Source organism: Streptomyces altiplanensis (assembly GCF_053591575.1).
On the sequence record NZ_JBSFUB010000018.1, the window covers coordinates 1 to 56,069 of the forward strand.

General features: G+C 69.4%; 49 protein-coding genes and 10 pseudogenes (1 of these 59 running past the window's edge). 24 read left to right on the forward strand and 35 right to left on the reverse strand.

Features of this window, described 5'->3' with window-relative positions; translation table 11 throughout:
• Positions 1-383: 383 nt before the first annotated feature.
• Entirely contained in the window at positions 384-1,376 is a 993-nt protein-coding gene (locus ACWD0Y_RS11455) for a hypothetical protein (protein WP_450260148.1), read from the reverse strand.
• Between the two features lie 1,062 nt (positions 1,377-2,438).
• Between ACWD0Y_RS11455 and ACWD0Y_RS11460 the strand changes: the two genes are divergently transcribed.
• The 8 genes from ACWD0Y_RS11460 to ACWD0Y_RS11495 all read left to right on the forward strand — a co-directional run bounded on the left by ACWD0Y_RS11460 (position 2,439) and on the right by ACWD0Y_RS11495 (position 12,416).
• Entirely contained in the window at positions 2,439-2,843 is a 405-nt protein-coding gene (locus ACWD0Y_RS11460) for a hypothetical protein (RefSeq protein WP_450260149.1), read from the forward strand.
• A 114-nt stretch (positions 2,844-2,957) separates the two neighbouring features.
• Positions 2,958-3,818: a terpene synthase family protein gene (locus tag ACWD0Y_RS11465; RefSeq protein WP_450260150.1), complete on the forward strand. Its 861-nt coding sequence runs from the start codon at positions 2,958-2,960 to the stop codon at positions 3,816-3,818.
• 76 nt (positions 3,819-3,894) lie between these two features.
• Positions 3,895-5,625 (forward strand): prenyltransferase/squalene oxidase repeat-containing protein, encoded by a 1,731-nt coding sequence (locus ACWD0Y_RS11470; protein ID WP_450260151.1) that lies wholly within the window; start codon positions 3,895-3,897, stop codon positions 5,623-5,625.
• A 213-nt stretch (positions 5,626-5,838) separates the two neighbouring features.
• On the forward strand, positions 5,839-7,449 hold the full coding sequence (locus ACWD0Y_RS11475) for a wax ester/triacylglycerol synthase domain-containing protein (RefSeq protein ID WP_450260226.1): 1,611 nt from the start codon (positions 5,839-5,841) through the stop codon (positions 7,447-7,449).
• A 171-nt stretch (positions 7,450-7,620) separates the two neighbouring features.
• On the forward strand, positions 7,621-8,658 hold the full coding sequence (locus ACWD0Y_RS11480; RefSeq protein WP_450260152.1) for a beta-ketoacyl-ACP synthase III: 1,038 nt from the start codon (positions 7,621-7,623) through the stop codon (positions 8,656-8,658).
• A 475-nt stretch (positions 8,659-9,133) separates the two neighbouring features.
• Positions 9,134-9,853, forward strand: coding sequence for a leucine-rich repeat domain-containing protein (locus ACWD0Y_RS11485; RefSeq protein WP_450260153.1), 720 nt, complete (start codon positions 9,134-9,136; stop codon positions 9,851-9,853).
• 983 nt (positions 9,854-10,836) lie between these two features.
• Positions 10,837-11,775 carry a MerR family transcriptional regulator gene (locus tag ACWD0Y_RS11490; protein ID WP_450260154.1) on the forward strand — a complete coding sequence of 313 codons (939 nt, stop codon included), beginning with the start codon at positions 10,837-10,839 and terminating at the stop codon, positions 11,773-11,775.
• 74 nt (positions 11,776-11,849) lie between these two features.
• Positions 11,850-12,416, forward strand: a complete 567-nt coding sequence (locus ACWD0Y_RS11495) for a GNAT family N-acetyltransferase (protein ID WP_450260155.1) — start codon at positions 11,850-11,852, stop codon at positions 12,414-12,416.
• A 35-nt stretch (positions 12,417-12,451) separates the two neighbouring features.
• Here the strand turns inward: ACWD0Y_RS11495 and ACWD0Y_RS11500 are convergent.
• The 6 genes and pseudogenes from ACWD0Y_RS11500 to ACWD0Y_RS11525 form a co-directional block, all read right to left on the reverse strand.
• Positions 12,452-12,619: pseudogene (locus tag ACWD0Y_RS11500) on the reverse strand (IS256 family transposase); the annotation flags it as partial.
• Between the two features lie 148 nt (positions 12,620-12,767).
• Positions 12,768-12,992, reverse strand: a pseudogene (locus ACWD0Y_RS11505) (hypothetical protein); the annotation flags it as partial.
• A gap of 257 nt (positions 12,993-13,249) precedes the next feature.
• Positions 13,250-13,844 (reverse strand): annotated as a pseudogene (locus ACWD0Y_RS11510) (HAAS signaling domain-containing protein).
• Positions 13,841-14,222: pseudogene (locus ACWD0Y_RS11515) on the reverse strand (PadR family transcriptional regulator). Before ACWD0Y_RS11515 ends, ACWD0Y_RS11510 begins: the two co-directional pseudogenes overlap by 4 nt.
• A 416-nt stretch (positions 14,223-14,638) precedes the next feature.
• Complete coding sequence (locus ACWD0Y_RS11520; RefSeq protein WP_450260156.1) at positions 14,639-15,571, reverse strand: NAD(P)H-binding protein; 933 nt, start codon at positions 15,569-15,571, stop codon at positions 14,639-14,641.
• Positions 15,572-15,727: 156 nt separating this feature from the next.
• Complete coding sequence (locus ACWD0Y_RS11525) at positions 15,728-16,078, reverse strand: hypothetical protein (RefSeq protein WP_450260157.1); 351 nt, start codon at positions 16,076-16,078, stop codon at positions 15,728-15,730.
• A 451-nt stretch (positions 16,079-16,529) separates the two neighbouring features.
• Here ACWD0Y_RS11525 and ACWD0Y_RS11530 point away from each other — a divergent pair, with 451 nt between their 5' ends.
• Positions 16,530-16,727, forward strand: coding sequence for a hypothetical protein (locus tag ACWD0Y_RS11530; RefSeq protein ID WP_450260158.1), 198 nt, complete (start codon positions 16,530-16,532; stop codon positions 16,725-16,727).
• A gap of 327 nt (positions 16,728-17,054) precedes the next feature.
• Here the strand turns inward: ACWD0Y_RS11530 and ACWD0Y_RS11535 are convergent, their stop codons facing one another.
• Entirely contained in the window at positions 17,055-17,540 is a 486-nt protein-coding gene (locus ACWD0Y_RS11535) for a hypothetical protein (RefSeq protein ID WP_450260159.1), read from the reverse strand.
• Between ACWD0Y_RS11535 and ACWD0Y_RS11540 the strand changes: the two are divergent.
• A pseudogene (locus ACWD0Y_RS11540) lies at positions 17,493-17,888 on the forward strand (ATP-binding protein); the annotation flags it as partial. The gene ACWD0Y_RS11535 and the pseudogene ACWD0Y_RS11540 overlap by 48 nt on opposite strands.
• Before the next feature lie 131 nt (positions 17,889-18,019).
• Entirely contained in the window at positions 18,020-18,517 is a 498-nt protein-coding gene (locus ACWD0Y_RS11545) for a hypothetical protein (protein ID WP_450260160.1), read from the forward strand.
• On the opposite strand, the gene ACWD0Y_RS11550 is transcribed toward ACWD0Y_RS11545, so the two are convergent.
• From ACWD0Y_RS11550 to ACWD0Y_RS11560, 3 genes and pseudogenes are all read right to left on the reverse strand, one after another.
• Positions 18,465-19,259: an IS5 family transposase gene (locus ACWD0Y_RS11550; RefSeq protein WP_450260161.1), complete on the reverse strand. Its 795-nt coding sequence runs from the start codon at positions 19,257-19,259 to the stop codon at positions 18,465-18,467. The two genes, ACWD0Y_RS11545 and ACWD0Y_RS11550, sit on opposite strands and share 53 nt — an antisense overlap.
• 479 nt (positions 19,260-19,738) lie before the next feature.
• The gene (locus tag ACWD0Y_RS11555; RefSeq protein ID WP_450260162.1) at positions 19,739-21,088 is read right to left on the reverse strand and encodes an endonuclease domain-containing protein; all 1,350 of its coding nucleotides are present in this window, start codon (positions 21,086-21,088) and stop codon (positions 19,739-19,741) included.
• Positions 21,089-21,135: 47 nt separating this feature from the next.
• Positions 21,136-21,222, reverse strand: a pseudogene (locus ACWD0Y_RS11560) (IS5/IS1182 family transposase); the annotation flags it as partial.
• Positions 21,223-21,494: 272 nt separating this feature from the next.
• Between ACWD0Y_RS11560 and ACWD0Y_RS11565 the strand changes: the two are divergent.
• Complete coding sequence (locus ACWD0Y_RS11565) at positions 21,495-22,328, forward strand: PIG-L family deacetylase (RefSeq protein ID WP_450260163.1); 834 nt, start codon at positions 21,495-21,497, stop codon at positions 22,326-22,328.
• 466 nt (positions 22,329-22,794) lie between these two features.
• Here the strand turns inward: ACWD0Y_RS11565 and ACWD0Y_RS11570 are convergent, their stop codons facing one another.
• On the reverse strand, positions 22,795-23,391 hold the full coding sequence (locus ACWD0Y_RS11570) for a TetR/AcrR family transcriptional regulator (RefSeq protein ID WP_450260164.1): 597 nt from the start codon (positions 23,389-23,391) through the stop codon (positions 22,795-22,797).
• Between the two features lie 169 nt (positions 23,392-23,560).
• Here ACWD0Y_RS11570 and ACWD0Y_RS11575 point away from each other — a divergent pair, with 169 nt between their 5' ends.
• Positions 23,561-24,520 carry an alpha/beta hydrolase family protein gene (locus tag ACWD0Y_RS11575; protein ID WP_450260165.1) on the forward strand — a complete coding sequence of 320 codons (960 nt, stop codon included), beginning with the start codon at positions 23,561-23,563 and terminating at the stop codon, positions 24,518-24,520.
• Here the strand turns inward: ACWD0Y_RS11575 and ACWD0Y_RS11580 are convergent.
• Positions 24,408-25,124, reverse strand: a complete 717-nt coding sequence (locus ACWD0Y_RS11580; protein WP_450260166.1) for a transposase — start codon at positions 25,122-25,124, stop codon at positions 24,408-24,410. The genes ACWD0Y_RS11575 and ACWD0Y_RS11580 overlap by 113 nt on opposite strands.
• Positions 25,125-25,309: 185 nt before the next feature.
• On the opposite strand from ACWD0Y_RS11580, the gene ACWD0Y_RS11585 reads away from it, so the two are divergent.
• On the forward strand, positions 25,310-25,579 hold the full coding sequence (locus ACWD0Y_RS11585) for a hypothetical protein (RefSeq protein WP_450260236.1): 270 nt from the start codon (positions 25,310-25,312) through the stop codon (positions 25,577-25,579).
• Positions 25,580-25,673: 94 nt separating this feature from the next.
• Here ACWD0Y_RS11585 and ACWD0Y_RS11590 read toward each other — a convergent pair.
• Together ACWD0Y_RS11590 and ACWD0Y_RS11595 are read right to left on the reverse strand one after the other, a co-directional pair.
• Positions 25,674-25,853, reverse strand: a pseudogene (locus ACWD0Y_RS11590) (transposase); the annotation flags it as partial.
• Between the two features lies 1 nt (position 25,854).
• Complete coding sequence (locus tag ACWD0Y_RS11595; RefSeq protein WP_450260227.1) at positions 25,855-26,664, reverse strand: transposase family protein; 810 nt, start codon at positions 26,662-26,664, stop codon at positions 25,855-25,857.
• A 200-nt stretch (positions 26,665-26,864) separates the two neighbouring features.
• Here ACWD0Y_RS11595 and ACWD0Y_RS11600 point away from each other — a divergent pair, with 200 nt between their 5' ends.
• Positions 26,865-27,248, forward strand: coding sequence for a VOC family protein (locus ACWD0Y_RS11600; RefSeq protein WP_450260167.1), 384 nt, complete (start codon positions 26,865-26,867; stop codon positions 27,246-27,248).
• Between the two features lie 63 nt (positions 27,249-27,311).
• Here ACWD0Y_RS11600 and ACWD0Y_RS11605 read toward each other — a convergent pair whose 3' ends face one another.
• A complete protein-coding gene (locus ACWD0Y_RS11605; protein WP_450260168.1) occupies positions 27,312-27,776 on the reverse strand; it encodes a hypothetical protein in 465 nt (154 codons plus the stop codon).
• A 274-nt stretch (positions 27,777-28,050) separates the two neighbouring features.
• Between ACWD0Y_RS11605 and thpR the strand changes: the two genes are divergently transcribed.
• On the forward strand, positions 28,051-28,635 hold the full coding sequence (gene thpR, locus ACWD0Y_RS11610) for an RNA 2',3'-cyclic phosphodiesterase (RefSeq protein WP_450260228.1): 585 nt from the start codon (positions 28,051-28,053) through the stop codon (positions 28,633-28,635).
• Positions 28,636-28,704: 69 nt separating this feature from the next.
• Here thpR and ACWD0Y_RS11615 read toward each other — a convergent pair whose 3' ends face one another.
• From ACWD0Y_RS11615 to ACWD0Y_RS11625, 3 genes are all read right to left on the reverse strand, one after another.
• The gene (locus tag ACWD0Y_RS11615) at positions 28,705-29,268 is read right to left on the reverse strand and encodes a transposase (RefSeq protein ID WP_450260169.1); all 564 of its coding nucleotides are present in this window, start codon (positions 29,266-29,268) and stop codon (positions 28,705-28,707) included.
• A gap of 241 nt (positions 29,269-29,509) precedes the next feature.
• A complete protein-coding gene (locus ACWD0Y_RS11620; protein ID WP_450260170.1) occupies positions 29,510-30,238 on the reverse strand; it encodes an SDR family oxidoreductase in 729 nt (242 codons plus the stop codon).
• Between the two features lie 670 nt (positions 30,239-30,908).
• On the reverse strand, positions 30,909-31,952 hold the full coding sequence (locus ACWD0Y_RS11625; protein WP_450260171.1) for a saccharopine dehydrogenase family protein: 1,044 nt from the start codon (positions 31,950-31,952) through the stop codon (positions 30,909-30,911).
• Between the two features lie 127 nt (positions 31,953-32,079).
• On the opposite strand from ACWD0Y_RS11625, the gene ACWD0Y_RS11630 reads away from it, so the two are divergent.
• Both ACWD0Y_RS11630 and ACWD0Y_RS11635 read left to right on the forward strand, forming a co-directional pair.
• The gene (locus ACWD0Y_RS11630; protein ID WP_450260172.1) at positions 32,080-33,015 is read left to right on the forward strand and encodes a helix-turn-helix domain-containing protein; all 936 of its coding nucleotides are present in this window, start codon (positions 32,080-32,082) and stop codon (positions 33,013-33,015) included.
• 433 nt (positions 33,016-33,448) lie between these two features.
• A complete protein-coding gene (locus ACWD0Y_RS11635; RefSeq protein WP_450260229.1) occupies positions 33,449-33,970 on the forward strand; it encodes a DUF1707 SHOCT-like domain-containing protein in 522 nt (173 codons plus the stop codon).
• Between the two features lie 377 nt (positions 33,971-34,347).
• Here the strand turns inward: ACWD0Y_RS11635 and ACWD0Y_RS11640 are convergent, their stop codons facing one another.
• Positions 34,348-35,010, reverse strand: a complete 663-nt coding sequence (locus ACWD0Y_RS11640) for a hypothetical protein (RefSeq protein WP_450260173.1) — start codon at positions 35,008-35,010, stop codon at positions 34,348-34,350.
• A 262-nt stretch (positions 35,011-35,272) separates the two neighbouring features.
• On the opposite strand from ACWD0Y_RS11640, the gene ACWD0Y_RS11645 reads away from it, so the two are divergent.
• Positions 35,273-35,857: a YdeI/OmpD-associated family protein gene (locus ACWD0Y_RS11645; protein WP_450260174.1), complete on the forward strand. Its 585-nt coding sequence runs from the start codon at positions 35,273-35,275 to the stop codon at positions 35,855-35,857.
• Between the two features lie 26 nt (positions 35,858-35,883).
• A pseudogene (locus ACWD0Y_RS11650) lies at positions 35,884-36,069 on the forward strand (IS5/IS1182 family transposase); the annotation flags it as partial.
• A 25-nt stretch (positions 36,070-36,094) separates the two neighbouring features.
• On the opposite strand, the gene ACWD0Y_RS11655 reads toward ACWD0Y_RS11650, so the two are convergent.
• Both ACWD0Y_RS11655 and ACWD0Y_RS11660 read right to left on the reverse strand, forming a co-directional pair.
• Positions 36,095-36,706: a DinB family protein gene (locus ACWD0Y_RS11655; protein WP_450260175.1), complete on the reverse strand. Its 612-nt coding sequence runs from the start codon at positions 36,704-36,706 to the stop codon at positions 36,095-36,097.
• Positions 36,707-36,940: 234 nt separating this feature from the next.
• The gene (locus tag ACWD0Y_RS11660; protein ID WP_450260176.1) at positions 36,941-38,719 is read right to left on the reverse strand and encodes a carbohydrate-binding module family 20 domain-containing protein; all 1,779 of its coding nucleotides are present in this window, start codon (positions 38,717-38,719) and stop codon (positions 36,941-36,943) included.
• 311 nt (positions 38,720-39,030) lie between these two features.
• On the opposite strand from ACWD0Y_RS11660, the gene ACWD0Y_RS11665 reads away from it, so the two are divergent.
• Positions 39,031-39,969: an adenosine kinase gene (locus tag ACWD0Y_RS11665; protein WP_450260177.1), complete on the forward strand. Its 939-nt coding sequence runs from the start codon at positions 39,031-39,033 to the stop codon at positions 39,967-39,969.
• 249 nt (positions 39,970-40,218) lie between these two features.
• On the opposite strand, the pseudogene ACWD0Y_RS11670 reads toward ACWD0Y_RS11665, so the two are convergent.
• From ACWD0Y_RS11670 to ACWD0Y_RS11685, 4 genes and pseudogenes are all read right to left on the reverse strand, one after another.
• Positions 40,219-40,350 (reverse strand): annotated as a pseudogene (locus tag ACWD0Y_RS11670) (transposase); the annotation flags it as partial.
• Positions 40,351-40,647: 297 nt separating this feature from the next.
• A complete protein-coding gene (locus tag ACWD0Y_RS11675; RefSeq protein WP_450260178.1) occupies positions 40,648-41,253 on the reverse strand; it encodes a hypothetical protein in 606 nt (201 codons plus the stop codon).
• 627 nt (positions 41,254-41,880) lie between these two features.
• A complete protein-coding gene (locus ACWD0Y_RS11680) occupies positions 41,881-42,297 on the reverse strand; it encodes a carbohydrate-binding module family 20 domain-containing protein (protein WP_450260179.1) in 417 nt (138 codons plus the stop codon).
• 731 nt (positions 42,298-43,028) lie between these two features.
• Positions 43,029-43,238 (reverse strand): hypothetical protein, encoded by a 210-nt coding sequence (locus tag ACWD0Y_RS11685; RefSeq protein WP_450260180.1) that lies wholly within the window; start codon positions 43,236-43,238, stop codon positions 43,029-43,031.
• Between the two features lie 91 nt (positions 43,239-43,329).
• Between ACWD0Y_RS11685 and ACWD0Y_RS11690 the strand changes: the two genes are divergently transcribed.
• The 3 genes and pseudogenes from ACWD0Y_RS11690 (at position 43,330) to ACWD0Y_RS11700 (ending at position 46,539) form a co-directional block, all read left to right on the forward strand.
• The gene (locus ACWD0Y_RS11690; RefSeq protein WP_450260181.1) at positions 43,330-44,805 is read left to right on the forward strand and encodes a glycoside hydrolase family 43 protein; all 1,476 of its coding nucleotides are present in this window, start codon (positions 43,330-43,332) and stop codon (positions 44,803-44,805) included.
• A 216-nt stretch (positions 44,806-45,021) separates the two neighbouring features.
• Positions 45,022-45,210 (forward strand): annotated as a pseudogene (locus ACWD0Y_RS11695) (alpha-L-fucosidase); the annotation flags it as partial.
• A 291-nt stretch (positions 45,211-45,501) separates the two neighbouring features.
• Entirely contained in the window at positions 45,502-46,539 is a 1,038-nt protein-coding gene (locus ACWD0Y_RS11700; RefSeq protein WP_450260230.1) for an SGNH/GDSL hydrolase family protein, read from the forward strand.
• A 397-nt stretch (positions 46,540-46,936) separates the two neighbouring features.
• Here ACWD0Y_RS11700 and ACWD0Y_RS11705 read toward each other — a convergent pair whose 3' ends face one another.
• The 9 genes from ACWD0Y_RS11705 to ACWD0Y_RS11745 form a co-directional block, all read right to left on the reverse strand.
• Complete coding sequence (locus tag ACWD0Y_RS11705) at positions 46,937-48,412, reverse strand: non-reducing end alpha-L-arabinofuranosidase family hydrolase (RefSeq protein WP_450260182.1); 1,476 nt, start codon at positions 48,410-48,412, stop codon at positions 46,937-46,939.
• Positions 48,412-49,155 carry a cupin domain-containing protein gene (locus tag ACWD0Y_RS11710; RefSeq protein ID WP_450260231.1) on the reverse strand — a complete coding sequence of 248 codons (744 nt, stop codon included), beginning with the start codon at positions 49,153-49,155 and terminating at the stop codon, positions 48,412-48,414. Before ACWD0Y_RS11710 ends, ACWD0Y_RS11705 begins: the two co-directional genes overlap by 1 nt.
• Positions 49,152-50,012, reverse strand: coding sequence for a DUF6807 domain-containing protein (locus ACWD0Y_RS11715; protein ID WP_450260183.1), 861 nt, complete (start codon positions 50,010-50,012; stop codon positions 49,152-49,154). Before ACWD0Y_RS11715 ends, ACWD0Y_RS11710 begins: the two co-directional genes overlap by 4 nt.
• A complete protein-coding gene (locus ACWD0Y_RS11720; protein WP_450260184.1) occupies positions 50,009-51,055 on the reverse strand; it encodes a Gfo/Idh/MocA family protein in 1,047 nt (348 codons plus the stop codon). Before ACWD0Y_RS11720 ends, ACWD0Y_RS11715 begins: the two co-directional genes overlap by 4 nt.
• Complete coding sequence (locus ACWD0Y_RS11725; protein ID WP_450260185.1) at positions 51,052-52,092, reverse strand: endo-1,4-beta-xylanase; 1,041 nt, start codon at positions 52,090-52,092, stop codon at positions 51,052-51,054. Before ACWD0Y_RS11725 ends, ACWD0Y_RS11720 begins: the two co-directional genes overlap by 4 nt.
• A 29-nt stretch (positions 52,093-52,121) precedes the next feature.
• Positions 52,122-53,483 carry a glycoside hydrolase family 30 protein gene (locus ACWD0Y_RS11730; protein WP_450260186.1) on the reverse strand — a complete coding sequence of 454 codons (1,362 nt, stop codon included), beginning with the start codon at positions 53,481-53,483 and terminating at the stop codon, positions 52,122-52,124.
• Positions 53,484-53,552: 69 nt separating this feature from the next.
• Positions 53,553-54,383, reverse strand: a complete 831-nt coding sequence (locus tag ACWD0Y_RS11735; protein WP_450260187.1) for a carbohydrate ABC transporter permease — start codon at positions 54,381-54,383, stop codon at positions 53,553-53,555.
• Positions 54,380-55,276 (reverse strand): carbohydrate ABC transporter permease, encoded by an 897-nt coding sequence (locus ACWD0Y_RS11740; protein ID WP_450260232.1) that lies wholly within the window; start codon positions 55,274-55,276, stop codon positions 54,380-54,382. The genes ACWD0Y_RS11735 and ACWD0Y_RS11740 overlap by 4 nt, the downstream gene beginning before the upstream one ends.
• A gap of 109 nt (positions 55,277-55,385) precedes the next feature.
• Positions 55,386-56,069, reverse strand: the 3' portion of a protein-coding gene (locus ACWD0Y_RS11745) for an extracellular solute-binding protein (protein ID WP_450260188.1). The gene runs 609 nt beyond the window's last position; 684 of the gene's 1,293 nt are visible here — the last part of the coding sequence; the start codon falls outside the window, past its right edge; its stop codon occupies positions 55,386-55,388.

Below are 56,069 nucleotides of genomic sequence, written 5' to 3' on the forward strand. Positions count from 1 at the left end.
GCGGCAGAAGCGTGAAAGCCACACCCGACACCCCTGGGCGGGTCAACCATACGAAGGGCTCACCACGTCCCGCAGAACAACGTAGGGAAGCGTGAAAGCCACACCCGACACCCCTGGGCGGGTCAACCATACGAAGGGCTCACCACGTCCCGCAGAACAACGTAGGGAAGCGTGACGCTTCCGCGAACGCTTCCCTCCGGACAGCAGCAGGCAGCAGACTCACCCCCACGGCCTTCGGTATGGTCACGTGCATCTTGGTCGGAGCACATGATCAGACGAAGGCCGCCCCCACATCCGCCGAACCCCCAGGTGAGCGACCCAGTTCGAGACACCGTTCGAGTGCTAGTGGAGTCGAAATCCCATGGCGGCCAGTTGGCAGGCATCTAACTGGCCGCAGACGGGCGCTCTGTGCTGACACTCAGCCGGCTCATCCGGCGAGCGGGACGCGTCCGAAGCCAGTACGAGCGGGCCGCGATGGTCAGGGCGATGCCGTAAGCAGCGAAGGCGGCCATCCCGATCCAGCCGACCAGCAGCGCGTCGCCCGGGGAGTGGAAGTCGCCGCGCCGCATCGTCACTACGCCGGCCGTGGCCAGGGTCAAGTATCCGATCCCCACAACGCCGTACGGGGCGAGCGTGGCAGCGCCGAGCAGAGCCGGGGCGAGCGGGAGCCAGCGCGGCACCCGTCGGCCGTGCAGGAACAGCGTCCAGCGCGGGAAGACCTGCCCCCACGGGCGGACCAGGCCCCAGAGCAGGAAGACGCCGAGCACGGCCAGCAGCGCGGTGGGGTCCAGGCCCCAGGAGTCCAGGGTGAGGAAGATCCCCGAGGCGCCGTTCCGCTCCGAAACCGCGCGCATCTCCTCACCGGTGATCCCCGCGAACGTGCCGCCGGACGCCCAGGCCAGCTTCATTGCCGCGTACGGGACAAAGGCCAGCGTTCCTGCCCAGGCGGTGTGCTGGGCGAGCTGCGGTGCAGCGGACGGCGCCCGTACGGCAGTACCGGCGGACGGGCGGTCGGACCGGGCCGTGGCCGCGAGCAGGACCGCCCCGAGCGCCGCCAGGGCCTTGTTCGCAGCGGCAGCCTGGCTGTCCACTCCCTGACCGAGCATCAGCGTGATCACATCCATCAGCAGGCTGAACGCGGTGATCCCGGCCAGCCCGCAGGCCACCCAGAGCAGCACCCGTAACGCTGGCCGCAGCCCGTACCGCACCACCGCCCCGCTGACCAGCGTCGCCAGCACGCCCACCGCCATGACCGCCCAACCCAGCTCGGAGGCCTCTGCATCACCGCCGTAGTAGAGCAAGGAGGTCCCGCTCAGCGCGCACGCCAGGCCGAAGCTGGCATACGCCACCGCCCACAGCATCGTCGCCCAGGCCACCCAGCGCGGCCATCACTGCCACCAGGCGCTCCAGAGCGCCTTCATCGTCCGTTCAACACTGGTCATGTTCTGAACGTCGCATCGCCTGCGGCGGGGTGGCGTCAGCCGCCGGAACGATCTCCCTCCCCCAGCCGGGTGAATGCCCCCTGATGCCAAGGCATGAGTTACGGAGCGTGATGTCTCAACTGGCCGTCCGTGGGCAACCTGGACTGGCCACTGTTATTCGAGGGCAGAAGACAAAGAACAAGCTCAGGAGTACGGCGTCAGCTCGCGGCGGCACCGCTGATCATCTTCTGGATGAAATCGCGGTGCCCCGGAACGTCGTCCGGAGTGCCGTCAGCTTGGGCCGTTGCACGTACCGAGGGGAGCGCTGCCGCGCCAGCAGGCCGACTGCCGACCGCTGCCCTTAGAACATGCGACGCCCATCAACTGGTCAGCGCACGGGCCAGAGCGGATACCTCTCGCCGACGCGGTCCGCGCTCTGCGGATTCCCGTCGCTTCGTCAGCCCTGGCCCTGGCGGCATCGGGCGGGGTGGTTCAGGTGTGAGCGTCTGCGGCATCTGCCAACGCTGCTGCGTTACGGAACGCGGGTTTGGTCCTGGGGCAGGAAGAGGGGCTTGATGCCCGTCACCGTCAAATGCGATTGAGGAGCATCTACCGCTGCTCGTGGGCACGGTGGGCGCGCTGATGGATGGTCCGCTGTGCGGGTTCTCGTCGATGCTCATCAGGCGCGGGGTGCGGTGAGCCGCTGTCTCACACCTTCAGGTGAACTTCGAGTGCGAAAACGTTCATTCTTCCAGCCTTGAGGGAGTCGTAGGGAATTCTGGCAGTTCTGCAACGGAAGGCTTGCCCATGCGGCGTCGAGCTGTGATCGCCACTGCTCTGGTTTCCCTGTCCACCCTTGCCGTGTCCGCCGCTGTGGCTGCAGGGCCTGTGATGCCTGTTGCCGGGACGGTCACATGGTGCTTGTCTTCTGCTGCTGCTGACCACCTGGCAGCTGACGGAGTTGTGGTGTCGGCCACTGCTCCGGCTGTGCTCGACTCTTCAGGGCCGTCCCCGTGCGTGCAGTGGCCGATCAGGGGCAAGATCAGTCTGGACTTGACTGAAGGGTCCTGGACTGCCGACGGCGGCATGACCTTCACCAGGGTCTCGGACGGGCGCAGTCTGGGCTTCACCGGGGCGCACGGTGACTTGGCGCGGCGGACCCTGTCGGCGGATGCTGCTGTGGCAGATGAGGCACCGCAGTCTGTTGATCTCTCCACATACGAGCTCGACATGACGAAGATGACGGTCACCATGCCGTCCTTGAGCTCCCCTGGCTCGGTTGAAGCCAAGCCGTTCGACACGATGCTGACGCAGGACGGTGCGGACGTGTTCTCCCGGGCGTACGGTGCGTCACCGGTTGCCACTGGGAGCAGTCTGGCCACGGTCGCGGGCCGTGTCGATGTGGTCCCGGCGTTGGGCTGATCCTGGATGTTGAGCGAATCTGGCGTCGGCGTTTCCTGTGCTGGCCTGCCGGGTGCTGGCCGGGCTGAGAAGGCCGGGGCCGCGGTGCTTGCGTGGGCGCGGGAACAGGGACTGGTGACCGACGCTGTTGAGGAGGAGCGTCTGGCGGCCATGCGGCTGGGGGAGTTCAGCGACCTGACCGTGCCGGGGGCGAGCGCCTGCGACCTGGAACTGACGGCCCAGTGGGCCGCGTTCATCTGTCTGGTCGACGACCGGCTCGACCGCAGCCGGGTCGATGTCCACCCGCAGGAGGTCGCGGCGCTGTTCAACGGGCTGCTGGACGTGATGATCGACGGCGGCGCGGCCGGCTCGGGCAGCCGGTTTGAGCAGGCTCTGGGCGACCTGTGGCGGCGTACGGCTCTGCGGATGTCCACGCGGTGGCGGGAGCGGTTCGTTGCTGATTATCGCGACTTCGCCCTGGCCACGCGTGAAGAGGCCGCCGACCGCACAGGCGGGGCCCGGCTGGGGCTCAGCGACTACATTCTGCGGCGCCGCAGGACTATTACCGCGCTGCCCATGGCAGACGTCCTGGAGTGCACCGCCGGCGCGCCCTGGCCTGGGTTGCCCGGCGGGGAGAACCTCATGAGTGCGTTGCGGCTGGCTGCGGCTGATGTGGTCGGCTGGACCAATGACCTGGTCTCGGCCGAGGACGACCTGCGGGGGGAGCGCGACAACCTGGTGACCGTGCTGAGCCGTGAACGCGGCTGCTCCCTGCGCTCGGCACGCGAGAAGGTCATGAGGATGCGCGACCACCGACTCGAGGATTTCCGCGCTCTTGCCGCCTCGCTGACCGCACTGGCCGCTCCCGGAACCGAGCCGGACGGTGTTCGGAGCTATGTGGCAGCCCTCGGGTCGTTTGTGGCCGCGACACTGCATTGGCTCGGTGTCACCGATCGCTTCGACGCCCGTTGGTCGCTCGGGCGGCGGCCGATATGACTGCTCCCGTTCGCCCTCACCCTCTGCCGGTTCGCACGTCACCGTGTTTGCCGGGCCCTCAAGGACTGTGCTCCCGATGAGACCCCGCGCCGTCGAGCGGCTTCCCTCGGCCTGGCCGTTGTCAGATTTCCCAGCAGCGCTGCCTGCCGGACGCAGACGTCTTCTGGCGCATGTGCTGAACCGGGTGGGAGCGGACGGTGCCGTGCGTGACGCCTGTCGAAGCCGGGTCCTCGAATCCGCACTGGCCCTGGCACTGGTGGAGCAGTGCGGATCCGGCCACCTCGACGCACGTGAGCGCATAGTGGGCTACCTGGAGCGTCACCGAGGCAGCGGAGACCTGATGGACGCGGCCGTAACCGCTGCTGCCCTGGGCCGAAGCACCGGACATCTGCCACGTCATCAGGCCCTTGAGGACATCGTCAGCCGTGTGCCGGACTTCGCAGGAACTCGCAAGCGTGCGCTGGTGCACGCCATCTTCACGATGCTCGGCGCGACTACCTCCCATGACGACGCCGACCCCCGTGCCTTCGATGCAAGCGCGCTGCATCCGTGGGCTGCTGTGCAGGCCGTTGCCGTGAAAGCAATCCTGGGCCGGGCGGCCGGCAGCGCTCCGGCCGGCCGGGACGACGTCACCCTGCTGGCATCCACCCAGTGCCCGGGAACGGTGTGGGAGGGAAACCTCTTCATCCACCTGTCAGTGCTGCACGCCCTGGTGGACGTGCCCGGCATGGGGGGCGTCGTCGACGCCGGTCTGCGCACCGCCCTCATGCACCAGCGGGAGGACGGCGGCCTGCCCTTCGTCACGAACACCGATACGTGGTGCACCGTCACTGCGGGCCTCGCGCTGTGCAGTGCCGGCGCACCGCGTGAGGTGCTGCACCGCATCGCCGGGCACCTTGTGCGCGTTCAGCACGCGAACGGCGGCTGGTCCTACACCGACCATGCTCGGCTCTGCGACACGGACTGCACCACCGTCGCCATCGAGTTCCTGCATCAGCTGGACGCGGATGCCTACCGCGACCCGATTGGGCGTGCCCTGGACGCCCTGGTCACGGTCCGCGGCGCCGACGGCGGCTTTCCCACCTACGGCTCGGGTACTCCTTCAGAGGCGTGCATGACGGCCGCTGCGATCAACGCGCTCAGCACCCAAGGCCGCCACCATCACCTCATTCACGCTGCTCTGCATTTTCTCGCCGACTGCCAGATGCCCGATGGCTCTTTTCCTCCCGGCTGGAGCAGCAGCCGCCTGCACACCCTCTTCAGGGCCTATCTCGCCACTCGCGCCCACCATGGGCAGTCCCCTGTGGCCGTCCACGACATGAGCGGCCGGATCACCGGCCTGGTGCAGGCCGCACAGAACGCGGACGGCGGCTTCGGACAGCAGAACGGCACCCCGAGCGATGCCATCAGCACCGCCTATGCCCTGATCATCCTGGCCGGACAACCTGACGCTGCTCCCGCTGCGCGCGCCACCGGCTACCTGCTCACCCAACAGCGTCCCTGCGGCAGCATCATCTCCGTTCCCGACATGCTCGGCCCCCGCCCATTCCCGTACCACGTCCCCTTGCTGACCGACGCGTTCACCCTGCTCGCCCTGAGCCACCTCACCCAACGCATCCAGCCATCGGGCCTCGTCATGCCGGGCCGCCGACACAGCAGTGCCAACCCGGCCACCACAGCGGACAACCGCGTCGCACTCCCCTGCCGTGCCCTCTCGGGGCCGACGGAAATCACCTCGCCGACATCGGACGCCCCCCGAGTCCCGCCTGGCTCCACTACCTCAACACCACCCCTCGGGCAAGCATGACCCGCAGCCGAAGCACGCCACCGGTGACCGCCGCGTGCCCCCGGCGGCGGAGTCACCCTGAATGAGCCGCTGCCCGGGACCACCTCTGCGAAGCCAGGACCCGCCAACGTCTCCTTCGCCCACTGCCCGGGACGCCGGTTGCGGATCTTCCCGCGCGTCCCGGGCGGCCTCTCATCTCCCTACCGAACCCACCAAGCGGAGAACACCGTGACCATGCCCCTTCGTCCCACCTCCATGGACTTGACCATGCACGCCATGGCCCAGGACCATCCCTCGATCTCCCAGACCATCGGAGTGATCCTCCACCTGGACGGAACCGCTCCTGCTCTCGGCGAACTCCGCCGTCATGTGGCCTCCCACCTGGAGCACGAGCCGCGCCTGACCCACTACCTCCGCGGCCCCGGAGTCAAAGCCCGCTGGCACCACGACCCTTCCCCCGACCTCAGCCACCGCGTCCGCGAACAGCACTGCCCATCAGGCGAGCAGCACCTTGAGACCGCCCTGACCGGCCTCGTCGCCCACCCGTTGCCGGACACGGGCCCCCTGTGGGACATCTGGCTGCTCACCGGTTACGCCCCTGGCCGGTACTCCATCTGCCTGCGAGCGCACCACAGCACCCAGGACGGCATGGGCCTGGTCGCCACCCTGACCACGCTGTTCGGCACCGCGCCCGCGCCCACCCGGCAGCCCGCGCCCAGGGCAGGCGCCGGAGCCTACTGGAGCACCATGCGCGACATGCTCTCCGCGAGCGCCACCCACAACGTCTGGAACGACCCAGCACTGCCCCTCACCGGCAACCGTGACCTCAACTGGGCGCATGTACCCACGCAACGATTGCGGAAAGCCGCCACCGCCCGCGGCGGCGACACGAACGACGCTTTCCTGGCCGCCCTCAGCACAGCCCTGCGCACGTGGACATCACAGTCATGGCCCCGGGGCGTGGGCAGGCCGCTGCCGGCTATCACGATGGTCGACCTGCGCCGCACCGAGGAACAGGACCGGCCCGGAAACTACATCGCCTTCGCCCCGGCGCCCCTCCCCTGCCACGAGCCCACAGCTGAAGGCCGACTCGACCAGGTCATCGCCGCCACCCGCACCGCGAAGGACCCAAGCCGCCACAAGGCCATGCGTTCCGTGATGGACCTCGTCCCCGCACGCGCCTTCCAGGCTCTGGCGAACCGGATGACCGCACCCGACCGGTCCGCCATCACCACGTCCTACCTCGCCATCCACCGGCCCCTGAGCTACAAACTGGACCCCGTAACGCGCATCCAGCCCTTCAACTGGCTCCCACGGCATCAGCCGGCGTCGATCGTGGCCTGCAGCTACAACGACATCACAAGCATCTGCTTCGTCACCGACGCCGCTCTCCCCGGACTGCACCAGCTGCCCCGTCTGTTCCACGACGCCGTGGACGAACTCCCGAAGCCTCAAGACGATGCGCAGACGGACAAGGGACGGGGCCAACGCCCTCACGCCGACGTGACGCTCCCGGCGCCCGCCGCTGACTGCGATGCCGCGCCCGTCATTGATTTCGGGCTCATCAAAGACATTCTGGTCCAACAGGGAAGTCTGCCGGCTGCACCGATCACTCCCCGGGCCACGCAGGCACAGGCCGGCATCGACTCCCTGGCCGTTGCTGTGCTGTCCATGACGCTCGAGGACCGCATGGGCGTCACGATCACCGAACACGAGCTGGCACAGGCCCCCACCGTGGCCGACCTGGTCAGCCTGGTGGCCCGGCGGGCACCGTCACGCTCCGACCACGAGAATCCGGGAGAGCAGAGTCCTCCGCAGCCGGAGGCGCAGGGCCGCCGTACCTGAGGCCTAGCCGCGCCCCGGCCCCATCGTCCGGAGCTCCGGACCATTGCCCGCAGACACCAGCGGCGGCACACCGGCGACGGCGAGATCACCAGAGTCACCGGTTAGTGGCGACCTGAAGGCAAAGTCTCCGCTGCCGGTGACGCCGACGAGCAAGCACAGAGAAGACGACCGTTGTTTTTTTCACGCAAGACCACGACCCCCTCACCGGCGCTTGCCGCGCGACTGATCGGCCTGGGGTCCTGCCTGCCCCCGCGCAAGGTAAGCAACGCCGACTTGACCACACGCCTGGACACCACAGACGAATGGATCCGTACCCGTATCGGCATTGCCGAGCGGCACATCGCCGATCCAGCGACGGCCACCAGCGACCTGGCGGTAGAGGCAGGACTACGAGCGATGGAATCGGCGAGCGTCGAACACGTCGACGCCGTCATCCTGGCCACCGCCACTCCGGACCACCACGTGCCCGGCACCGCGCCGCTGGTGGCCCACCGACTCGGCCTGCGTCAAGTCCCCGCCTTCGACATCGGCGCCGGCTGCTCGGGATTCGTCTATGCCACAACCGTCGCAGCAGGACTCATCCACGCGGGAACCGCCAGCACCGTGCTGGTCATCGGAGCGGAGAAAATGTCGGCCGTGATCGACCCCGCCGACCGGTCCACCGCGCCGATCTTCGGAGACGGAGCAGGCGCAGTCGTGCTCACCACCGGACACGCCGACGAAGCAGGAGTCCTCGGACCGCCCGCGTGGGGCAGCGACGGCGAGCACACAGACGCCATCTGCATCCCCGACGGGGGCTCCCGCCGCCCCTCACACCCAACCGACGCCCTGAACAATCGGTACGTACACATGAAAGGAAACGAAGTATTCCGTCACGCGGTGCGCCGCATCACCCACGTGACCAAAGAATCAGCCACCGCAGCCGGATGGCTCATCCAGGACATCGACCGACTGATCGTCCACCAGGCAAACGCACGCATCAGCGCAGCCGTGGCCAACACCCTGGGAATCCCACCCGAGCGCGTTCCGTCCAACATCACCCACGTCGGCAACACCTCTGCGGCCTCCATCCCCCTGCTGCTGAGCCACGCCGCGCTCGACGGGCAACTGAAAGCCGGCCAACGAGTCCTCGTAACCTCCTTCGGTGCAGGCTTCACCTGGGCGGCCACCACCCTGCTATGGCCCCCGAACCTTCACGCTCTCGCCTGAGCCTCGGCTCCGGCCACCGGGGAAAGCTCCTCGCTCCGACAGACCACCGGCCAAGCGGCAGGGCACGTCAACTGCCCGCAGCAGCGCAGCCCGCATCCTGGACTCGATCAGCTTCCGGCCCAAGCGACGCTCCGGCCGCCGGGACACCCGGTTCAGCCACGCCGACGTGCAGCGGGTCGCACTCGCCGACGTGCCGGGCGGCCGCGTCGGCGCCGGGGCGGCGTACACCTCCAGGGAGCGAACGAATGCGTGGCGGGTGGGTTGACAAGATGGGGGGCGGACGAACGCCCGGCTGATGCTGCTTCCAGGCGTACGGACGGGGCAGAACCGGTGACGATCCCCCTGGCCACCGCGCTTCCACACGCGCACGCACTGAACATGCCGAGGCCGGCTGATCCCGTTCCGAACTGGCCGCCCGTCCCGAAACCCCGGACGAGAATCAAGGCCCAAGACCACTGACGAAGGGGAGAAGGCCGTGAGGCACGTACTGAACCTGTGGCGTCAGGAACTCGGAGAAGTGCCTGACTCGGTCTGGCTCCAGACCGAACTCCGCGTGCTGATCCTTGCCGACAACGGACTCACGGCCCTCCCACCGGAGATCGAACGACTGCGCCGGCTGAGGACCCTGGACCTGGGCCACAACGCGCTCACGTCGATACCCGACGAGCTGGGCAGGCTGACGGAGCTCGGCGACTGCCTCTACTTGCACGACAACCAGCTGTCACGGATTCCGGACGCCGTGGGAAAGCTGACCAGGCTGCGATACCTCAACATCGGCGAGAACTCCCTCACGACCCTCCCTGAGGCCATCGGGAGGATGACCAGCCTCATCGAGTTCAGGGCACAGCACAACCGGCTGACCACGTTGCCCGACTCCATCGGCCGGCTCCGCAACCTGCGTGAGCTCTGGCTCCGAGGAAACACCATCGAGCATTTGCCGCCGTCGACTGCTGAACTGCACGAACTTCGTCACCTGGACCTGCGCGAGAACTCCGTGGCGGAGCTGCCGCCGTCACTGGCCGGCCTGCCGCGGCTGCGTCAGATCGACCTGCGGAGCAACCGCCTCAGCCACTTGCCGGGCTGGCTCACTCTGCTTCCATCGCTGGAGAAACTCGATCTGCGATGGAACGACATCGATCCCTCCCTGCCGCTGCTGACCGAACTCGAGCGACGGGGATGCGTCGTCTTGACATGAGCGAGACGACACGCCGTGGCCCACGCCTATCTCCGTGAAGCCATCAACGGCCCTGGTCTCCATCGGTGCCTGGCTGACCTGTTCAACCGCCCGGAACCGACCATCAAGGACTGGATCAAAGCAGCACGGGACCGCGGCTGCCTCTCCCCCGCCGTCCCAGGCCGCCGGCCCCGGTCCACTCCTCACCCACCCCGAGGACGGCTCACGTACACCACTGGCCTGACCTCCCTACCGGCTGCCGTCTGCACTGGTCCGGGCCACCTTGGGCGAGCCACCGCACGGGGGGGCCGGCCCAGGGCCACCGTGGGCTTGCCCGCGCAGCCGGCGAGAGGCTTGCCCGGGACAGGTGCGCAGGCATGAGAACCAGGTGCCGGCCTTCTGCTCGGGCACGGCCTGGTCTTGCTCCTGGCGCTCGTCGTCGACCTGGTCCTGCCGTGCGGCGGCCTGGACCTGGTGCTTGCAGCGGTCGCAGCGCTTCGGGTGGGTGTCCTTCGGCGTTCCCCAGTCCGTCGCCTGCGCCGCCTTCCACCGTTCGTCGGTGAACTTCTCCCCGCAGCCGGTGCAGACGGGACGGCGGGCCTCACACTCGGCGGCCTTCTTCGCCGCCAGCTCCTGGGCTGCCGCCGTACCTGTGCCTGGTGCCTCTCCTGGGCAAGCTGGGCCTCTTCCCGGGCCTGGGCGTCGGCTGCCTCGCGGCGGGGGTTGCCGATCGCTCCCCACAGGTGCTGCTTGTGGTCGCGGCCGAAGCGGAGGAATGCCGGCCCTGCCGGGCCGTGCTCGCGCAGGTCGCGCAGTTCGGTGGCGATGATCGGGATCCTGCCGTCGTAGACGTGGTGGCCGCCCTTCATCCGTTGGCCCTTCCGCAGGTGACGGGTGAGCTCCTGCAGGGAGGAAGTGTCAAGACTTGTGGATGAGGAGTGGTTGCCTGCCGGCAGGCGAAGGGACTTGAGTCTCCAGTAGGGGGAGACACAAAGGTGGAGGGCATGGATGGCGACACGCTCCACTCGATCGGCGAACTCGCTCGACGGACCGGTCTCACGGTCAAGACCATTCGGTTCTACTCCGATCGCGGGATCGTGACGCCGACGGACCGCAGCCCGGCCGGCTACCGCCTCTACGGCATCGACGCCGTCGCACGCCTGGAGTTCGTGCGGACCCTGCGCGAGCTGGGACTGGACCTTCCCACGATCCGCAAGGTCGTGGACCGCGAGCTCTCGCTTCCCGAGGTCGCCGCGGCGCACGCCGAAGCCCTGGCAGTGCAGATCCGCGTCCTGCGCCGACGGCGCGCGGTGCTGACGGCGGTGGCCGAGCGCGGGTCCACATCTGAGGAGACGGAACTCATGCACCGGCTGGCCCAGCTTTCCGAGGACGAACGCCGACGTCTGATCGGCGATTTCCTCGACGCCGTCTTCGGCGGTCCTGACGCCGCCCCCGCATTCGCGGGGGTCATGCGCTCGATGACCCCCGAGTTGCCCGACAACCCGGAGGCGGAGCAGGTCCAGGCGTGGGTGGAGTTGGCCGAAATGTCCCTGGACCCGGATTTCCGCGCCGTCGTGCGGCGGATGGTCGAGGACCAGGCAGCCGAGCAGGCCCGAAGCCACATGATGGGCCCGCGCCACGACATTGCCGCAGCCGTCCGTGACCAGGCCGGCCCGGCCCTGACCGCCGGCATCGACCCGGCCTCGCCCCAGGCCGGTCCGATCGTCGCAGCGTTCACGGCGCACTACGCGCACCTCCTCGGCCGCCCCGACGACGCCGAGCTTCGGCGCCGGCTGGCGACTCGGCTGGAGAGTGTGAACGACCCCCGCAGGGAGCGGTACCTCCAGCTGCTCGCAGTGGTCAACGGCTGGCCGGCCCCGGAGAGTCTGGCTCCCGTGTTCGATTGGTCCGTCGAGGCTCTGCGCGTCCGGACACAGCAGTGAGGGGGCGGGCGCAGGGCGGCATGGGACGGACGCGGCTGGCGTCGGGGGGAAACGCCGCCGCATATGATCGGTTGATGAGTGCCCCCGTCGTACTTCAGGTGCCCACGTCGCCGGCCTCACCCGCTCTCGTTCTTCGCCCCTGGCGCATGGAGGACGTTGCCGCATTGGTCGAGGTGAGCCGGGATCTCGCATTGCGCCAGTGGGCGAGCTCTGTCGTGGACAACGATGCTGACGGGGCACGGTGGGTACAGGCCCAGCAGCGGGGCTGGGCAGCGGGGGACCGGTTCGGCTTCGCCGTCCTTGAGGCGCGGCCCGGTTCAGTCCGCGAACAGTTGGTGGGCAACGTGGTCCTCAAGGAAGTCACCTCCGGCAAACCGGCGGCCGAAGTGGGCTACTGGACCGCGGCGCACGCTCGCGGGCGGGGAGTGGCCTCCCGCGCTCTGGAGGCACTCACCAGCTGGGCCTTCGACACCTTCGAAGCCGACGGGCTGGAGCGTCTCGAACTCCTGCACCAGGTGGACAACCTGGCATCGTGCCGGGTTGCGCAGAAGAGCCGCTACGACTTCGACACCATCCTGCCGGCGGCGCCGCCCTCCTTCCCCCGCGCTGGCCACCTGCACATACGGCGCACGCGTGCCTGAGGTCCTCCCGGCTGCTGCGGACCGGCTGAGACTGCTCACGCCGGGAGGGTCCCGGGGCGTTCGGCGAGGTGGCCGCGTTCGAAGCGGGCCCCGGCACGGACCAGAGCGACGAGATGGGGCGCGTTCACAGCCCGCCAGCGGGCATGGGCGGACTCGACCAGCTTGAAAACCATCGCCGGCCCGGCGGCCCGGCTGCCGGGCCCTGTCCGGCCCTGCGGCTCTCCGGCGTCAGGCGGCGCTGAACTCGTGCGCGGACCGCCGCGCCGCTGAACCCGCCGCGGGTCGTCCAGGACGGCCTCGGGGGGCGGCGACGCCGGCGCCTTCGAGGAACACGACCAAGTCGGGGCCGCGTGTGTCGCCGGACCAGTCCCAGCGGTTCCGCTCGCCGGAGCGCGGGTCGTACAGGGCCCGGCCGCCGGGGCCGAACTGCCCGAGCTCGGTCATCAGCGCGACGCCGGTCCGGACCTCGTCCGCTGTCCAGCCGGTGATGTCGAGCAGCAGGCCGTCCAGCGGGCCGCCGACCAGTTCGGCGTAGTCCTGGTCCGGCCGCAGGCCCGGGTGGTCGTGGTCGTCCAAGTACGCGGGTTACGCCGGCCGACCGGGCCGGTGCCCGGCCCGCCTGTCCGCCCCTGGGGGCGGACAACAGCTCGCGGCCCCGTTCCGGGGTCAGGAAAGCCGGTGATGAACCGCCGGGCGTCCCCGGCCGGCTCAGGATTCCCGTGGTGCGCCGCACCAGCCCAGGCAACCGGGCCCTGAGCGACCGGGCCTTCCCGGCCACGCAGTGCCACCTCGTCCATCACTCGCCTCCGTGTCGCGCAGCCCCTTGGCCGCGCTCAGGCTCGGCGGGCCCGCCAGAGCCATGCCGCCGTGCCGGCCGGCAGGGCGAGCGTCGCCAGGTTGGCCAGGTGGGCCGGGGTGCCGCCCGACGGGTCGACGCCTGACGAAATCCAGATGCTGATGGCGACGGTCGGCAGGACGGCGGCGAGCAGAACCCCCGTGGTCTTCTGGACAGAGGTCCAGTGCACCGAGGTGCAGAAGCAGCACCGCGCCGATGACGCGGAACAGGGTGCTGCAGAACTGCGCGGCGGGGGCGTGGGGGAGGATCGCCGCGAGGAGGAACGGAAGGGTGAGCATCAGGAGCGGTACCAGGGGGTGCGCCTTGCCGTGCCGGGCGGGTGCGCCGTCCCGGGCCGGGGTCCCGGCGGCCCCGTTGCCCGCCTCGGCCAGCGCCGTCGCTGCGATCGTGCGGGGGTCCCCCAGCTCCGTCAGGACCTCGCCGATGGCGGTATCGGGGCGTTCGGCGCGCGCCACCTCGATGTGTTCGGCGAGGTCGGCGAGGAGTTCCTGGTGGCGGTCGGCGGGGAGCGTGGAGGCCTCGCGTTCGACGGCGGAGAGGTAGTCGCGTACGGGGTCGGCAGAAATCTTCATGCGAGGTCTCCGGTAGGGGGCGCGGGGTGATCAGGAAGGCGTCGACGGCGTTGCGGAAGCCGGGCCAGAGGCGGGTGAACTCGTCGAGCGCTGCCCGGCCGCTGTCGGTGAGCGCGTAATAGCCGCGGGGTGGACCGGAGGCGGATCCCTGCCAGGTGGTGGTGCCCAGGCCGTCGCGGCGGAGCCGGGAGAGCAGGGGGTAGACCGTGCCCTGGCTGGTGGCCAGGGCGCCGGATTCCTCCAGGGCATGGAGGAGTTCCACGCCGTAACGGGGGCGGTCCCGCATCAGGGCCAGTACGCAGTACTCCAGGACACCCTTGCGCAACTGGGCGGCTGCCCGGGCCGTTTGGTCGGATCACCTGGTTCTACGTGCCGCAAGATGCCTGGTGGGGCAAGCGGTTGGGAAAGGGGGTGCGGATTCCCTTGGCTTGTTCCTGAGCACCGGTCCGCCGCCTGCGGGTGCCGCAGGCGCGGGCGGGTCCGGCCCAGGGGCTGCGCGAACGGGCGGGGCGTGTGTTCCGGGTCAGATCTGCGCAGGGAGCAAGATCGGGCGAAGTCGACATCGTCCGGGGTGACGCCGGTTGCCGGGGACCGCGGCCGGACCGGTGGTGCGTCACGTCACCGGGCAGGTGGCCGGCCTCGATCCGGGTCGACGCGCCGTCGGCCGACGGGGGTTCGCCGCCCGGGCCGGTCCGGGCCGAGCGGTGGGTGAGCCGGGGGCGGACCCGGTCCCACGCGTGGGCCTCGGCCCCGCCGGGTTGTTCTTCTTCCCCGCTATCAGCTCTGCTCCCCCGTCACTCGCGGCCGGCCGCCGCTGCCGGCCGCGCCCGGCCGGGGAGGGCGCGGCCGGGCCCCCGGGACCCGTCGCTCTCCTCTCGGCGGAAGTCCGCGGCGTGGTCCACCGCCCACTCCCGGAAGGACCGGGCCGGAATGCCCGTGATGCGCTCCACCTCATCGTTGACCGGCTCCGGATTGTCGAGCATCTCCGCCTGGGCCGGCAGTACGGCCTCCACCAGCTCTGCCGGGTAGCCTGCGGCCTTCATCTGCTCGACGGCCTCCTCCAGTGCGATCTCCTCGAACCGCACCGGGCGCCCGATCGCCTCGCTGATCAGCGCCACCTGCCGTTCCTGGGTGATCAGTTCCGGGCCAGTGAGCAGGGGGCGGGCGCCGAGCAGCGTGTCGGTCGTCAGCGCCTGAACGGCGGCCGCAGCGATGTCCGCCTCGTGGATCAGCGGGCGGGCCAGCCGTGCCAGCGGCGCCCGTACCGCACCGGTGGTGCGGACCTCCTCCGCCCAGCCCAGCGTGTTGCTCGCGAACCCGGTGGGCCGCAGCGCCGTCCACTCCAGGCCCGATGCCTCGATCAGCCGCTCCAGCTCCGTGTGGAACACGGTGATCGCCTCGCCCGGCTCCTCCTTCTCGCTCCCGACCCCGGCGGATGACAGGTACACCAACCGCCGGGCGCGCTTCCCGATCGCGTCGATCACGTCCGGCGCGCCCTCGGCGCTCAGGAACGGCCACACCAGGAAGACCGAATCGACGCCCTCCAGAGCCGTGTCCAGTGACGCGGGATCACCGAGGTCGCCGCGTACCGCCTGCACCCCCTCCGGGAAGTCCGCCTCCCCTCTCACCAGCGCCCGTACGGGCACACCCGCCGCGTGCAGTCGGGTCACCAGCGCGCCGCCGACCTTTCCTGTCGCGCCGGTCACCAGGATCCTGGGCTGTGTCATCGAAATCTCCTCGTCTCGCCGTTCGATGACACGACTCTCATACGTCAACCAAGGTTCAGGTCAAGCACTCCCCCGCCGACCGCGCATGACCCCGCGCCAGCCGCTGTTGACGCCGTAGCCGCAGCAGCTGCTGGGCCGCCGGCCCGCGGAGCGCGGTCAGCGCCGGCGGTGCCACCAGGCCAGCTCCGGATCTGCCGTGGGCTCGTAGTGCGTTCGTCGAAGCAGCACCTCGTCCAGGCGCTCGACCTGCGCCCGGAGTTCGGTGGCGGCCCTTGAGGGCAGCATGGACAGAGCCTCTTGCAGCTTGTCCCGGGCCCAGCCCTCGCCGCAGCACGGGCAGGTGAACTCGGCCTCCCACCGCCTCCACCGGCGTTCGGTGCCGTGGGCGCGGGCCGACCACACGCTCAGCGCGACGGACACGATGCCCGGCGCCAGCCGGTCCCGTTCGAGCACGCGAACGGCCGCATTCGCCGCCCCCGACAGGCCAGGGACGTCGCGATAGCGCACCCAGGGGCTCCTCCAGCCACGTTCCCGCAACCGGAGTGAAGCCGGCGTTCTACGCGGCACGGTCCCTTCGGGCATCGATCATGACGGCATCCTCCCACAGCCCGAGATCGGCCGGACAGGACCTCACCCGCAGGCGGCTGCCTCGGTGACGCCCCCTCACAGTCGCTCAGCGTCGCGGAGGCGCGCGGCAGGTCCATGAACCGGCGGCAACGGAAGGACCTCCGCCGGGACCCGGGAGGGCCGTCACCGGAATTCCTGGGAGTGGGCCCTCGGGCCCGGCGGGATTCACGGGATGTCGCACCCGTCTGCCCGGCGGCCTGCGGCCCCTGTGCGACCTGGTCGCCGCCGACCCCGACGGGAAACGACGGCGAGCGCCGGGGGCGGTGCCGGTCCGGCGCTCGGCAGGCGGTCACCAGGGGCGTTTCGCCTCCGGTGACCGCCTGCCCTGCCCGTGCACACCCTCGCTCTCCTTGTCGCGGTCCTCACCGCGGCCCTTCTCGCACTCCTGGCAGCGATCTCCGCCGGGTTCCTCGCTCACTGGGACGGCGCGTCCCTCCCCGGCGCCCTGCTCCACGCAGGCACAGTCTTCGGCGCCGCCCTCACCCTGCTCTGCAGCCTCATCGCCCTCGGGGTCGCCACGTTGACCTGACGTCCGACCCCCACGGTGAGCCCGAAGGACCGAGGACGGACTCTGACCGCCACAAGTTGAGCTGATCCCTCGGTCACGTTTGAGAGGCCGCCGCCAAGATCACGGATAGAACAGCACTACTACGAGCGAATAGTGTCCTGTCGCATCGCATCTGGTTGATAGCGGCCCGCTGACCTGCGGAACGAGTGGGAATCCGACAGCTTCAGCGCGACAGGACAGAAGTTCGTCTCACTGCTCTGTCCCTTGGGCCAGAAAAAGGCCACCGTCAATGAGAAAGGGCCACAGTCGAATGACCCGGGGCTGTGAACACTCGCCAGGCTGCGGCGCCTACGATCCCGACCGCAATCCCAGAACACTGTGCTCCACCACGCCCGAGGGAAGATCACTCCTCCTCGAAGCCCGGGCAGTCAACTCCACGAGACCGGCGCGGAGGTCGGCGGCGGGCTCACCAAGGACGATCGCACTGATGATCAGTTCCATCATCAGACAGTCGTACTCGTCGCCCGTTCTCCGGTAACGCTCCGCATCAGCCTCCACCACAGCAGAGGCGATCCTCCTCCCACCGCCAATCACGGGGGCAAAGGACGCCTCATAGACGCCGTGACCGGTCCAACTCCGGTGCATGAAAAGGACATCGCCTTCGGCGAAGACGTTCCACTTCTCATCCATGTCCCGGGCTCGATATCCGCGCTGGATCCGGTCCCAGTCCTCGTCAGTCCAGACACGATCCGGCAACTGAGACACCGGACGGGGCGTGCTGATCGGATGGAGGCGCCGGAACGACTCTCGGGTGAGCGGGGCATCGGCAGTCATGGCGTGATCCTACGGCTGCACTACTCGAACACGACAGCGGCTTATCGCCAAGAACAAGTGCCCTGGGCAGAGGCTGAACCCCTGACACCTTCCGGACGCGTACGCAGTGTCCTGAACAGCGATTTTTCACGGCTTCCTCACCGCTACCCCAGACAACCGCAGGCTTTCGACTTCGACGCCAACCCCAGCATCGACCCGGCGGTCATCCACACCCTGGCGACCTGCGAGTGGGCCAAGAAGGGCATGCCGCTCGGCGACTCCGGCACCGGCAAGTCCCCTCTGCTCATCGCACTGGGCACCGAGGCCGCGATGGCCGGCTACCAGGTCCGCTACACGCTCGCCACTAAGAAGCCGTATCTCAACCGAATGCGATCTGTTGATTTTCCCTGGTCAGGCATGGTTTCGGGTGGGGTGAGGGAGAGTTTCGACGTTCTGTTCCGCTGTTCGGTGAGGGGTATGCGGTGGCGTCGGTGCTGGGGATGTTGGAGGCAAGGGAAGCGGCTGCTCGTGCGCGGGTCGAAGATCTGCGGGAGGCGGCAGCCCGGGCGGCTGCCGTGCTGGAGGCCGCGGAGATCGAACTGGACCGGCGAGTGATCGCGCGGGAAGAACTTGTCGAGGCACTGGCCGTGTCCGCTGACGAGGCCACCGCCGTGCCGGAGGCAGCCGCAGAATCCGTGCCCGTACCGTTGCCGGGAACGACGGTGCCGTCCTGGCACGAAGGGCTGCCTGCGACTGTTCTCTCGCCGGACTACCAACGGGTCCTGGGCATGGTGGCGGACCGGTCGGCCCAGGGGCCGGTGCGGGCCAAGGAGATCGCGGTGGTGCTCGGGCTGGAGCCGACGCCGGCGAAGGTGGAGGGCGTGCGGTCGAAGGCGAGACGTCTGGCGGAGCGCGGGTGGCTGGTCCAGGAGACGTCGGGGATGTTCACCGCCGGCCACGGGCCGGTGGCCGGGCCAGGCGGCGGCTCATCCGAGTGATCATCGACCACTGGATCACCGCCTCGCCGGTGGCCGTCAGGGTTTCGTAGTCGCGGGCCAGACGGCGCGAATGCATCAGCCACGCGAACGTGCGCTCCACCACCCACCTGCGCGGCAGCACCACGAACCCTTCCATGGTGTCGGTGCGCTTGACGACCTGAAGGGCGAGACCGAGTCTCTTCACGCACCAGTGGACCAGGCCGCCGGTGTAGCCGCCGTCGGCCCAGACCAGGGTGATCTCCCGGTGCAGCGACCGCAGTCGTCGTAGTAGGGGAACAGCCGCGTCCCGGTCCCCGATGTTCGCAGCTGTCACCACGACGGCCAGCAGCAGGCCGAGCGTGTCGGTCACGATGTGCCTCTTTCGGCCCGGCACCTTCTTACCCCCGTCGTACCCGCTGGAAGAAGCTGGCACCGAGGCGGATACCCGGACCGACTGCGCGTCGATGATCCCCGCCGAAGGCTCCGCCTGTCGGCCCTCGCGCTCACGGACCTTCCCGCGCAGCCGGTCATGGAACTCCGCGACCAGCCCGCACTCCCGCCACCGGCGGAAGAAGGCATAGACCCGCCCCCAGGCGGGGAAGTCCGCGGGCATCGCCCGCCAGGAGATCCCGCCCGCGACCAGGTACCGGATCGCGTCCAACATCTGGCGGTGGCAGTAGCCCTCGGGCTGCCCGCCCCTGCCCTCCAGCCAGGCCGGAACCGGCAACAACGGCCGCACCGCCGCCCACTCCGCGTCCGTCATGTCCGAGGGATACCGGCGCACCCGCTCCGGATGATCCGCCGCGTTCCCGTACACGTGCGCGAGACAATCACACGATCGGGCAGCCGAGTTGAACGATGTGGGCACGAGCGCGTAGAACTGCGACAACAGGGCCTCCTGGAACTGCTCGGTCCGGTTCGCACCTCCGAGCTACCAAGGGGCCCTGCCTTCATGCACCCACCACCGGAAGATCACCCCGGCGGGAAACCCGTTCGACTCACACGTTCCATGACCGGTTGAGATACGGCTTCTAGCCACGAGCTCGTTCAGAAACCGGTCGTCCACGCCCACCGACGCGGTGTCCGCCTCGGACGGTATGGCTTTGTTCTCGCTGGTCACAGGTGCAATCCTCCCTGAGAGGAGTTGCACCGTTCCTTTTCCCGTTTCTCGGGCGTGCCGGTGAGCGTGTCGGGGTCGGACGGGTGCGGGTCGATGTTGGTGTCGGGTCTTCCGCTGTTCGCTCAGAACAGCGCCAGGCCCTCACCGCCGGTGTCCGCGATGACTGGCCGGGGCTGGGCGGGGAGGCCGTCCAGGCGGTCGGGGCCAGCCGCGGCGGCCACTGCGGGGGCGGTCTCGGCCAGCCAGGCGCCAAACCGCTCGGCGGCTTCACGGTAGGGGACTTGCGCCAGGACACGGTGCTCGCCGGAGGGACAGAAGTCGACGGCGACAGTGAGCAGGCAGGAACGGGGCGCGTTCTGGCTTCCCGTCCAGGACACGCGCAGCACACCGCAGGGTTTGCGCCCGCCGGAGCCGCGAGGGTCGCGGTGGGTGGGGCGCAGTGACCGGCAGGCTATGTGGGCGGCCCATGCGGCGAGGTGTGGCAGTGGCAGGGTGGTGCGGGTGCGGCAGCCGGGGCAGCGGTGCCAGTGGCGGAGCCAGTCGGCGGTGTGGGTGCTGAAAAGGCGTGTGTAGTGGTTGGCCACGCGGATGTCATTGCTGTACAGGTGGTCGGGTCGTTCTTGTGTGTTGCAGGAGTGGCAGACGGGGGCGCGGACGTAGCCGTGTTCGTGGCAGTGATCGAGTACGGCGGCCGGTGCGGTGCGGCAGACGGCACAAATCCATCCAGCCACCTTGCGGGAGATCCCGGGTTTCCTGCTGAGTACCGAGTACAGCTGGCCTTTCAGTTCCCCGTTGTACAGACGCAGGGGGGTGGAGGGGCCGTCGGGACTCGCATGCCGGCTGTCGGTGGCTGGGGCCTGCCAAGGGCGGGAGGGCAGCTCGGTGACGGCTGCGCTTGCCTGGCCGGCCCGGGCGGCTTGCAGCCACTGCGTTTCGGTGTGCTCGGCCACATCCAGCAGCCTGACCACGGCGCGCGGCAGCCACCACGTCCGCTCCGTCCGGCCACGGCTCTGCTCCACGAGCAGCCGCCGCCAGTCGACCCCCGCCACATGGTGCAGCCGGCCGCTCTCACGTCGTGCCGCCCGCTCAAGGCCGCCCGGCTCCTGCAGTTCCCGGGCGATGCGCCGGCGCCATCGCAACGGCGTGTTCTCGCCGTACCCCTGCTGCGGCACGTCACGGAATGGACCGATGCGGACCAGGTCCTGGCCATCCATCTCGACCGCGTTCAGTTCCGCTGCCGCCCGGCGCACCTCGATCTCCGAAACGCCCCACTGGCCGCCGCTTGCCCTCACCGTCGCCACCACGCGACCGCCGAGCAAGACGTACCCCACCCGGCCAGGGGCCGGAAGGCAGGTGAACGGCCCAGAAGCCGTCGGCACAGCGCTCTCGGTCGTCAAGTCGGCCCACAGAGCATCCGCGGCGCCCAGAGTGATCAGGCCGCCCGCGCGACCCGGGGTGACACGCTCAGGCATACCGACAGACTAACGGCCAGCACCGACATGCTGAGGCTTTTCCAACCTCATGCTGATGGTGCGAGGTGGAGGCTCAGGACGGCTTTGACCAGGTCGGTGATGCGGGTGGTGCTGCATCGCAGCTTGCGCAGGAGTCACCAGGTCGGGCCTTGACCCGGGGCGGTTCACTGAGACATGCAAGTCGCGCCTGTATCTCGTTCGCGTGGAAACGCCGACGCCTGGAAGGCCAAGCGCCGGGAACAGCCGGCCCGGCCGGCGCGGTTGCATCGACCGAGGGACCGGCGTCGCACGGGCGGGGAACACGGAGACCACAAGGTCGTCCGCCCCACCAGGATCCGGTCCCCAGGATCGCGGTACGCCCGCCGCGCACTCGGACCAAGACGTATTTCTGCAGGAGGACTGTTTCATGACTGACCGGCCCTTGACGCTCATGGCAGTACACGCCCACCCCGACGACGAGGCCACCGGAACCGGAGGGGTCCTCGCGCAGTATGCGGCGGAAGGCATCCGCACGGTTCTCGTGACGTGTACCGACGGCGGCTGCGGTGACGGACCGGGGGGCGTCAAGCCGGGCGACCCAGGGCACGATCCGGCGGCCGTCGCCTTGATGCGCCGCCAAGAGCTTGAGGCGAGCTGTGACGTCCTGAAGGTCAGCGATCTGGAAATGCTGGACTATGCCGACTCCGGGATGATGGGCTGGCCGAGCAATGACGCCCCCGGATCCTTCTGGCAGACCCCCGTGCAGGAAGGAGCGGCCCGACTCGCGGAACTCATGCGGCGCTACCGACCTGATGTGGTCGTCACCTACGACGAGAACGGCTTCTACGGCCACCCCGACCACATCCAGGCCCACCGCATCACGATGGCGGCGCTGGAGATGACCGCGCTGACACCGAAGGTGTACTGGACCACGATGCCCCGCTCGATGATGCAGCGGTTCGGCGAGATCATGCGCGAGTTCCATGAGGACATGCCGGAGCCGGATCCTGCCGAGGCCGCGGCGATGGCCGAGATCGGCCTCCCCGACGATGAGATCACCACGTGGGTGGACACCACCGCGTTCAGCGGTCAGAAGTTCGACGCACTGGCCGCGCACGCCAGTCAGGGCGAGAACATCTTCTTCCTCAAGATGGGCAAGGAGAGGTTCGGGGAGCTGATGGGCATGGAGACCTTCGTACGTGTCCAAGACGCCACCGGCGCGGCCGTGCCCGAGAACGATCTCTTCGCCGGACTGCGTTGATCCGCCCGGCCGGCCGGGGAGATCTCATCGACCGCACGGCACGATCGAGCGGGTCACACCCCCGGAGGCTTGAGGGCGATGGCTTCGGCGGAGGCGGCCGAGACGCTCACGTTTCGGCGCGAGCCGGGGTGGGAAATCAGCGGGTCCACGCGTTGGGCCACCGGTTGTATCCGCATCCCCGAGATGCATCGGGGGTGACAGATTCCCCGGTTCAGCCTCTGCCTTACGCTATGCGACCGGGGTGAGACGTTGAGGGCCTCCACCCGTGGGTGGAGGCCCTCAGCCTTTGTGCCGTACGACCGGTTGCTGCGTTGAGCAGCGTTCCGACGGTGTCGCGTTGGATGTTCAGGAGAAGTGACAGCACCGGTTGAGGGGCGCTGTTGCCTGTCTGCGTCTCCGGCTGTTGAGGGGGCCGCTCAGCGGGCGGAAGCGCGGAGGGACCGGGGCGCGATGCCGCTCGTCGGCATCAGGACGCGTGTGGTTGCCGAAGCCCTTGGAGGAGGAGGGCGATCAGGCGTCGGGGGTCGTAGCGGGGGTCGTTGTCGCGCCCGACGCAGAGGTTGCCGATGCCGCGCATCAGCTCGTAGGGCTGTGTGCCGGGCCTGATTTCGTCGGCCTCGACCGCGGCGTCGAGCAGTTGGGCGCAGACGGGCAGCAGGCGGTCGAGGAAGTAGGCGTGCAGCGCGGCGAAGCGGTCGTTGTCGGACTGCAGGGCGTCGGCGAGGCCGTGCTTGGTGACGAGGAAGTCGACGAAGAGGTCGATCCACTCACGCAGCGCGTCGAGTGGGGAGCCGGCACTGGCCAGCAGGTTCGGGCCGGCCTCGGCGCATGCCTCGATCTGGTGCCGGTACACGGCGGTGACGAGATCCGCCCGGGTCGGGAAGTGGCGGTAGATCGTGCCCATCCCGACACCCGCCCGGGCCGCGATCTGGCGGATCGGCGCGTCGACGCCGGAGGTGACGAACACCTCGGCTGCGGCAGTGAGCACCGTCTCCCGGTTGCGCTGAGCGTCGGCCCGCTTGCTTCGGGACGGCGAATCCCCTGCAGGACCCTCGGCGGCCATCACGTTCTCCTTCGACACCGATTGACAAAGCGGAGCGATGTTCCGGATACTAAATGGAGCAGCGTTCCGCTTCAGCCTAGCCGAAACGGGACGCCCCTGACCGCCTTGCCCGCCCGCCGACTGCAGGAGACCGGCGGGCGGCAGGCGCCACCGAAAGGGAATCCACACCGTGAGCACATCCACCACCGCCGACGCCTTGGGCGCGGCCGTCCCGGTCCTGTCCTTCAGCCCCGTAGTCCTGTCCGTGCCCGGACGTCCCGTGGATCTCCAGGTGCGCGTCTCCGCCCCCGCGACCGGAACCAGCCTCCCCGTCATCCTCCTCTCCCACGGCCACGGCCCCTCGAACAACCTCTCCTCGCTCAACGGCTACGCGCCGCTCGCCGACTTCTGGGCGGCACACGGATTCGTCGTCGTCCAGCCCACCCACCTCACCTCCAGGACACTGACCCACCTGGTCACAGACGCCCCCGGCGCCCCCGACTTCTGGCGTTCCCGCGCCGAGGACATGACCCACATCCTCGACCGGCTCGACGTGATCGAGAACGCCGTGCCGCAGCTCGCCGGGCGGATCGATCCCACCAAGGTCGCCCTCGCGGGACACTCGCTCGGCGGTTTCACCGCCACCCTCCTGCTGGGCGCCGGGCTCACCGACCCCGACACCGGGAACGTGGTGCACCTCGTCGAGCCCCGGATCAAGGCCGGTGTACTGCTCGCCGCACCCGGCAGGGGCGGCGACGTCCTCAACGGGCCCATGGCCGAGCAGTGGCCGATCATCGGCGCCGTCGACTTCTCCACCATGACCGCACCCGCGCTGGTTGTCGCCGGCGACAAGGACGACTCCCGGCACTTCACCGACATGGGGCCGGACTGGCACGCCGACCCCTACACCCTCTCCCCCGGCCCGAAGACCCTGCTCACCCTGTTCGACGCGGAACACGGACTCGGCGGGATCGCCGGATACGACGCCGCCGAGACCACCGACGAGAACCCCGAGCGAGTCGCCGCCCTCGCCCGGCTCACCGCGGCCTACCTCCACACCCAGCTCCACCCCGGCGACAACGCCTGGCAGTTGGCCTGCGGGGCACTGACAACCGGCCCCCACCCCGTAGGACAAGTCGAATCAAAGTAAGTCCCTGCGGCCACATCCCCCGTCGAACGGCCCGCGCCGTCGGGCACATGGGCTCAGTCAGCGGACTGGTCCTCGACGACGGCATCCGGGCAACCAACCGCCCCGTGTGAAGTGCCGCGGCAACCGGGCCCTCCGCCCCGACAGGCCGCCGCGGTGCTGCTCGGACTGCTCGGACTGCTCGGACTGCTCGGACTGCTCGGACTGCTGCACGGTCCGAACCGCAGCCGTCCGTTGGATCACGCGAGAGGAGGATGCGGCGTCGCAGGAGACCGAAGTCGGCCCGGCCGTACATCTGTCTCTTCAGCAGTTTGATTCTGGTGACGTTGCCCCCGACCGCTCCGGAGGTGAGGGTGGTGGTCAGGGCCGCGAGAACGGCAGCCCGGTCGCACCGTATGCCGCCGGCCAGGGTACGGAGTTCTCGTTGGCCGTCGAGGCGGACGGCGGCGAGCCAGACGTCGAAGGTCAGGCGCTCGTTGCGGCGTTCGCGCGCCATCGTGGCCTGGCGACGCGCGTACGGGGTTGTCGTGGCCAGCGCGGGACCGCGTTCACACAGTTCGTCGAGACACTTGCGCTCGGTGTCGGTGAGCTGCTCGGGTTGTCGCATGATCCAGTTGGTGACGCGTCGGACGGTCAGATGCGGTAGCGGGGCGTCCGTGGAGTCCGTGGAGATCGCCCCGGTGCGGTAGGGCCGCGGTGGCGGCGGACAGAGTTGACGTTGCCGCGGTAGCCCAACTGCTGGATCTCCCGAGTCGGCGCCGCAGCGTTGGTGCAGCCTTCCGTCCAACGACGGTGCAGATAGAGCCGGTAGTCGTCGATCGTGCTGGGGCGGTGGGCTGCTGCGGCGAGAAGTTCTTCAACCTCGGCGGCACGAGCGAATCGGACAACGGTGCCGCGGCTGAGGTGGGGTTCACGGGCGATGGCCCGCAGGCTGCCGCCACGCTGGATGCGTTCGTGGATCTGTGGGTGACGTTCGCGGGTGCGGGCGACCGGACCAGGGGACGTATGCGCCCATGGATGTCCATTTCACCCGGGGTGTCGAAGGTGATGTCCGGGGCGTGAACGCGTCGTCCTGGTCGGACGGGGCCGTGAGAGGTTCGCGCAGGTCGGCTCGGTGTCGGCCGACGATGCGTTCCACAGCTTCGGCCAGATGGTGCAGCAAGTGCCAGGCGTCGGCCACCTGCCGGGCCTGCGGGGCGCCTGCGCAGGCGCCGTCACGGAAAGAGCCGGCGCGGTCGCGGCAGGTGATCCGCACCTCGGGGTGATCGCGCAGCCAGGCGGCGAAGGTGTCCGCGGTGCGGCCCACGAGGACGTCGACGGGACGGTGGGAGTTCATGTCAATGAGGATCGTCGCGTAGGCGTGACCGCGGCGTATGGCGAACTCGTCGACTCCCCGTCACGGAACGGGCCGTGACGGTGGGTCGGGCAGCGCACGAATGAGACGGGGTAAGGAGTTCTTGCTCGTGGACGGCCATACGTCCGGACAGGCGCGTTCCTGGACGTCCGCCCAGGAACAGGGCGATGTCGGTGAGCTGAGTGGGGAGGGCGTTCGTGCGGCGTGCGTATCGGCGGGTCAGGGTCGGGGCCTGCTCGGCGAACGTCCTGCGGGCGCACCCGTCGTCGCTGCGCACGAGACGACGTGCCCGCAGATCGAGCAGCACCCGTCGGCCAGCGACAGGGCGGTCCGCGAGAGACCGCTGGTAGGAGCAGTGCACTCGGGAGGATTCCCGCCCGCACCCCGGGCAGGCAGTCGAGACCGCGAGGGACCGTACAACAGGCCGAACCTCGGACTCTCCGAGGGCCGCCCTCTCGACCTCCACCCCGACACCCGGCAGAAGTACGTCAGCGACGCTTTCCACATCCATCACACAGGTGAGGCCCACCTGCCCGCGGTCGGATCCACCCCCGAATCCGCGACAGAGCCCAAGAAGTGAACCAGAGCCGCTGCTGCTCGATGAAGCCAAGCGCCTGAGCTGGCGGACAACACAGATGTCCGACAACACCGGGACGTCCACGCCTTCCCGGGCGAGAACCCGCTGTGCCAGCCCGCGGGTACGACTCCACCCCGCGTCACTGATCAGCGCCGCGCTCGTCCACCGGTCAGGGGCCCCGTCGCGGGTCATCCCGTCGAAGACCGAATCGACCATCCGCAGCTCAGGCAGTGCTTCACGACTGAGGAACCCCTCCTCCACGAGGCGCTGGGCCGTGCGGAATGCGTGATCGAAGTCGAGGGCGATCTCGTCCGGCAACACACCGTGCTTGTCCAGCCATGCCGCCTGAGCTGTGTGCGCGAAGGCTGAGCGCAGCTCGGTGGCGTCTGGAGCGGAAGTGAGGAAAGCTCGCGCACATGGTTTCGGTATTGCAGAACGTGGCGATTGACTGTGCGGATGCTTACGAGCTGGCCCGTTTCTGGAGCAGAGTGACTGGCCGTCCACTGCATCCGGAGGACAGACCGGGTGACCGGGAGACTCAGGTGCTGCTGGCGGAGGGCCCGGTGCTGTACTTCAACCAGGTGCCCGAGTCCAAGAAGACCAAGAACCGGATCCATCTGTGTGTGCGTCCTGAGACCTCGCGTGAGCAGGAGGTGGAGCGGCTGCTCGGCCTCGGTGCCACCTTTGTCACCGATCACCGGAATCCCGATGGCTCTGGCTGGGCAGTCCTTGCTGACCCCGAAGGCAACGAATTCTGCGTTCTTCGCAGCGAGTCCGACCGAGCCACGATGGGGTCCTGACGCCCACACGCCGTCCCGGCCGGTTTCGTATGACCACTGGTCGCAGCCACTCGTTGATGGCCGCTACGAGGACGGTCGCCTCGTAGCGGACCGCGAGCTTGTCGTACCTTGTGGCCACGACGCGGCGCCTTTGAGGCGGTTGACGCCGCACTCGACCGCGTGGCGCTCGCGGTGGTCGACCGGGTCGAAGTGCGGCGGACGGCCGCCGCGGGAGCCGAGCTTCTTGCGGTTGCGGGCCTGGTCGGCCTTGTCCGGAAGGGTGCGGCGGATTTCCCGGTGGCGCGGGTGCCCGTGAAGTACGACGGTCAGGGAGTCCGGGGCGGCGAAGGCCGGGCCGGGCTGCAGCCCGAGGAACCCCGCAAGTAGCGGCGCGACGTGCTGGCCCAGAACGACGTCGGGCCGGCCGAAGCGTTCATAGAGACCGTCGTCGACCACGGCCCGGGCGCCGCCGGCGGTTTCCCCGGCCGGCTGGAGGGCCAGCAGGGCAGTGCCCCGCCAGGCAGACCGGGCACGGGCTGAGATCCGCACGCGTACCGCCACTGCGCCCTGACCCGACTCGGCGAGCAGGGCGCTTCGCTGCTCATGCTGACGGTGAATTCCTGCTCGCGCCCGGCAGCAGCGTCAGGTGAGGGAACAGATCGGCACGCAGCACGTCAGCGAGCCCGGCTTCGCGGTCCCGGACCGCCGGCCGCGGTGGCTGGTGGCTGGTGGCTGGTGGCTGGTGGCTGGTGGCTGGTGGCTGGTGGCTGGTGGCTGGTGGCTGGTGGCTGGTGGCTGGTGGCGATGGTGTACGAAGTCCTTCGTGAACGAACAGATCCAGGCCGCGACCGTCCGCGTCTTCATAGCCCTTGCTCCGCCCGACGACGCCAAGGAGGAGCTGGCGCAGGCGCTGCGGCCCGCCTATGACGCCTACCCGCGCATACGGTGGAACCGTATCGAGGACTGGCACATTACCCTGGCGTTCCTCGGTGAGCTGCCGAGGTCGGCCGTTTCGCTCCTGCGGCCGCCGCTCGCGGAATTCGCAGCGAGGCGCCACCCCCTGCACCTGGCCTTGTGCGGCGGCGGGCACTTCGACGAGCGTGTGCTGTGGAGCGGGATCGGCGGGGACCTCGAAGGACTGCGGCTGCTCGCCGGGGAGGTGCGGGCGCTGGTCAGGGACCATGGTGTCACCTTCACGGACCGGCCGCTGAACCCCCACCTGACGCTCGCCCGTTCGCGCCGCGGCGATGCTTCCAGCGCGGTACAGGCCGCCGCGGGGCTTTCCGGGTTCACCGGCCGCACGTGGCAGGCCGAGCGTCTGCACCTGGTCGGCAGCAACTTCGGCCGCGGCCCCGGACCGATCCACTACCGCGACATCGAGGCCTGGTCCTTCAGCAGCGCGAGATGAACCGTCCTTGCGGGCGGGGCAAGGATGAAGGCCGCGCCGTGGGGATACGGGCGGGCTTGAGCGCACGCATCAGGGCGCTGGTGCACCGTGACTTCCCCGGCCCCAGGCAACGGTGGTCTTCGCGACCGGTGTCGGAAGGACGATTCCCACGGCGCGGTCATCGCCGCGTTCGAGTGCTTCCGCGGCGACCGCTGGACCTGGCTGGTCATCGCCGCCCACACCCAGCTCCGCCTGGCCCGGCCCCTCGCCGAGGACCTTCGCAGCCCCCGGGAGCGGCCCGCACGCCAAGGACGTCTCATCCCTGCACGGGTCCGCCGAGGATCTTGCCGCCCCCACGGCAAGGCCCCCCCAACCAGGCGGTACACCGAAACCCAGTACCGCAGGCCCAGGCCCGCCAATCGGCGTGAAGAACAAGCAGCAGAGGACGAGTCCGACTTCCTTCAGGCGGGCGAGCGCGAGGTCGAGAAGCCGGTCGGCGCCGTCGTCGCTGGTGAGGCGCTCGCGGAACTCGGCCAGGGAGCTGTGGTGGAAGCCGGGATCGTCCGGCTCCATGGACAGTGCGTACTTGAAGTCGATGCGGCAGCGGGCCGCCTCGGCTGCCTGGCGGCCCGACAGGCCGAGCGGGAACTGCATGCGCCGCTGTGAGCTGTTCGGCCTGCGGCTGGGCGTCCTGTCGCAGGGCGAGCGTCGGGTCTTCATCAGCGAGGGCAAGGGCGGGCACCGGCGGCCGATACCGGTCTCCGCACAATTCTTCGCCGCGGTCGGCGACTACCTTGACCAGGAGCGTCCTGCGGTCGACCACGACCGCGTGTTCGTCGTACTGCGCGGACCTCTTCGCGGCCGGCCGCTCTCCTCGGACGGTCTGGGCGGGCGCCTACATCTGCTCGAAGTGGAAGGAACGGATGAAACAATCTCGCGGCTGGCCGATCGCGAAGAGGACGCAGTCGAGCACGGATTGGGCGGTCAGCGGGTCGCCTGCGGTCCGAGAAGCGTGGTCCCAGGTGGAGTGGAGCGGGTCGCCGTCCGTGAAGTCCGGCGGATAGAGCGAGATGACACGGACGCCCTCGGGCCGGAGCCGGTGGGAGAGGATGTCGGCGAAGCCGGCCTGGGCAGCCTTGGCCGCGTAGAACGCGGGGTGTGCAGGGGAACGGTGGTCCCGGGCTTCCGCGGCGGAGGAGACCATGTTGACCACGTCCGCACCGACAGAGGCGCGCAGCAGCGGCAGGAAGTGTTTGACCGTCAGCAGTGTGCCGGTGGCTCCGGAGGCGATGGTGTCGGTGATCGCGTCGTCGTCGGCGTCCCACAGATCGGGGCCCTCCAGGTAGCGGGCACCATTGTTGATCAGCACATCCACCCGGTCGGCGTGGGCGGCGACCCCCTCCGTGAAGGCCCGTATGGAGGGCGGGTCGGCCAGATCGCAGGCGAACGCGTCGACTCTCGCACCGCTGTCGGCCGCCACCTCATCGGCCACCTTCTGTGCCGCAGTAAGAGAACGCGCGGACACGAACACGCGTGCACCCAGCCGGCCTGCCAGCAGGGCCACCGCTCGCCCGAACCCGCGCCCGGCCCCGGTAACTACCACCGTGCTCCCCGTGAGATCCACGCACACACCTCCCTCTGCCTCATGTTGATCACCGTGAGCATAGCCGTGCGGCCCAACGCGCTGAACGCATCGGTCCGAGCACGAGTGGGGAGCTCCACTGAGCACGTCGGGGCAGGCATGAGCATCACCTGGCCGTTTTCAAATTCGGCCTCCTGGACCAGGGCCTCCTGGATCAGGACATCGCCCGCGCGGTCATCGACTTCGCCGCGCAGTTGCTCACCGAGGACCACAAGGACCGGGCCCGGCCGCCGGTTCCGCGTCCGGGATCCCGGGGCCGTCCGCATCACCTGCGGCGGCCTGCGGGTTCATGCGCAGCCGGGTCCGAAGGCACCGTCGGGATCAATCCGTCGTCCGACGTACTGGAGGGGTCGGCTCGTGTCGTCGGCCATCCGGCCGGGACGATCGAGGCCGACGGGATCGCTGGTAGGGGCGGTACTGCTTGCGCTGCACCCGGCAAACGCCCTCCCCGAGCCCCAGCAGTGCTCCGTCGACCACCTCTGCGAGGGTCTCCAGGGCACTGACCTGTCCGAAGGGGTCCGGGTTCTGGCAGCGTTTCTTCAGCACTTCGGACAGCGCTCGTGACGGTGAGGGCATCGAACGAGGTCGTCGATGTGCGTGTCGTCACGGTTCGCCAAGGGCGCGCGCCCGACGGCTGGGCGGACGACTCGGGTCAGGCGGTCTGCTCCTGGGAGTGCAGGTCGAACGCGATACGGGGGGCGAGCGCCCGCAGGAAGTCGGGGGCGTCGAAGATCTCGCCGGCAGAGGTGACGCCCACGGCCCTGGTGCGGCCGGTGAGGACGCGGTCGAGGGCTTCGACGACGAGGGGCGCGGTGATGGCGTAGATGTCCTGGCCGGCGGCTGTGGCCCGGCGTTCGGCGCCACCTGAGCGGACGACGACGTCGACGAGGAAGGTCTGGTCGGAGCGTCCGCTCTCGTCGGCGGCGGTCGGGGCGGGGGTGTCAGGAGCGGCGACGTCGCGGGCCGCCCCGGCGTCCATGTAGGTGGTCACGTCGGGAATGGGCAGGTGCTGGGGGACGGTCACCACGTCCGCCATGGTGAACTCCGCGACCACGGGCCGGCGTCCCACCGGCTCCGGGAAGGTCCACTCCGCGGTGGGCGCGGCATCGGTGCGGTGCTCCCACTGTCCGCCGCGGTAGCGCAGGCGGAAGTTGCCGCGCCGCTCGCGGGAGACCGCGCCCGACAGCCGGGTGCCGGCGGTGGGGTGCCAGTTGCTGAGCGCGTAGGCGATGTGGGCCTCGTCGGCCGAGGTCCAATCTCCCATCGCCGCGGTGGCCAGCAGGTCGCCGAGGCCGCCGAAGAAAGCCATGGCCGGGACGATCACCGCTCCCGCGTCCCGGGCCCGCTCGCGGAAGTGCGCGAAGGTGTCAAGGTTGGCCTCGATCTCGGCGGCCACGTCCAGGTACGGAATCCTGGCCCGGAGCGCGGCTTCGATCACCGGGCCGGTGGTCGAAGCGAACGGGCCGGCACAGTTGATGACCGCCACCGCACCGGCCAGGGCCCGATCCAGCGAGGCCGGGTCGTCGACCGACGCCACCCGGGCCTCCAGCCCGTGTTCGTCGGCCAGTTCGCCCAGCGCCTGCGCGTTGCGTCCGGACAGCACCGGAACGAACCCGCGCGCGGCGAGTTCCGCGACCACGAACTGTCCGGTGTGACCGTACGCGCCGAACACCGCCACCAGTCGGCCTGACTCCATGAGACTGCTCCTGTGTACTCGATTGTCCGCTGCGATGTCGATCACCGGCGGCCTGACACCCCCATCCTGTCCCTGCGGCGGGGCCCGCACCATCGTCGGAAACGACACGCCACATACACTTTCGGACATGCATCGCATCGCGCTGGCCGTCACCGACGGCATGCTCCACTACGAACTGTCCGTGGCCCTCGAGATTTTCGGAGCCGACCTGACTCATGTCGTGGCCCCCTGGTACGACTTCGCCCTCTGCGGGCCCGGCCCGGTGCGCATCGACCGCTTCCGCCTGGAGCCCGACCACGGACTCGACCACCTCCCGCAGGCAGACACCGTGCTCGTGCCCGGCTGGGCCGACACCGACCGCGAACCTCCGGCGGAACTGGTCGACGCGGTGCGCGCGGCCCACGCGGCAGGCGCCCGGGTGGCCTCACTGTGCACCGGCGCCTTCGTCCTGGGTGCCGCCGGCCTGCTCGACGGGAGGCGCGCCACCACGCACTGGGCCCACACCGGGGAGCTGGCCCGGCGGCACCCGGCCGCCACCATCGATCCGGACGTCCTCTACGTCGACAACGGCGACGTCCTCACCTCGGCGGGCAAGGCCGCCGCCATGGACCTGTGCCTGCACCTGGTCCGCCTCGACCACGGCTCGGCCAACGCCAACAAAATCGCTCGCCGCCTGGTCGTCCCCCCGCACCGCGACGGCGGCCAGGCCCAGTTCATCGCCACCCCCGTCCCCGAGCCGGGCAACCACCCCCTCGGCGAGCTCTTCCCCTGGGTCCTCCAACGCCTCGACCAGCCCCTCACCGTCGAGGACCTCGCCCGCCGGGCCGGCCTGAGCTCACGTCACCTGGCACGCCACTTCAAGCACCTCACCGGCACCACGCCCCTGCAGTGGCTCCACACCCAACGCATCCGCCGCGCCCAGGAGTTGCTGGAGACCACCGACGCCACCGTCGACACCGTCGCCGAGGCCGCCGGAATGGGCACCGCCACCACCCTGCGACGCCACTTCCAGCGCACCGTCGGCGTCCCGCCCGACACCTACCGCCGCACCTTCCGCCCCTGAAGGAACAGTTCCAAGGAACCGGCGGCCAATCGAACGGCACCAAGGCACAGCGCTGCCCGAAGGGCTGAACAAACGCTGCCCCACCTCAGGTTCCGGCTCAGGTCCTGTGCCCGGTAAGGCCCGGTTGTCCGGCTGAGGACCGAGCAGTGGGTCTTCCTGAGACAACGGCTCGGATGCGAGGACAGCGCGAATGCGGCTGGTGCTCTGCCGCCGCTTCGGGCCATCGGGTGTTTCGTCCCAGAGCCCGGCCAAGCAGTGTTTGCGGTGTGCAGATCCAGTCCACTCAGTCCGCAGGCTGCATACCCTTGCGGCCATGACCGACCATCCTCCGGAGCCTTCTCCACGCCCTGTTCCCTCAGGAGAGCTTCGTGCCTCTCATGACGGCCGGAAAGCAGTGGTGGAGCAGTTGCCCGATGCGGCAGCCGAGGGGTGAATCGATCTCGATGAGCTGGATTCGCGTCTGGAGCAGGCGCTGAACTCCAGGACCCACGCGGAGTTGGCGGTCCTGACCACCGACTTGCCGAGGTTGAATCCCTCTGCGAGCCAGCTGCCGCTGGTGCTCGAGGGCGGTATGTTTGGCGCGTCTCGAGGCCCCGGGCGCTGGGAGGTTCCCGGACACGTGATCGCTCACGGAGGCGTGGGGGGCGTGAAGGTCGACTTCACCCGGGTCGAGTGCCGCCTCACGGAGGTCGCAGTGGAGGCGTGCGGAGAGACATCTGGTGTCACGATCGTCATCCCCGACGGCTGGGCTGCGGACACCGGCGGCATGGATCCCGGCGGCGGTCTGACGGACCAGAGCACTCCCGACCGGCTCCCGGTAACTCCGCTGATCCGGCTCACTGGGTCCGGCGACGCGGGAGGAGTAGTCACCCGCCACCCCAACCGCCGGAAACGGCGCAAGCTGCACAGGAACCCGGTGCAGGACCAGGGCGTGTTTCGGAAGCCTGCCTGCTGACTTCCGGCACGCTCTCTCGAGGTGCGGGCGAAGCGCTGGGCGAGGACGCCCAGTTGAGGCCGGCTCGGCGCCGGTGTCGAGGGCGTCGTCTACAGGCCGGGCCAGGGCCGGGTCGCCAAGGTGCGGATCGGCCGGCCGCCGGCCGATTTCGAGCTCACCCGCCGGGTATACGCGGACATCGCCCGGCATCCCCTGCCGTTCTCCACCCCGGATATCTTCGACGTCGAGGACCACGAGGGCGCCCTGGTGGCGTGCCTACGGCACGTACCGGGGCGCGCCCGCGACGAGGAGGCCCTGGCGGTCCTGCGAGCGGTACCTGGCGTGGCGGTGGGCGTGGCCACTCACCGCAACGTCGTCACCCGCGGAACGGACCATCGTTACGGTCGCTCTTCCGTCTTGACGGTGAACGGTCCGGTGGCGGAGGCTACGCACGGGGTGACTTCCGTGGTCTCCTCCGCCGCCAGACCCGCCTCGCACAGCTGGCCGCCGTTCTCGCGCAGGTCGAGGTAGAAGCGCGTGGTCTTGCCGTCCTGCTTGAGGCCATGAATGCGTTCGTCGATGTAACCGAGGCTGTTCAGGGTCTTCCGGACCTTGGCGGGGGTGGGCTCCACGACCTTCTGCAGCGCTTCGATGATGCGCTGTTCGTGGTGGCCGCTCGTGCACCAGTCGTGGCGGTCCAGCTCTGCCGCAGCCCCTGTGAGGGGGCCGGGCTCGATCGGGTCGGTCGGGGGCGTTTCCCCGGGGGCGAGGCTCCGCACCGGCTCGGGAGTGGTCGACTTTCCGGGCGGTGCCGGCGGGGCCCCGCCGGACGGAGGACATGCCTGCGCGTACGTGTCCAGCATCGCCGCGAACGCCTCCTGCTCGGGGGACGGCTGTGCGGGTCCCGCCTTGGAGGCGACGTTCCTGGCCGGCTCACCCTGTGGGCCACTGCCCTTCAGCTCGCTTCCGCAGCCGGTGAGCGCCAGAGAGGCGAGAGCGGCAGCCGCGAGGCCGCGCCGGTGATGGACGAATGCGCTGATGGAGGCACGGACTTGTGTCATACGCAGAGTCTCCGGCCACCACCGCTCGCCCCGCTTGAGTACGCGTACTTACCCACATGGGCGATCGACTTCGGCAGCCGACGGGTGTCCCGTGCCGCGAGGAAACACGTGCCCCCGTGCACGGGGCCGGATTCGCTCAGAACTCGTCGCCCGCGACAGCGCCGGGCTCCACCTCGCCTCACTCATCCTCTGGCTCCGCGAGCCCCGCCAGGATCATTTGCCAGACAGGCCCAGACGCCGTTGCAGTACTAGCCTGGCCCGCATGGAGAAGTTCAACGGGGTGGAAGTCGTCGCGTTCCCGGATGCGGCGGCCTTCGAGGACTGGCTGGCCGAGCACCACACCCGCCGCGAGGGCGTGTGGGTCAAGGTTGCGAAGAAGGCGTCAGGGATCGCGTCGGTCACGGATGACGAACTGGTCGACGTGGGACTGTGCTGGGGCTGGATCTCCGGGCAGCGCCGGGGCTTGGACGACCGGCACTACCTGCAGAAGTACGGACCACGGCGACCGAGGAGCCTGTGGTCGCGGGTGAATGTCGAGAAGGTCGCGACGCTGGCGGCGGCAGGCCGGATGCGAGAGCCCGGCCTCGCCGAGGTCCAACGGGCCCAGGAGGACGGCCGCTGGGACCGCGCGTACGCATCGCAGGCGACAGCTGTCGTCCCGGACGACCTTGCTGCGGCGCTCGCCGCGGCCCCGGCGGCGCGTGCGGCCTTCGACGCGCTCGACCGGACCACTCGCTACCTCGTGATGCTCCCGCTGCTCCAGGCCACGACGCCGGAGACTCGGCAGACACGGCTGGAGCGGGCGGTACGAGACCTGACGGAGGGGCGGCAGGTGGGCGAAGGGTGACCGTCCCGCGGAACTCCTGGACCGGCGTCGGCACGGCGCACGCCTACGTCCGCTCCGTCGTGATGCTGCTCGCCAAGAAGGCGCCGGGGCTGCCCCGGGCTCCGCGCGAGGTGAAGGCGCGAGCGGAGTACGTGCTGGTCGACGGCGCTCTCGCGGAATGCGACCGGGTCGGTGACGCACGCGGCGACCACTCGGGAAAGCACCGTCCTCACCCTGAAGAGTCACCGCTGGAAATGCTCAATCAACCGGCCCTTGCTGTCGGCCGATGCCCGGAGAGGCGGGTTCCCACGGCTGGAACCACGGGTCGCGCCACGCCTCGGCCGCGGCGAGCAGCGGGTAGAGGGTTGCGCCGTCGATGCTCTCGCGGATGACGTCGGCGTGACCTCCGTGCCGTGCCGTCTCCTCGATCAGGTGGAGCAGGACCCAGCGGACCGACCATTCCCCAGCCTCTTCGGGAAACCATGGAAGTCCTTGCGGCACCGGAACGGCCTGCCCGAGATCCGGGATGCCGGCGATCACCGCGTCAGTCCGCTCGGCCGCCTCGTCGTACGCGGCCAGGGCCCCGGCCAGGCTCTCGTCCGGGGCGAGCCGGAATTCGCCGGCGTCCGACTCGTCCGGCTTCCGCCGCGCGCCACACTGCTGTTGAAGGATGAGGTCGGTCCAGAAGTGTTCGCACCGTGCGGCGTGCTTGATCAGCCCGCCGATGTTCAGCTCGCCGGCGGAGGCCGCACGGCGGGCCTGCTCGTCGGACAGACCGTAGGCGGTGACACGCAGCGCGCGCCGCTGGTGGGCAAGATAGGCGGTCAGCGCCGTGCGCTCATCGGCGACGGGCGGTGCGAATCCCGGCATGACTGGACCCTCTCGGGGTGAAAGCGCTTGGTGGCCGCCGGTCCGGAGGCCGGTGTCGGCATCGTGGTCGTGTTCGGTGATGGGCCGGTTCCGCGGGGGGCCGTGGGGTGTTCCGGTGACGATGCGGGGCGTGGACCGGATACCCGGGCGGGTGCTGTCCAGAGGTGTGCGCGGCAGCACTGCGTCGTGGGCGGGCGCCGGCGTTGGCCGGGCCCGCCCACACCACGGCAGGGGTCAGCTGCGCCAGGTGTCGTTCAGTTTGATCTTGCCGTCGGCGGGGACGGTCGCCGTACGGTTGGCGCCGCTCTCCCAGGTGACGTTGCCGGAGGCGTCCTTGCGGATGTACTTGTACGTGAAGGACGTGCCGGCGGGCAGCGTCACGTCGAGTTTCCACACCGGGTAAGCGGCCGGGTCGAGCTTGAGGGCTGCGGCCGGCGCCCAGGTGCCGAGGGCGGCCGTGCTGCCGACGACGTGGATGTTCTGGCCGGGGACGGTGGTGGCGGTGACCGCGAAGGAGGCGCCGGCCTCGGTCTGCTGCCCGTCGCCGGGCTTGCCCTCGGCCCTCGCGCCGACGTGGAGGGCGACGGCTTCGTTGCCCGCGATCGTGGCGGTGAACTTTCCGTCGGATCCGACGGTGTAGGTGGTGCCGGTGCAGCCGCCGTTCGTGGTCGGGTCGCCGTGCTGGACGTCGCAGTAGGTGCCGGCCGGGAGCGAGGTCTGGAAGGTCCGGGTGAGGGAGTCGCCCTCGTGGTTGACGGCGAGGAACGCTTTGCTGCCGCGACCGAAGGCGATGGCGTTGTTGCCGTTGTCCCACCAGTTGGTGATGCCGGTGCCCTCCGAGGCGTTGCGGAACGCCACCATGTTGGCGATCTGCCGCCAGGCGTGCTGGCAGCTCCAGCCGTCGTTGTAACAGGCGTTGACGTTGTTGCCGGTGGGGGCACCGGAGTCCCGGTTGCTGAACTCGTACCCGGAGTGGACGGACGGCGTGCCGTAGGGGTGGGCGAGCATGAAGACGTTGGCGAGCGTGTAGTTCGCGCCGTCACGGTAGCTCAGGCTGGAGCCGTTGCGCTCGGTGTCGTGGTTGGCGACCATGGCACCGCTCTGCCCGGAGGGCATGTAGCCCCAGCCTTCGCCGAAGTTCTTGAGGTAGGACAGTTTTTCGTTGTTCAGGACCCGCTTGAGGTCGGTGGTGTAACGGAATTCCTGGACGTCGCCGGTGGCCAGGTACTCGTGGGGTGAAACCGTCTCACCCGCGCCGTGGATGGCCTCCTGCATCCAGTGGACACCCGGATCGGAGAGCTTGTCGCGGATGGCGGTGAGGTCGGCCGCAGCCATGTGCTTGACGGCGTCCATCCGGAAGCCGTCGGCGCCCAGCGACAGAAGGTCGTTGAGGTACCCGGCGATTCGGCCGCGGACGTGGTCGCTGCTGGTGTTGAGGTCGGAGAGCGAGGGCTGCCCGGTCTCACCGAGCTCGCACTCCTGCACGTTGTAGCGGTCCGTGTAGTTGCTGCCGATGGGGCGCCGGCAGCCGTGGAAGTCCCCGTCCGAGTAGGTGCCCGGATAGTTGTACTTGCTGTACCGCGTGCCGGCGGTCCCGGTGCCCGAGCCGGACGTCATGTGGTTCAGAACGGCGTCGACGACGACCTTCACGCCCGCGTCGTGACAGGTGTTCACCATGTTCCGGAAGGAGTTGCGGTCGCCGAGGGGCCCTTGGATCTTGTAGCTGACCGGCTGGTACGCGGTCCACCACGCGCTGCCCTGGATGCGCTCCTGGGGCGGAGAGACCTGTACGTAGCCGTACCCCTTGGGCCCGAGGGAGCGCGTGCACTCCCGGGCGATCGAGTCGAAGTTCCACTCGAACAGGACGGCGGTGACCTTCTTGTTCCCGTTGGCGGTCGGTGCCGCCGCCGCCGGCTGGGCGGGCGCGGCGAGGGCGGTGGCCAGACCGAGGACCAGAGCGGCGCCCGTCAGGGCTGCTGTCGTCCGTTTTTGAGCAGGTGCGATCGAGCTCATACGGCACTCCAAAGGTGGGGGGTGGGTGGATATGAGTCGTGCAGGTTACGACCCATATCCACCCGCAAAATATTGCTGTAACTTTCAGCAAGTGACAGCAAGTTAAGGTTTCCACCACACCGGGTCAAGACTTCCGTCACGACCTCTTCAGCCGTGTCGCCCACGTCCGCACGCTCGCCGCACACCACGGAGGGCCCTTCGGAAGATCTTCCTGAAATGCTCTGCACAATCTTGCCGACCGAGATCGCCGGCTGCTTGACTCGCGGGTGATCCGCAGTAGTTGTCAGCGCCCGCGCCTGGGAGGAACAGCGATGAGCAGCGAATACGACGTCCTCGTCCTAGGAGGGGCGGGCGTCGACACGATCGTGTACGTCCCCGAACTCCCGCTCCCGTACGCCGACAGCTACATGATCCGACCGGGCATCGAGACCCGCGCGGGGCAGGCCGGTGACTTCGTGGCGCTCGGCCTCAGCTCTCTGGGCCTGAGGACACACCACATCGACATGATCGGCGACGACCCGTCCGGTGACCTGGTCCGCGCCTTCCACCGCGCTCGGGGTATCGGCTTCACCGAAGTGCCTCTGCCCGGCGGCACGAAGCGCGCCGTCAACCTCGTCGCCCCGGACGGCCGCAGGCTCTCGCTCTACGACGACAGCCGCTCCCATGACTCCGACCGGCTCCCCGAGGACCTGGTCCGCAAGCTGGCGGTGGCCAGCCGCCACGCGCACGTCTCCATCACCTACCCGTGCGCCTTCGCCCTGCCCCTCCTGCGCGAGGCGGGCCTCACCATCTCCACGGACCTGCACAACTGGGACGGCGAAAACCCGTACCACGAGGCCTTCGCCTACGGCGCCGACGTCGTCTTCGTCTCCACCACCGCGCTGACGGACACCGAGCGGACCATGCGCCGGATCCTGGAGCGGGGCAGGGCCGAGGTCGTCGTCGCCACCGCCGGAGCCGAAGGCTCCTACCTGCTCACCGCCGCCGGTGACCTCGTCCACGTCCCCGCCGTCACCCCGCGCGAGCCGGTCGTGGACTCCAACGGCGCGGGCGACGCCTACGCCTCCGGCTTCCTCTTCGGCCGCCTCGCCGGCGAGAGGCCCGAGCGGTGCGCTCTCTACGGCGCCGTCGCCGGAGCCTACGCCTGCACCGTACCGGCCACCGGGAGCGACGCCATCGACCGCGCCGCGCTGCTCGCCGAGGCCGCCGCGATCACCGGGTCCCGGACCGCCGCGACGGACGCCGGGTGACCACCGGCTCGTACGACATCGTGGTCCTGGGCAAAGGCTGGCCGGCTGCGTCCTCGCCTCCCGGCTCAGTGAGGACGGCGGGCGTTCCGTGTGCCTCGTCGAGGCGGGTGCCGACTACGGCCACGACCCCGGCGGCCGGCCCGCCAAGGTGGTCGAGCTGAACGCGGCCCTCGCGGAGAAGGAACGCGAGGGTGAGCTGTACGTCAGCCGTGTCCTTGTCCGGGCGGCGGGCGAGCATGCCAGGTGGCAAAACCGTGAGACGGAGCGGAAGTCCGGTGCCTGGTCGGCGGCGAGGAACCGGAACGCGATGTCGTCGGCGCACTTGCGCTCGATCGCCCGTGAGGAGCGGGCGCCGGTGATGTAGCCGTAGACCAGCGGACGCGGCACCGACCTGTCCGGACAACACGTCTGGACCCCCTGCTCAGCCTTCCCCTCTCGGTACGAGGCGCAGGTGTGCCGGTGCGCTGGGCGGTGTTCCGAACGGGCGGACCGGAAGGGGCGGTTGGAAGCCCGTCGCCGGACCGCCGACCGGCCATCACGCGGCACGTCGGCGATCGGGCTCGGCGCTCCCTGCCACAGCTCGGCACACCGGGGGCATGCCACCGTGCTTGACCGACGGCTGTGGGCGGATGGGACCGCCCGCTTCGCCTCCGCGAAACGGGCGACTCCGGGCAAGGCTCAGTACAGCTTGTTGACAGCCGTAACAGTGGTCGCCTTGAAGTCCGCGACCTGCGCGTGTGCGAAGGTACCCATCTGGGCCCACCGGACATACGTCACAGTCCTGCCGTCCCGGCCCACCGAGAACAGGCTGACGTCGGAGGATCCCCAGTCGGACACGGTGTGCAGACCGTGGACGGTGGCGCCCTCCTCGACACGGATCTTGCCGTAGTTCTTCTGGGTCGCTGTGAGGTCGGGGTTCTCCGCCATGAGCCGCTCGGCACAGTCGGCGATCTTCCGGCGCAGCAGGCCGGCGAACGCCTCGGCCCGCTGCTCGTCGCGCTCGACCACGGTGACCTGCGACCCATTGGTGTCGTACTCGGTCCAGTACTCGCGGTGGCTGGAGATGGACGGCAGCGCCTCTCCCACGCAGACCGGGGGGTGCTCGGGCTGTCCTGCGGTGACCGGGCCGGCGTACCAGGGCGAGGTCGGGTGGGGCGGCATCTCGGCCGGCTCCAGGAACCGGGGAGAGCCGGCCGCCGTCGCGGGGGCGGCGGCCAGGGTGACCGCGGTCCCGGCGGCCAGTGCGGCCAGCACGAGTCGGGTACCGCGTGTGCGAACGTTCATGATTCCCCCATGCGTTGGTGTCGAGACGACCGGATGCGGAGGACGGGACCCAGTTGGGCGGCCCGCCGGAACGCTTCTGGTCATTACAGCTTGTACGACCCGTTACGGGGTCCTTTCGTTGCCCTGCGCCCTTGCTACAGCTACGTCACGAATGTCACCGAACGGCAACACCCCACACCGCTCGACCGGTCGATGTCCGTCGCTCCCGGGCTCGGCTTCCCGTCCCGGGAACAGCTTCGGCAGTGTCTTCGGGTCGCGGCCAGGGTCGCTGCACGAAGTCAGCTGCCGGCCGGGCCTTGGGCCAAGGCCCGGCCGGCAGCTGAACCACGCTCTGCACACCATCACGCTCATCCGCATGTGGCCGGGCCCCGCCACGACGGCATACGCCGCTCGCAGGACCGGCGAGGGAAAGACCTCCTGTAACGCACAACGCTGCCCGGAGCGAGCCGTCCGCCGTCAGCTGTTCGAGATCCTCGAACGCTCGAATCAAAATCACGATCGGCAACACGACGATCTCCTCCAGGCGACGTGACGCGATAGAGCAGCCTCGGGAGATTTCGCGATCAGGCCGGTGGGAACGGGATGTGCCGGGCGGCCCGTCCGCCCGGCACATCGTCGCGTGGCAGGTCAGTTACGGAAACCGTCACGGGTGGCATAGACGCCTGTGGGCGGCGTGGTCGTGGTGCGGTTGGGGCCGGTCTCCCACAAGACGGGGGTGTTGGCGGCCTTGATGATGTACTTGTACTCGACGCGGGTATTGGCGGGCAGGACGACGGTGGCCGACCAGGTGGGGTAGGAAGCCGAGGAGAGCGGTACCGCCTTGTCCGGGTTCCACGACCCGAGTTCGGGCCGATTGCCGGTGACGTAGATCTGCTGTCCCCACTGCGTGTACGCGGTGACGTTGAACGACGCCACGACAGAGCTCTCGTCGGCTCGCACAGCAGGTGCGGCGAGCGTGGGCGGAGCCGTGAACAGCCCGAAGAGTAAGGCGAACACGGCTGCGAGCCCCAGGCGCAGGGATGTCCGACGACGGCTGTGGTTCATGAGGGGGTCCTTCCGTATGACTGAAAGACGGTTGTCAGGCCCTTACGAGAGCCATCCTCCCGACCCACCCCCTCCTTGCGCAAAGGTTTGAATACTCTTTCAGTCATTGAGCCACGAGTCATACATCTTTGCAGTTCAAGTGGTTTTACGATGAATGAAAGTCCTGCAAGAAGCTGGTCAGAGACAACGCCGCAGTATGAGGCGAGTAGCCACGACATCACTTTGCGTAATAATGCGGGTGGTCTCGATTCGGCAGCGTGACCATGGGTGATCGCTTGCCGTCCCTCTCCCTGATCGACAACGTCTTGATTTGCACGGACCCCCTCGGGCAGGAGCGTTTTCGCTTCACCGATCGGCCCCCTGGTCATCGCGTGACGAGACCACGCGCGGCCGGGTCGCATGACGTCCCTCCGGTCTGACGAGGCGGCTACAGGGAGGCAGCCGCCTTTGCGCACCGCACGCGTATGGCCCCCGCGTACGGCTTCACACCGCCGAATGCCCTGCGAACTGGCATGTTCACGCAGGTTGTGGGTCGTGACCTCGTGAGCAACAGCAGTGGGCAGAAGATCATCGCCATTAAGGAATTGATCACTGGACGGTTGTCCTGAGCACGCGAAGTCCCCTTCGTGGCGCACTCAGGACGGTCGTGCTGCTTGGCGACCTGCTTGAACAGGTGCTCGGCGCGCGCGTATGGCAGCCGGCCGCGACCGGTGTGGGGCAGAAGCCGACGGCTACGGGTGTGCGGAAGTCATGTCACTGCGGTGGCCGGCCCTGACGCAGGGGCACTCTCTCAGTATGGCCACGACCTCGCGCAGCAACTGCTCATACTTCTTGGGAAGTTCGATTCCCGCGCGGTCCTCGGCCTCCCGGCCGGCGACCATCGGGTGGTCGCCGAGGACCACGATCACCACGTCCGCCTGGCCGATCCGGGCGGTGTGCACCGGGTCCTCGGAGCAGCCCTCCTCGTTACCGGCGCCGTCAAGGGCTGACCGGCAGCCCCGTCCGCACCCCGAACCACTGATGAAAGGCCCCATGGTGTCCGATCAGCCCGTCGTTCCGGGTTTCCACCCCGATCCCAGCATCTGCCGCGTGGGCGACGACTACTACCTCGTCTGCTCCAGCTTCGAGTACTTCCCCGGCATCCCGCTCTTCCACAGCCGTGACCTGCTGCACTGGACCCAGATCGGCAACGTCCTCGACCGGCCGGAACAGCTGCGTCTGCCCGTCGGCATGCCGTCCTCCGGGGGGATCTACGCACCGACGCTGCGCCACCACGACGGCCGCTTCTTCCTGATCGTCACCAACTGCTCCGAGGGCGGCGGCAATCTGCTGGTCACCACGACCGACCCGGCCGGCCCCTGGTCCGATCCCGTGTGGCTTCCCGGCGTCCCCGGCATCGACCCGGACCTGGCCTGGGACGAGGACGGCACCTGCTGGTGCACGTTCGCCGGGGTGGGGCAGGTCGCGATCGACCCGTACACAGGGCGCACGCTCGGTGCGGAGCGCAGGCTGTGGTCCGGGGCGCCGGGCGCCAAGGCCCCCGAAGCGCCGCACCTCTACCGCATCGGCGCGTACTGGTACCTGCTCATCGCGGAGGGCGGCACCGAGCGCGGGCACGGCGTCTCCATCGCCCGCGGGCCCGGCCCGAGCGGCCCCTTCGAGCCCTGCCCGCACAACCCTCTCCTCACCCACCGCGGCACGGACCACCCCGTGCAGAACACCGGTCACGGGGATCTGGTGCAGGCCGCGGACGGCTCGTGGTGGATGGTGTTCCTCGGCGTCCGGCCGCACGGCGGCACCCCGGGCTGGCACGTGATGGGCCGCGAGACGTTCCTCGCACCGGTCACCTGGACCGACGACGGCTGGCCCGTGGTCGGCGAGATCGTCTCCCCCGCCGGCACCGGCATCGCCGCCGGCGCACCGTTCCGCGACGACTTCGACCTCCCCGAGCTCCACCCGTCCTGGATCTCCGTACGCGACCGGTCCCCCGAGCACTGCACGACCAAGGACCACCCGGGCCGGCTGACTCTGCGGGCCCGCGGTACGTCCCTCGACGAGCCGGACGCCGTCTTCATCGGCCGCCGCCAACAGCACTTCGCCTGCCGGGCCGGCGCGTTGGTCGATGCGGCCCAGGGCGCCGGCGGTCTCGCCGTACGCCTCGACGAGCAGCACCACTACGCCATCGAAACGGACGGCACCCAGGTGCAGGTCGTCTCACGCGTCGGCTCGGTCCGCGCCACCGTGGCCACGCTGCCGGTGCCCGCGGGCCCGGTCGTCCTGTCCGTAAGGATCACACCGCCGCCCCAGCCGCACGACGCGCGCACCGGACCGGACGTCATCACCCTCGGCGTGGAGCAGCCGGACGGCACCTTCGCCGCACTCGCCACGCTCGACGGCCGCTATCTGTCGACCGAGGTGGCCGGCGGATTCACGGGCCGCGTCATCGGCCTGTACGCGGCCCGGGGCACCGTCCACGCCGACTGGTTCGTGTACGAACCGACCGTCTGAGCGATCCGGCGACGTGAGCGCGCCGTAACCCCCTGGATTTCCGCCTGTACGCACGTCCCGCAGGCGGGGCGCCCCCACACCATCCCGAAACCGGAAGGGACCCGAGGGACATGACCCACTCGTACCAAGCCGCGAGGCGACTCCCGAGTCGCACAACGAACATGCTGCTCACCCTGGTCGTCGCCGCCGGCCTGCTGCTCGACGCCGGGCTCCTCGATCAACAGACGTCAGTTCCTGGCCTCCGCACCCTGCGCGGCCACGGCGGCCGCTGGTGCCGTCGGGGCGGCGCCAAGGACGCACACGCCTGACCGGGACTCGGTCGACCAGCACCCGCCGGCCCCGGTGTGGTTCCAGGACGCGAAGTGCGGGATCCGCTTCCACTGGGGCGCCTTCAGCATCCCCGCCTGCAACGCCAACCGGCACCACGCCGTAGAGCCTCAGCGCGCTGTGGCCGGCGGAACCCGCTGCCGCCCACGTGGCGGCGCGCGCCCCGGAGGAAGGGCGACCACGCACTCAACGAAAGGGATACGCATGCAGAAAGATGGCACGCACAGGACTTTCAGCGCGTCGTGGCGGGGACGCGGAAGACACCCAGGGGTGCTGACTGTGGCGACCGCCTTGACGGCGGCTCTCCTGACCGGACTTGGCGCCGCCGGGACGGCGCGGGCGGCCACCGTGGAGACGAACGCGCGGGATGTGCCGGCCGACCGGCAGGGGCAGCCGGCCCGTGCGACAGGGGTGCTCGGACGGGTGCACACCGCGGGGCGGGTCAAGGACGCCGGAAACACCGTGCAGTACAGCTGGCCCGGTGTGTACTTCGAGGGCCGCGTCCGCGGCACCGGCGTGGGCATCGTGCTCAACGACTCGGCCGCCGATTACGACGTCCAGGTCGACGGGACCACCGTCGCCACACTCGTCACGCCCGGCGACACCACGCACTGGATCAACGGACTGCAGAACCGCGTGCACACGGTCCGGCTCGTCAAGCGCAACGACACCCCGGGGGACACCAGTACGTTCGGGGGCTTCCGGGCCGCGCCCGGCGGTGCCGTACTGAGCAGGCCGGCCGCCCGCAACCGTCAGATCGAGTTCATCGGCGACTCCCTCACCGTGGGCTACGGCAACCTCTCGACCTCCCGCGACTGCACCTCGGACCAGGTCAAGCGGACCACCAACACCGACGTGAGCTACGGCGCGCTCACCGCCCGACGACTGAACGCCGACTACCAGATCAATGGCTATTCGGGCCTCGGCATGGTGCGCAACTACAACGGAGGCTCACCGGATGTCACGTACCGGACCTTCTACGACCGTGCCCTGCTGAACGTCTCCGGCGACGTCTGGCGGAACCCGGGCACCTGGCGTCCGCAGCTCGTGGTGGTCAACCTCGGCACCAACGACTTCTCGACCGCCGTCAACCCCGGTGAGCCGTGGACGCCCGACAGCCTCGCGGCCGCCTACCGCAGCGCCTACGGCGACTTCCTCCAGAAGCTGCGGACGCGTTACGGGGCCGGCACGACCATCGTGGCCGTCGGCGCCGGCCAGTTCGCCGACCAGGTCCAGCAGGTGGTCGAGGCGCGCGAGGACGCCGGCGACAGCAAGGTCCGCCACTGGGTCCTCGACAGCGCGGGCCTGGACTTCCTCGGCTGCCACTGGCACTACTCGGCCCACGACGACCGGGTCATCTCTGACCGTCTCACCTCGTTCATCTCCGGTCTGCCGATGGGCTGGTGACGGCACCGACCGCCCAGGAGCACCACAGGTCCGGCTACGGGACATCCGACTCCTGATGCGGTGCGGCTCGGCCCGGCGGCCGAGAGTGCCGACCCCCGCCACGCGTTGCCCGCGCTGTCGGTCCATCGGCAGCCTTGTGCCGTGCATGCTGCGCCCGGGTTCGAGAGGCGGAACTGGTACGCGGCCAGGTCGGCCGGGCCGTGCGGCGGACCGGGGCTGCCACCGGCCCGACCGGGGAAGACCGCGCCGGCATGAAGGAGGTCCCGGCCCGCTGTCCGGACTGGACACGGCCGCACCGGCTTCGCGCTCCACCTGCTCCGGGACCGCCGGGCGGGCTCGGCCTTCCGCCGAGCCCGCCACGCCGGCTCCACCGCGGAGCCGGACCCGTGTCACATCGTCAGCGCCGCAGTGTCAGCAGACCAGGACGGTAGGGCCACTGACCGTATTCCCCGCCGGAGTTGGGGTCGCGTCCCTGGTAGAGGAACTGCAGGTTGCAGGGGTCGACGGTAAAGGTCTGATCGGCGCCGGCGCGGATCAGTTCGCCATGGCTGATGTCGTTGGTCCAGGTGGCGCCGCTGTTGGCCTTGCCGGCGAAGGGGTTGCTCTCGGTCGCGGCCTGGGGCGTCCATGTGCCGTTCAGACTGGTGGCCGTGAACGAGCGGAAGTAGCGGCCCTGCGAGCCGATCGCCTCGACGAGCATGAGGTAGCGGTTCTGGCCCTGGAGCTTGTAGACCTGCGGGGCTTCGAACAGGTTGTTCGTCGTGTCGCTCATGATCGTTGTGTAGGTCGAGCCGAAACTGCCCGGGAAGTTCCCGATCGGCATGCTGGCCCGGTAGATCTTGCCGTTGTCACCGGCGAAGAACAGGTACATGTTCGTGCCGTCGGCGATGAGCGTCTGGTCGATGGGGCCTGTCGTGGAGCCGGTGATGCTTCCGGAGAAGAGCTCCTGCTCCGCTGACCAGCCGTTCGGGTTGGTGGGGTCGCTCGACGTCCGGTAGGAGAAGGCGGTCCTGCCCCACTGGTAGGCGAGCACCCAGATGTTCTTCGGCGCGAAGTAGAAGAGCGTGGGCGCGACGACGGAGTTCGACATCGCGTTCTGGCCGGCCGAGGCCATCTCCGGCCAGTTGGTGAACGGGGTGAAGTTCATCGAACCCCAGCCCGCTCCCGTTCCCGCGGCGCCGTGCGTGGTCGCGTAGACGAGGTGCTTGCCGTTGTAGGGGGCGACGGTGAAGTCCTTGAGCGAGGCCCAACCCTGCTTGGGCTGCGCCAGCGCGCCCGTCGACGACCAGCGGTACGTCGACGGAAGTTCGCACGTCGGGCTGGGGTTGCCGGCGCCGACCCGGACGAGCTGCCACTGCTGGTTGGTGCCGCCCCAGTCGTCGTACTGGACGATGTTCGCGTTGTCGGCGGTGGAACCGCCTTGTACTTCGAGGGCCTTGCCGCTGTGGCGCGCGATCAACCTCACGTGGCCGTCCGAGCTGTCGGCCAGCCGCCACTGCTGGTTGGTGCCGTTCAGGTCGGTCCACTGGACGATCGCGCCGCCGTTGGCGGTGGACTTGTTGTGGACGTCCAGCACCTTGCCGGAGTGGCGGGACTTGATGCGGTAGTAGCCGCCGCCGGAGTCGACGAACTGCCACTGCTGCTGGTTCTGATCGTTCCTGGTCCACTGGGTGATGCGGGCGCCGTCGCCGGTCGCCAGGTTGTGGACGTCCAGGGCCTTGCCGCTGTTGCGGTTGACCAGCACGTACGAGGCGTTGGGGTCGACGGTCGCCGCGGCGGCGGGTGGTGCACCGAGGAAAGTGGCCCCGAGCAGCAAGGAGGACAGGACCGCGAGTACGAGACTCAGGACCAGGGGTGGATGGCGAAACCGCATCAGAAGAGCTCCTTTGAGTGACGGAGGTGAGGTGACCCCGACGCACCGCGGAGCGGCCGCGTCGGGGAGGCGGGGACGGGATAGGGGTGAAGGAGGCCGCACATGCCGAAGAGCGGGTGCTCCGGGCGCTCCAGTCGTGACACTTCGCCGTGGCCGAGGTGGGTGAGGTCTCCGGCCTTCAGCCGTTCCAGCTGACGGCCGGTCTCGACGGCCGTGGCCAGGGGGCCGTCACGCCAGCGGATCCACCAGGCGTCCAGGAGCTCCCTCTTCAGGCGGTGGGCCGCGACGTGGAACTCCCGCAGCCCGCCTTCGCGCAAGGCCAGGAAACCTTCGAGTGCCAGGTCGCGGCGGCGGCGCGCCGCCGCGGCCTGGTCGCCGGTCAGGGCGGCCGCCGTCCGGTAGGCGTGGGGATCGGCCAGTACGGGAGCGGGGAAGGTGAAGACGGCGTCGCCCGCCTCGGGCAGTCCGCTGTTCTGCATGAGCACCACGAGGCGCAGGCCGCCGTCGTTGACGAGGCGGTGGATCGTGCCGGGGGTGAACCAGACGACGTCGCCGGGGTGCAGCGGGGTGTCGGCGAAGCCGGAGGCGGTGAGGGTCTGGACGCTGCCCGTGCCGCCGGTGACGACGTAGGCTTCGGAGCAGACGAGGTGCATGTGGGGGGTGCCGCCGCACAGCCCGTCGGCGGCCTCCCAGTCGTACACGGTCAGCCCGGAGATCCCCACGCCACCGGGGAGCGGGGTCACCACGGGTGTTCCGCGACATGGCGGGTCAGGCGCCCGGGGGTCCACGCGCCGTCGGCCACGACGATCCGGTAGCGGCGCGACAGGGTGTCGCCCGGGGCCAGCGGCAGTTCCTTGCCGAACGCCAGAGACGGGTTGACGGCGGGGATGGGCTCGCTGCGGACGAACCAGTGGCAGGGGGCGTCCGGATCGTCGAGGAACAGCAGCGTGGAGGAGCGGTCGACCTCGTCGTGCGTGCCGGTGAAGGCCAGCCAGTCGCCCTGCTCGCCCATCGCGGGGCCGATCACGTCGCCACCGGTGAAGTCGCGCGGGCCGCGCCAGAACAGACCGGAGTATCCGGCGAGCTCCCTGCCCTGAGTACCGGGGCTGCCGAACATCAGATCGGTGTCGTGGACGTTGGTCAGCGCGGTGGTGACGTCCAGGGTCCAGGAGTCGGCCTCGACGTCGCGTGCGGTCAGCGTGCGGCGCTCGTCGATCCAGTGCTCCCCCGCCATCGTGTGCCAGGCCAGGTCCTCGGTGATGACCGTGCGGCCGTGGCCCGTTTCGGCGGATACGGCGAGGCTGCGCATCGTGCCGAGGTTCGGCAGGTCCACGTAGCCCCGGCCACGCAGGTAGGTGCCGCCGCCCCAGAAGTTCTGCCCCGACACCCACGACGCCGTGATCTGGAGGCCCTTGTGCCAGCGGTGGTCGTGCGGCCGGTACCCCGTGACCACGTCGCCGGCGAGCGTGCGCACCGGATGCAGATAGGGCTTCGGCGCCTCGAAGGGGTCCATGACCGGCCGGTGCACGTACCGGAAGAGGTCGACGCCGCGAGCTCGGACGATCAGCGAGTCCTCGTTCTCGAGGAGTTCGAACGTCATCGGAACACCTCCGGGCGCCCTCCGTTGAGCGAGCCGTAGAACGGGTCGGCCGCGTCGATCTCCCCGCGCCGGACCGGCAGGCCGGTGATCGCGGCCTTGTACAAGGCGGTCACCAGTTCCATGGTGGACCTGCCGAGGTCGGGCCGGATCCCCGCCTCGTAGCCGTCCAGGAAGGCCGCGAGCTGGGCGGTGTGCGAGCTGGGCAGGTTGTCCGGCGGGTCCCACTTCACGCCGGACGAGCTGGGAGTGAACGTCCAGTCCGCGTTGGAGTAGCCGTACAGATGCCGCAGTTCGACCGTGGCGTCGGTGAGATCGAACCGCAGGTAGCTCTCCTCGCGTGGGGAAAGGACACTGTTGACGACCGTCGCGATGGCTCCGCTCCCGAAGCGGACCAGGGCCGCGGACACGTCCTCGGTCTGGACGTCGCGCTCCAGGCAGCCGGCCATCGCGCGTACCTCGGCCCATTCGCCGAGCACCGCGAGCATCAGGTCCATCTGGTGGATGCCGTGGCCCAGCGTCGGGCCACCGCCCTCGCTCTCCCATGTGCCGCGCCACGGCACGTCGTAGTAGGCGTCGTCGCGGTACCACGCCGTGACACACTGCGCGACCAGCGGACGGCCCAGCGTCCCCGCCGCGATCCGGTCACGCAGGTACCGAACCCCCGTGCCGTACCTGTGCTGGAACACCGCGCCCGCGACGGCGGGCCCCTCGGCCGCATGGATCCGGTCGAGCTCGGCCAGCGACAGCGCCACCGGCTTCTCACACCACACCCACGCCCCCGACTCCAGACAGGCCACGGCCTGGTCGGCGTGCAGGAACGGAGGCGTGCACAGGTGGACGAGGTCCGGCCTCTGCTCCTCGAGCATCGTGTGCAGGTCGGTGTAGACCGCGGGGATCCCGTGTTCGGCCGCGAACGCCTCGGCGCGCGCGGCGTCCACGTCGACGGCTGCCACGATCATGGTCCGGTGCGCCTGCGCCCGGAGAGCGGGAACGTGGCAGATGCCCGCGATCCCGCCCGTTCCGACGATCGCCGTTCTGATCATCCGCCCAGCACCTCCTTGATCGAGTAATAGGCGGGCTTGGGCAGCAGGTTCTCGTCGTAGGGCAGCGCCGCGCCCTCACCGGGGAAGACGGAGGGGATCCACGAGTACTTGTCCGTGTAGTCCCAGATGGTGATGCCGACGCATTTCTTGACTGCCAGGCAGGCCTTGACGTAGTCGGCGTACCAGGTGGCCTGGGTGGCGAGCATCGAAGGGGTCGCGGGGAGGTTCATCCGGATGTCGAGCTCGGTGACCGCGACCTCGACCCCGAGGTCGGCGAAGCGCTGCATGTTCTGCCGGACGTCGGCGGGGAAGCCGTACTGGAGCGCAAGATGGCCCTGGATGCCGAAGCCCTCCACCGGGACGCCGTCGGCCTTCAGCTGCTTGATCAGGCGGTAGTAGGCGTCGCTCTTGGGACCGATCCCGTCGACGTTGTAGTCGTTGAGGTACAGCTTGGCCTTCCGGTCGGCCTCGTGGGCCCAGCGCAGGGCGTCGGCGATGTAGCCGGGGCCGAGCGTCTTGTAGAAGAGCGACTCGCGGTAGGTGCCGTCCTCGTTGAAGGCCTCGTTGACGACGTCCCAGTGGATCACCTGGCCCTTGTAGTGCCGGACCACCGTCTGTATGTGCTTCTTGAGGACGGCGCGCAGCTCGTCGGCGGTCCAGGTGCGCTCGGTGAGCCAGGCGGGGAGCTGGCTGTGCCAGACGAGGGTGTGGCCGCGGACCTTCTGGTGGTGGGCCTTGGCGAACGCGACGACCTCGTCGGCGGCGGTGAAGTCGAAGACGCCGCGCTCGGGCTCGGTGGCGTACCACTTCATGGCGTTGCCGGGGGTGGTCTGCCCGAATTCGCTGCCGAGGAGCTTCAGATAGGCGGCGTCGGTGAACTCGGGGTTGTCGGTGGCGGAGCCGAAGTACTTGTGGTGCTTCTTGGCCAGTTCGCCGAGCGTCCTGGGGCGGGGCTCGGCGGTTGCGGGCGCGGCGGCGAGTCCGGCCGTGAGGCAGATGGCGGCGGACAGAGCGGTGAGAATCCGGGACACGGACATGACGGGCTGCTCCTCGGGTGCTGGGCGGTTCAGTCGAGGACGATCGTGGTCAGTGCGCGCGGGGCGAGTTTCGCCGTGAGGGTCGTGCCGTGCGTGGAGACGATGTCGGCCGGGGTGATCGAGCGGGTCTCGTCGGTGACGTAGCCGTCAGGGTGCCGGTCGCGTCCGCCGCGAAGAGAGAACTCGGCGGACTTCCCGGTGGTCGCGGTGTTGAGGATCTCGATCACGCGGCTGCCGTCGGTGTTGCGGAAAGCCGTGATCTGCAGTGCCGGGTCGGCGTTCGTGGCCGGCACGCGGACGGCGCCGGGGCGGATGAACCGGCTGAAGGCGGCCAGCGCCCAGTACCGCTTGGACACCCGGTAGTCGTCACCGGGGTTGGCGAGCTGGATGAGCCCCCGGGTCGCGCCGAGGGACGCGCCGGTCCAGTAGACGTAGGCATTGGCGTTGCCGACGGTCAGGGTGTTCTGGATGTCGGCCGCGACGGCGAGACCGTCGTAGCCGCTGCCGTCGTCCCAGTTCTCGTTCCAGGTGGAACCGTCCGGCGACCATTCCGACATCCACACACGCTTGTCGGTCGGCTGCGGGACCTCGGTCGGACCGCTGTAGCGGTGGCCGGTGATGGTCCGCACGGCCTTGTCGGCCGCCGGGTCCGCCTCGATGGCCTCGGTGAAGGCGACCTGCCGGTCCCAGCCCGCGGCGTCGCAGCAGACCACCCCGGTCCTCAGTCCGGACGCGCGAACGGTCGGCCCGAGCACCTTGAGGAAGTCGACAGCCTGCTGCGGGGTGAACCGCATCGAGGCGTAGGTCGCCGTCCAGTCGGGTTCGTTGGTGAACCCCAGGTCGGTGATCCTGATGCCTTCCTGCCGGTAGAACTTCGCGTACTGGACGAGGTAGTTCGCGTAGGCCTGACGCCATTCGGGCCGCAGTTCGCCGCCGTCGTTCTCGCTGCCGTTGGTCTTCATGAAGGCCGGGGCGCTCCAGGCGTCGGCGAAGAACCGTTTGACGCCGTAGGCCTTGGCCTCCTTGGCGAGCCAGACCTGGCCGCCGTCCCAGCCGTCCCAGACGTACTTCGGCGTGCCGTCCGGCCCGCCGGGGTCGGCCGGCAGGATCGTCGGCATGTGGTCGTAGACCCTGTCGGTCGACGACCCGATGCCCAGGCGCAGGATCGAAAGGCCCGCGCCCTTGTCCTTGCTGAGCAACAGGTCGAGCACCTCGCGCTGCTTGGCCGGGCTGAGGCCGCGCGCGCCGTGCAGCAGGTCGGCCCGCTGGAAGGCCATCGAGAAGCCGAATCCGTCGATGGGCTGGAGTTCGGCGCGGAAGTCGACGGCGGGCCGGGCGGGGGCGGCGGGTTGTGCGGGGTCGGCAGCGGCCTGCGATGTGAGCGCTAACATTAAAGCGGCTGTCAGTGCGGTCAGACGTTTCACAAGGTCTCCTCGGGGGTGGAGGTCACACGGGACGGGTCAGCCCTTGGTGGCGCCCGCGGTGAGGCCGCCGATCAGCTGGCGCTCGGCGACGGCGTAGAAGGCGAGGGCGGGGACCATGGCGAGCACGATGTAGGCGAGGACGAGCGCGTAGTCGGTCGAGTACTGACCCTGGAACTGCTGGACGCCGACGGGGATCGTCTGCCATTTCGGGTCGTTGAACACCAGCAGCGGCAGGAAGAAGTTGTTCCAGCTCGCGACGATCGCCAGCACCGAGACCGTGCCGAGCGCCGGCCGTGCCATCGGCAGCAGGATCTTCCAGAAGAAGCGGAACTTGCCGCAGCCGTCCATGATGGCCGCCTCCTCGACCTCCGCCGGGATGGTCCGGAAGAAGCCGCGCAGAATGATGATCGTCATGGGGAGCCCGAAGGCGGCCTGCGGGAGGATCACTCCGAGCGGGTTGTCGAGCAGGTCGAAGTTGCGCAGCAGCAGGAACAGCGGCAGGACGGCCACCGCGAACGGGAACATCAGCCCGATCGTGAACAGCGTGTAGAACAGCTCCCTGCCGCGGAAGGCGTAGCGGGCCAGCACGAACGCCGCCATCGCGGAGGCCGCCACCGTGCAGCATGTCGTGCCGATCGCGATGCCCGCGCTGTTGGCGATCTGCCGCCAGAACATTCCGTCGCCGAGAATGCCGGTGTAGTTGCCGGTCTTCCAGTGCTCCGGCAGCCCGAACGGATTGGTCGTCAGCTCGCCGGTGCTCTTGAACCCGGAGATCACCGCGTAGATCAGCGGCACGACGACGAACGCGGCGATCAGCCATACCACGGCGTGCAGCGACAGGCCGCGTGCCGTCCTGCGGGCGTTCATCGGCCGCCTCCCGTGGTGACGGCCCCGCTCAGGTCACGGCGGAGCACGTAACGCTGGTAGAAGAGGGAGAAGACCAGACTGATCATGAACAGCACCACGCTGATCGCACTGGCGTAGCCGACCTGGTAGCGCTTGAACCCGAACTGGAACATCGAGATCGCCATCGTCTCGGAGGAGTGGTTGGGCCCGCCCGCGGTCATGACCCAGACGAGGTCGAAGAGCTGGATGGCCCCGATGACCGAAAGGAAGACGCTGATCCGGATCGTCGGGCCGAGCAGCGGCAGCGTCACGTACCGGAAGCGCTGCCAGGCGCCGGCGCCGTCGATGGAGGCGGCGTCGAGGATCTCGCGCGGGATGCTCTGCAGCCCGGCGAGGAGGAGCATCATGTGGAAGCCGAAGTACTTCCAGGTCATGACCACGAACAGGGTCGGCATGACCGTCGAGGGATCGGCGAGCCACTTGCCCTGCAGCCCCTCCAGGCCGAGGGCACCGGCGAGATGGTCGGCCATGCCGTCGCCGGGAAGGAAGATCATGGTGAAGAGGACCGCCGTGACCACCTCGGACAGGATGTACGGCGCGAAGAACAGCATGCGGTAGACGGCCCGGCCGCGCAGCTTCTGGTTGAGCAGGACCGCGGTGAACAGCGCGAAGGGCAACTGCACCGTGATCGACAGGACGATCAGGTACAGCCCGCGTCCCATGTCGCCGAGGAAGACCTGATCGGCGAACAGCCTGGTGTAGTTCTCGAAGCCGACGAAGTCGTCCATGGGGCCGATTCCGCCCCACTTGAAGAAGCTGGTGTGGACGGCGACGGCGATCGGGGCGAGGACGAAGACGAGGAAGAGGACCAGAGCCGGGACGAGGAACCAGGCGATCGACGCCCAGCTTCCCAGCTCGCGCGGGAGCGACCGGGCCGGGGCGTGCGAGTGCACGGGTACGGCGCCCTCCGTCCGCTCCCCGGTCGGGCCCTCGGCCGGGTCCTTGGCCGGGGCAGCCACGGAGCTAGGCACCCTTCGCAGCCTCGGTGATCGACCGGGTGACCTGCTCGGGCGTCTTCTTGCCCGCGATGAGGTCGGCGACACTGTCGTTGACCTCCTGGCCGACCGCCGGCGGGTAGGCCTGGTCGAGGAAGAGCTGGAAGCCCGTCGCCTTGACCAGGCTGTCGGCCACCACCTTCTTGTTGGCGTCGGTGAGCTGGCGCTCCGCGCCCTTGACCACCGGCAGGTAGCCGTTGGAGGCCAGCAGCTTGGACTCGTTCTCCAGAACGAGGAACTTCAGGAAGTCCAGCGCTTCCTTCGGGGCACCCTTGCGCAGCGCGAAACCGCCGCCGCCGCCGAACACCTCGGTGGCCCGGCCGACTCCGCCGTCGACCGTCGGGAAGGGGAAGAAGCCCAGGTCCGCTCCGAGGTCGGCGCCCGCGTCCTGCTGCACCGACGGCGCCCACTGCCCCATCAGCTCCATGGCGGCCTTGCCGTTGCCCATGGTCGCGGCCTGGCCGCCCGGGGTGGCGTAGCCGGCGCCGAGGAAGGCCGTCTGGAACGGCTGGAGGTCGACCAGCTCCTTGAGGTGGGTACCGGCCTGGACGAACCCGGCGCCGGTGAAGTCCTTGGTGGTAGCGGCCTGTTGGAGCGCGGGGAGGCCCGCGACGCGCATCGCGAGGTAGGCCCAGTAGTAGTGACCTGGCCA

Bases quoted from the DNA above. Each gene is read 5' to 3' on its own strand.
- ACWD0Y_RS11640 (WP_450260173.1), bottom strand. From the start codon at position 35,010: ATGACACAAGTCCGTGCCTCCATCAGCGCATTCGTCCATCACCGGCGC.
- ACWD0Y_RS11595 (WP_450260227.1), bottom strand. From the start codon at position 26,664: ATGGTCGATTCGGTCTTCGACGGGATGACCCGCGACGGGGCCCCTGAC.
- ACWD0Y_RS11725 (WP_450260185.1), bottom strand. From the start codon at position 52,092: ATGTCCGTGTCCCGGATTCTCACCGCTCTGTCCGCCGCCATCTGCCTC.
- ACWD0Y_RS11490 (WP_450260154.1), top strand. From the start codon at position 10,837: ATGGATGGCGACACGCTCCACTCGATCGGCGAACTCGCTCGACGGACC.
- ACWD0Y_RS11615 (WP_450260169.1), bottom strand. From the start codon at position 29,268: ATGCAGTTCCCGCTCGGCCTGTCGGGCCGCCAGGCAGCCGAGGCGGCC.
- ACWD0Y_RS11545 (WP_450260160.1), top strand. From the start codon at position 18,020: ATGTTGGAGGCAAGGGAAGCGGCTGCTCGTGCGCGGGTCGAAGATCTG.
- ACWD0Y_RS11580 (WP_450260166.1), bottom strand. From the start codon at position 25,124: ATGCGACAACCCGAGCAGCTCACCGACACCGAGCGCAAGTGTCTCGAC.
- ACWD0Y_RS11475 (WP_450260226.1), top strand. From the start codon at position 5,839: ATGCCCCTTCGTCCCACCTCCATGGACTTGACCATGCACGCCATGGCC.
- ACWD0Y_RS11555 (WP_450260162.1), bottom strand. From the start codon at position 21,088: ATGCCTGAGCGTGTCACCCCGGGTCGCGCGGGCGGCCTGATCACTCTG.
- ACWD0Y_RS11715 (WP_450260183.1), bottom strand. From the start codon at position 50,012: ATGACGTTCGAACTCCTCGAGAACGAGGACTCGCTGATCGTCCGAGCT.
- ACWD0Y_RS11665 (WP_450260177.1), top strand. From the start codon at position 39,031: ATGAGCAGCGAATACGACGTCCTCGTCCTAGGAGGGGCGGGCGTCGAC.
- ACWD0Y_RS11690 (WP_450260181.1), top strand. From the start codon at position 43,330: ATGGTGTCCGATCAGCCCGTCGTTCCGGGTTTCCACCCCGATCCCAGC.
- ACWD0Y_RS11535 (WP_450260159.1), bottom strand. From the start codon at position 17,540: ATGACTGCCGATGCCCCGCTCACCCGAGAGTCGTTCCGGCGCCTCCAT.
- ACWD0Y_RS11520 (WP_450260156.1), bottom strand. From the start codon at position 15,571: ATGACACAGCCCAGGATCCTGGTGACCGGCGCGACAGGAAAGGTCGGC.
- ACWD0Y_RS11735 (WP_450260187.1), bottom strand. From the start codon at position 54,383: ATGAACGCCCGCAGGACGGCACGCGGCCTGTCGCTGCACGCCGTGGTA.
- ACWD0Y_RS11680 (WP_450260179.1), bottom strand. From the start codon at position 42,297: ATGAACCACAGCCGTCGTCGGACATCCCTGCGCCTGGGGCTCGCAGCC.
- ACWD0Y_RS11660 (WP_450260176.1), bottom strand. From the start codon at position 38,719: ATGAGCTCGATCGCACCTGCTCAAAAACGGACGACAGCAGCCCTGACG.
- ACWD0Y_RS11630 (WP_450260172.1), top strand. From the start codon at position 32,080: ATGCATCGCATCGCGCTGGCCGTCACCGACGGCATGCTCCACTACGAA.
- ACWD0Y_RS11730 (WP_450260186.1), bottom strand. From the start codon at position 53,483: ATGTTAGCGCTCACATCGCAGGCCGCTGCCGACCCCGCACAACCCGCC.
- ACWD0Y_RS11565 (WP_450260163.1), top strand. From the start codon at position 21,495: ATGACTGACCGGCCCTTGACGCTCATGGCAGTACACGCCCACCCCGAC.
- ACWD0Y_RS11495 (WP_450260155.1), top strand. From the start codon at position 11,850: ATGAGTGCCCCCGTCGTACTTCAGGTGCCCACGTCGCCGGCCTCACCC.
- ACWD0Y_RS11705 (WP_450260182.1), bottom strand. From the start codon at position 48,412: ATGCGGTTTCGCCATCCACCCCTGGTCCTGAGTCTCGTACTCGCGGTC.
- ACWD0Y_RS11625 (WP_450260171.1), bottom strand. From the start codon at position 31,952: ATGGAGTCAGGCCGACTGGTGGCGGTGTTCGGCGCGTACGGTCACACC.
- ACWD0Y_RS11655 (WP_450260175.1), bottom strand. From the start codon at position 36,706: ATGCCGGGATTCGCACCGCCCGTCGCCGATGAGCGCACGGCGCTGACC.
- ACWD0Y_RS11675 (WP_450260178.1), bottom strand. From the start codon at position 41,253: ATGAACGTTCGCACACGCGGTACCCGACTCGTGCTGGCCGCACTGGCC.
- ACWD0Y_RS11720 (WP_450260184.1), bottom strand. From the start codon at position 51,055: ATGATCAGAACGGCGATCGTCGGAACGGGCGGGATCGCGGGCATCTGC.
- ACWD0Y_RS11570 (WP_450260164.1), bottom strand. From the start codon at position 23,391: ATGGCCGCCGAGGGTCCTGCAGGGGATTCGCCGTCCCGAAGCAAGCGG.
- ACWD0Y_RS11550 (WP_450260161.1), bottom strand. From the start codon at position 19,259: ATGACGGACGCGGAGTGGGCGGCGGTGCGGCCGTTGTTGCCGGTTCCG.
- ACWD0Y_RS11600 (WP_450260167.1), top strand. From the start codon at position 26,865: ATGGTTTCGGTATTGCAGAACGTGGCGATTGACTGTGCGGATGCTTAC.
- ACWD0Y_RS11470 (WP_450260151.1), top strand. From the start codon at position 3,895: ATGAGACCCCGCGCCGTCGAGCGGCTTCCCTCGGCCTGGCCGTTGTCA.
- ACWD0Y_RS11645 (WP_450260174.1), top strand. From the start codon at position 35,273: ATGGAGAAGTTCAACGGGGTGGAAGTCGTCGCGTTCCCGGATGCGGCG.